Below are 56,802 nucleotides of genomic sequence, written 5' to 3'. Positions count from 1 at the left end.
CGACATCGTCGATTGCCGCCCGCGCTGGTCTTCGGGCATGTCGGCCTCGCGCTCGTGGCCGCCGCCACGTGGACGACCTTCGTGGTGCTCGGCAACTACGGCATCGCTGTCGCCGCCTTCGTAATGCTCGGCGCGACCGCGGTTCTCGGTGTCACGATGTTCATCCGCTGGATACCCACCTACCGATCGCTCGTCGAATCCGGTGAGGGTCCGGGCGCGGCTCATCGGGCGCCGCGCGAGCCGAACCTGCCTATCCGAGTCGTCCTCGTCCACGGTTGCCTCGCCGTCGGCACCGCGTCCTTGGCGCTGGCCGTGCTGATCGCGAAAGGCTGACTCGCGCAGGCTATGCCGACAGCCGCGCGAGGATCTCCAGAACGGCGGCTTCCTCCCGAACGGGGTCGGCCAGCGGCCGGATGTTGACCGCGATCTCGTCGGCGCCCGCCTCGTGCAGGGCGAGCAGACGCCGGTGGATCGTGTCCTCATCGCCGTAGACGTAGATCTCGTGAATGAGCTCATCGCTCAACTCGCCCTCCGCGGTGGGGGGAAAACCCGCCTCGCGGAACAACTTTCCGTAGGTGGGAAAGGCGGACTGGTGGGCGAAGACGGTCTGCGCGATCCGCCGCACGGCGGCGAAATCGTCGGTGAGCAGGACAGTCACGGCGGCGATCAGCGGTGGCCGGGGGCGCTGCGCCAGACGTGCTCCCTCCGCCAGCGCCGGGCGGGCGATCGAGCGGATATAGGACGGCCCCGAGGAGGTGAGCAGCGCGCCGTCGGAGACCTCACCCGCCAAGCGCAGCATGTTCTTTCGCATCGCGCCCAGCACGATCGGCGGCCGCGGCGGCGTGACCTCCGGTGGCAGGGCGGCATGCACCCGGTAGTATTCGCCATCCAGGTCGACCCGTCCGTCCCAGAGCATCCCGCGCAGCACCGCGATGTATTCGCGCAGATGGGCCAGCGGCTTGCCGAACGGCAGGCCGTAGTTCCCCTCGATGGGAGCCTTGTGGCTGGCCCCCACGCCCAGGCGGAATCGTCCCGGCGCGAGTTCGGCGGCGACCAGTGCCTCGTTCGCCCGCGCCAGGGGATGGCTCGGATAGGTGATCGTGATACCGCTGGCCAAACCGATTCTGCTCGTGCGCGCCGCCGCCGCGGTGACGATGCTCAGCCCGTCCGGCCCCACCGGATACGAAGGCACCCAGGCCATGCCGATACCGGCCTGTTCGGCCCGCGTAATCGCGTCCAGGACAGCGTGAACCGGAGGCGGGAAGATCACGACGCCGACGGGAACGGTGGAAACCATCCCGCTATGGTGCCTGGGGATCCCGGAATCCGGCAATGCCGAGATGGGCCCCGATGGCCGCCACGGCGTCGACCAGTGATCGCCCGCCCAACTGCTCCCAGCCGGGGAACGGCAGTCCCTCGTTGGCGAGGTCGCGGGCGCCGGGACCGCCGAGTTGATCGATCGTCAGCCCGGCGTGCTCATCGATCCACGCAACCATATCGCCCGCGAGGATGTCCTGCCCGCGCCTGCTGTGAATGAACTCGGTCGCGAACACCCCACCGGAGTCGTCCTGTCCTGTCGACACTGGATCCACCCTTCCGATCTTGAGAGGCATTGTGTTGCAATACATCTGAGTTCCTGTATACACCGCTGAGAACCCCAGCGCCCGACCCCGATTCGAGTGCTGGGGCCGCTAGGGTCGCGGGCTCGTCATCCCGAGTGACCGAAGGCGGCGGCCGCCCAGCGGTCCAAGAAGGTGTGTCCGATATGCACGATATGGTCCTCCCATTGGGTGCGGTAGGACCAGGTGAGGTTGCGTAGTACGGCGTGCGCCGCGTACAGGGTGATCGCGGCGGGGTCGGTGGTTCGTGTGATCTCTCGGGACAGCCGCTCGCGTATCCGGGGTGTGGCCTTGGGCCATGCCGCCAGATCCCAGTCGGTGGTGATCAGGTCGTAGCCGGCGTCGCCGTCTCGGCAGGACTGCCAGTCCAGGACGGCGGTGAGTCGACCGTGCTCGGCCAGGACGTTGGCCGGCCCGAAATCGAAGTGCACCACATCATTCGGGGCCGGATGCGTGGGCCGGGCGTCGCGGGCGGCCCGGCGCAGTCGTCGGAGCAGCCGCTCGACCGGGCCGGTGCAGCCGTCGAGCACCGATGGGCGGCACAGCGGGGTGCGGTCCCGAAACAGGCCGTCGCATAAGAACTCCCACCAGTCCGCACTCGCGTGCGCGCCTGCTCCTCGTTGCCTGTCCACCACGCCGATCAGCTGCTCCAGCAGATCCTCGGTGATCTCGTCGACGGCCCGGCCCTCGACCAGTTCCTGCAGCTCGAAGCGGATGTCATCGACTCTGCCCGAGGCGATTTCGGCCGGAATGGGACAGCCGCGGCGCCGCATCCGCGCCATCCGGTCCGTCGTCATCGCCGCCGCATCGGCGGCCTCCTGACGCCAAGGCCGCCATTTGAGAACGAGCCTGCGTCCGTCCGCATCCTCGACCTCGAACGCACCCTCGTCACCGCGCTCGAACGGCCGAACCAGATCCAGCCGCAGGCCACGCTCCCGCGCCAGCAGCACCAGCACCTCGCCCACCCGCCGCTCCCCGACCTCCGGCATCTGCGCTCCCCTCCCCGGATCGACGAATCGAGCCGGACCGCAACGAGTTCCACGGACGTCAACGGTAGCTTCGCCACCCGCGATCTTCGCTGTAGATCATCCGCATCAGGCGAATGGGCTATGAGCGCTGAGGACTGCCGGGGAGAACAGCAACCTCACAGCGGGCGGGCAGTCCGGTGCAAGTGTTGCCCTCTACTCTCGACGCTATGAACACTCCCTCGGTGATCCTGCTGCACGGGCAGCCAGGGGATCGCTCGGACTGGGACGATGTCGTGGCGCGACTTCCGGCGTCGGTTCATGCCTTGGCCTGGGATCGGCCGGGGTACGGGGTCAACCGGTCGGGGGCCTCGACGCTGGCGGACAATGCCGACTGGCTGCTCGAGCGATTCGATCGCGCGGGTATTCGAGACGCCGTCCTGGTCGGGCATTCCTACGGTGGCGGGGTCGCCCTCGCGGCGGCGGCGATGGCGCCCGAGCGGGTGCGTGGTCTGGTGCTGATCGCCAGCGTCGGGCCCGGATGCGTGACGAGGTGGGATGAACTTCTGGCCGCCCCGGTGGCCGGACCGATGCTGTCGATGACGGCCTGGACGGTATTGCCGTGGATGGCCCGCCAATGCGGGGGCGGGGTGGTTCGCGGCCGGTCGTCGGCCTCGCCGTCGCTGCGGGCCCTGGCCTCGATTCGCCACGATCACGGTCAGGTGTGGCGTAGTTTCCTGACCGAGCAGCGCGAGTTGCTTCGGGGAATGGATCATTGGATCGCTCGTCTGGAAGGACATTCGATACCGACGTTGATCCTGGCCGATCCGGCGGATAAGGTCGTTCCGGTCTCGACCGCGCACGCGCTACACGATCGGTTTCCTCGTTCCCGCCTCGAATTGGTCGGTGCGGGCGGACATCATCTGCCCCGCAAGGCCCCGAGCGTCATCGCAGCGAAGTTAGGGGAATTTGCCCACACGTTGGACTGAGCAGCTGCGCGCGAGAACGCGCCGGAGTTTCGACGCGTATCTGCGTCGCGACTATGTCCCGGCCGTGCCGCCCGCGCCGATGTCACCCGATCACAGCCCGGCGCGCAGAGTGATCGACGAGGTGCGCTGGTCGTTCGCCCCGCCGCGGCACTGGCTCGAGGGGGTCGGCGCGAATCTTGTTCTCTCACTGGTGTATCTGCTGGTGTCGCCGCTGGCTCACCCGCACCGTCAGTTCGGCTGGGTGGTGCTGGTCGGCACCTACTTCGCGACCTTCATCCTGGCCGATGTCACGACCACCAATGTGCTGGGCCTGGATATCCACCGGGTTCGGGCGAGCATGGCCGAGGGCATGTCCGTTCGCGGCATCCTGCTGACGAAGAACCTTGCTCTCCTGATCATCGTCGGTCTGCCGACATTGGCGCTCACGGCCGTGCTGGCGCATTCGTTGCCGCCGAAGCCGTTCGTGGGCACGTTGTTCACCGTGGCGTTGCCGCTGCTGTGCTGGCTGGGTGTCGGCAATGTCATCTCGGTCCTGTTGGCGGTTCATACCAGGACGCTGGTGCAGCGGTGGCGGGAGCGCCGCCGGTGGACGACCGTCGTGTGGATCGGGCATCTCGTGCTGCCGTACGGGTTGTACTACCTGGTCGCGCCCATCGACGGCACCCAGCACGACCCGCTGCTCCGGTTGCTGCCGCATATGGATCGAGACATCCGTTTCGTGTTCAATGCCGTTGTCGGCCTGGTGGTCTGGATCCTCGGCACCGTTATCGCCGCGGCCATCGTTCGCCGGCGGGGGCTGCGGATCTACTGAGCAGTGCCCACTCATAGGTGGGTTCGGGCTGCGGGTCCGGGGCCGCGGCGCCGGTGACGAGGAACAGCACCCGTTGTCCGATGGCCGCGGCGTGGGCGGCGAAACGTTCGTAGTCTCCGCTCACCAGCGTGACATCCACCGCGGTCTGGATTCCGTGACGCCGGTGGGGGTTCATGACGGTGTCGGTCAGGCGATGGTGCAGCAGATCGATGGCCTGGGCTCGCGCGCTGAGCTGCGTGACATGCTGGGGGTCGCGTGTCCGCAGTGCCTTCGCGGCCGACGCACCGAGAGCGACGGCAGCGCGGCCTATTTCGCCGAGGTAACCGGCGATATGTTGCGGCAGAAAATGATTGGGCTGTCTGCGTCGGCCGATGTCCGCGACGTGCCGGGCCAGTGCCCCCATCCGGCGCAGGTCGTCGACGATCTGGATCTCGCTGACGATGGAGCGCAGATCACCGGCCACCGGCGCTTGTAATACGAGGAGGCGGAACGACTTTTCTTCGGCTGCCCGGGTCAGCGCGGTGATGTGGTGATATCGGTCGACTACCGCCTGGGCGGCGGCCGGGTCGGCGGTGAGTAGAGCCCGGGTTGCCTGGTCCATGGCGGTACAGACCTGTTCGGCTGCCTCGTCCAATGTTCGGGCCAGGTCGGTCATCTGTTCATGGAATGCCTCGCGCATATGCCCGCGCTCCTGTCACGTCTCGTTGTTCGCGGCCGACGCCTGGTGGCGTCGGCCGCAGCGCATTCCGAGCACGCCTGAGCACGCGCGATAGTGGCAGGTATTCCGCAGTGTGTCAGGCGTTTACGGTGCAGCAAGCCGGGAACGAATCAGGTTGCCGAACCGGACTCGGATACGGACTCTCTCCGGATGTCATCTGTCGCTCCTCACCTCCTTGCCGCCGAGACGTACGCCGTGACGTCAGAACTACCGGGGGGAATGCCCGGGCCGAGCGGCCGGGTACGCACCCCTCTCGTCAGAGCTTCGGCACTGCACGACGTATCCCGTTATCCGGGAAGCCACTTGGGATCGCGCCTTAATCCGGGGCGATCTGTCCTGATCCTGGGCGTCTCTCGACGTCGTCGGATCAGTGGCCTGTATTCGCACAGGAGCCTCGCCTAGCGAGGTGCTGACTCGGCCATCCTCCGCCCGCGTCACCACATCTGTCAATCACCCGGCCGTTCCCGGGCATCTTGGGCACGAGGCAATAGGTGACCGGGACGGGGTCACTGCGTGCCGTTCTCCAGGTCCTGTTTCACCGCGGCGAGGGCGTCGACCGGAGTCAGGTCCTGACCCTGCGCGTTCTGGCCCAGTTGGCGGAATCGGTGAACTGCCATATCACCGGAGTCGCGCCGCCGTAGGACGTCCAGCCGGTGCCGGAGTCGCCGCCGGCGTTCTCGTAGATCTGGGATGCGTACCCGGTGCCGTCCGGATAGGCGGACGAGATCAGTCCGGGCACCTGCGACAGATCCGCCGATCCGATCTGTCCCAATACCATTGCGGGATATACGACAGCGCGACCGTCACACCCGCGGTGTTGAAGGCGTAACGTTGCGATGCGGCTGACGAATCAGCACGACGTCGAGTGTGCCGCCGGACCCTGTGCCCCACCTGAACCGGAGCCGCGAACCGGCTCGGCCGTGACGGTGGGTGCCGTCGCTACCGACTCCTGAAGTCCGATGAATCGGAGTGTCCCACTGCGGCTTTCATCGCGGTCGTCGTCATTGCAACGTGAGTGGGGTTTCGGATTCGATGCGCGTCAGCTTGTGTGGGTTGCGAACGAAGTAGAGGCCGGTGATGCGGGTGTCCTCTACGCGGGCCGCCAGGACGCCGTCCAATTCGCCGTCGAGGCGGAGGATCAGTGCCGGGTTGCCGTTGACCACGGTGGGGCCGACGGTGAGGGTGGCCTCGGTCTTGGCCAGGCCTCCCAGGAGGAAGCGGAGTACCTTCTCGGCGCCGATGATCGGGCGGAGTGCGGCCTGTTTGACGCCGCCGCCGTCGCTGACGGCGACCACATGGGGGGCGAGTACGTCGAGCAGGCCCTGGAGGTCTCTGGTGTCCAGTGCGCGCTGGAAAGACTCCAGCGCCGCGCGGGTTTCGCCGGCGGTGACCGCGGTGCGGGGGCGGCGGGCGTCGACGTGGCGGCGGGCGCGGTGGGCGATCTGGCGAACGGCCGCAGGGGTTTTGCCGACGGCGGCGGCGATCTCGTCGTAGTCGACGTCGAAGGCTTCGCGGAGCACGAAGACGGCGCGTTCGGTGGGCGAGAGGGTTTCGAGGACGAGCAGCAGCGCCATCGACATACTCTCGGCCAGTTCGACATCCTCGGCCACGTCCGGTGTGGTCAGCAGCGGTTCGGGCAGCCAGGGGCCGATATAGGATTCCTTGCGGCGCTTGAGTGTTCGGAGCCGGTTGAGCGCCTGCCGCGTCGCGATCCGGACCAGGTAGGCGCGGTTGTCGCGCACCTGATCCGCGTCGACCGTGATCCACCGCAGCCAGGTTTCCTGCAGGACGTCCTCGGCATCGGCCGCCGAGCCGAGCATCTCGTAGGCGACGGTGAACAACAAATCCCGGTGTGCGAGAAAGCTTTCGGTCGCCGGATCGGTGGTGTGGTCGCTCGGCTCGCGGCGACGCTGGGCATGCGGCCCATCCATGGCGAGGTCTCCTGTGTCGGTCACCGTTCGATTCTGATGGTCCCTCACCGCTGTGTGATCAGGGCCGCTCGTTCGCCGCGCTTACCGTCGGTGCGTCCCCAGCTGAACGAGCCGGGTTTGCCTGCCTCGCCGACCAATTCCTCGATCACGCGCCGGCAGGCGCGTTCCTTGATCCACGCGCCCGGACGGCCGCCGATGTGGAATCTGGTCGCCGTATCGTCGCCGGCGGAGATCTGCAGGGCGGCGGCGCGACGGCCCAGGGCGATGCACTGGCCGAAGTATCCGAGGTTGATGGCCGCGGGCCGAGCGCCCGCGATCCGGGCCAGCACCGTATCGGCGGCGTGCGCGCCCAGCGGACTCGCGATCTGGCAGCTCATGCGCAACGGGCGGCCCGAGGGCGCCGCCGAATCCCCGGCCGCGACGATGCGCGAATCGTCCACACTGGTCAGCGTCTCGTCGGTGAGCAGGCGACCCATCGCGTCGGTGCTCAACCCACTGCACGCGGCCAGGTCCGGCACACCGAATCCGGCGGTCCAGACGGTCACCGCGCTCGCCAGCGTGCGACCGCCGCTGAGCTGCACGGCATCTCGGGTCACCTCCGCCACCTCGGCCTCGCCGAGCACGTTCACCCCGAGACCGGCCAGCCGCCCGGCCACCGCACGCCGAACCCGCGGATGCAGATACGGGCCGAGCGTCCCACCGCACGCCAATGTCACCCGGCGCCCCTGTTCCGCCAACTCGGCGGCGACCTCGATGCCGGTGGAACCGGCTCCCACCACCGTCACCGCGGCCGTCGCGGGTGCGGCCTCGATGACCGGGCGCAGTCGTTGCGCCTCCTCGAAAGTCGCTATCGGATAGGCGAATTCGGCCGCTCCGGGAACGCCGGGCTCGGCACTGCCACTGCCCGCGGCGTAGATCAGATAGTCGTAGCCGACCCGGCCGCCGCCCGCCAACCGCACGCCGCGCTCGGCCGTATCGATCCGAGTCACGCTGTCGACCACCAGCCGGACGCGCTCGGCCAGAACCTCGCGCAGGTCGACGAGCGCGGTATGCGATCCACCCACCAGCTGGTGCAGGCGGACCCGCTCGACGAAGGCCGGGCGCGGATTGATCAGGGTCACTGTCACATCCGCACGCTGGGTCAGGCGATTGGCCGCCATCACACCCGCGTACCCGCCGCCGATGACGACAACATCGATGTTCTCGGTCATGGTGTCTCCCTCGTTCGAAGTGTTCGACCACAAGACACCGCGCCGTTGATCCCTGTGACAGGTATGTGATGTAGGCCACCGGAAATGCTCTGCGGCCCAGGACATCCGGGGCCCGCATCAGGTCCGTGACCCTGCCGTGCGCCGCGTCGCCGACCCATTGGCCGCCCGTGATTTCCATATGGAATCACCTGGCCTTATAGGGGCCTGGTGCTATGCTCAGCAAAACTTAGCCTAACCAAACTGTTTGATCGGGTGGTTGGCGGTGGTTTGTGTGTTCGCTGGATAGGGGTTTCGACGATGGAGACAGTTGTAGCGGCGCCGTCGGTCGCGACCCAGTTGTTCGGCAGTGGGCTGATCGGGATTCGCGAGGGGCTCGAGACCGGGATCGTGGTCATGGTTCTCGCGGCATTCCTGGTGAAGTCCGACCGACGCGACGGACTGAAGTGGCTGTGGTCGGGTGTCGCGCTGGCGGTGATCATGGTGCTGGGGATCTTCGCCGCGATCCACTACGGCACATCCACGGTCGACGGTCTGGCGGCCGAGGCGATCGCGGGTGTGGCGTCACTGGTGGCGGTGGGTGTGGTGACCTTCATGGTGTTGTGGATGCGCACTGCCGCACATCACATTTCCAAGGATTTGAAGCAGGGAATGGCGCGTGCGCTGGAGGGCGGCGGGTTCGCGGTCCTGATCCTGGCGTTCTTCGCCGTGGGGCGTGAGGGATTCGAGACCGCTCTGCTGATGGTCGGATACGCGGAGAACACCTCCGGCAGCAGCTGGCCGCTGCTCGGCCTGGTGGTCGGGGTGGTGGTGGCCGCGGTGCTGGCGGTGCTCATGTATGCCGGTGCGGTCCGGATCAACCTCGCGAAGTTCTTCCGCTACACCGGCGCCTTTCTGATTCTGGTCGCCGCGGGCATCCTCGGTTACGGGGTGCGTGCCCTGCAGCTGGTGGGATGGTTGCCCGGCGCGAATCAGATGGCATTCGATTTCTCGGCGCATTTCGATCAGTCGTCTTGGTACGGAACAGTTCTGGCGGGCATCTTCAACTTCCGCCCGGATCCCACGGTGCTGCAATTGATCGCCTGGGCCGCATTTCTGGTGATCGTGCTGACACTGTTTCTCCGGCCGGTACATCCGGTCCGGAGCACCCCGGCTGTCTCGGACCGGGTGGAGACTCCGGCCAGCTGACGCGCCGGTACAGGAAGGAATGAAACAGCAGTGAAATCGACTGCCTCTCTGCGGATCGCCGCCCTGACAACGCTCGCGGTGACGGGCATGGTGACGACCGCGGCCTGTACGGAGAAATCCAAGGCCGGCGCGGGGGATATCGCGGTGACCTCCACCGAGTCGGCGTGCGATCTGGCGACGGAATCCGCGGCCACCGGCAATGTGAACTTCGTTATCGCCAATCAGGGTTCGAAGGTCACCGAGTTCTACGTCTTCGGCAACAACAACCGGGTGCTCGGCGAGGTCGAGAACATCGGCCCGGGAGTGCAGGGCAAGCTGACCGTGGAGATCACCGATCCCGGCACCTACGAAATCGCGTGCAAGCCGGGCATGGTCGGCAACGGCATCCGCAAACAGTTGACGGTCACCGGCGCCAAGAAGGCCAAGACCGAGGTGCCCACCGATGTCACGCAGGCCGAACAGCGTTATCTCGATTACGTGCGCCAGCAGCTGGACGGGCTCTCCGGGCAGACCGCCGCATTCGTCGCGGCGGTGAAATCCGGCGATCTCGACACCGCCCGTAAGCAATTCGGCATGACCCGCACCTTCTACGAGCGTATCGAGCCGGTCGCCGAATCGTTCCCGGATCTGGATCCGAAGATCGATATGCGCTGGGACGACACCGAGAACGGCGCCCAGGCGTTCACCGGATTCCACCGTATCGAGCGATTCCTGTGGCCGCCGCAGCAGAGCGAGGTCGGTGAGAAGGGTGACGCGCTCACCCAGGCCGATCTCGACAACGCCAAGACCGCCGACACCAAGGCGGCGATCGACACCGAGGCCGACACCCTGATGGCCAATGTCACCGCGTTGAAAACCGAAGTGGGCAAGCCGGACTTCGTCTTCGAGACGCAATCGTTCGTCAAGGGTGCGCAGGCGCTGATCGATGAGATCGCCCGGACGAAGGTCCGTGGCGAGGAGGATCGCTACTCGCGCACCGATCTGTGGGATTTCGCCGCCAATATCGACGGTTCGGAAACCCTGATCGCCGAATTGCAGCCGATGATCACGGCCAAGGATCCCAAGCTGATGGATAAGATCACCGCCCAGTTCCAGGCGGTCCGCGATGGGATCAACCAGTTCCGCGGCGGCGACGGCTACGCGTCCTACAAGACCGTGACCGATGATCAGCGCAAGGCACTGTCGGACAAGATCGACGTGCTGTCGTCGTCCCTGAGTCAAGTACCCGGCCTGGTCCTGGGCCAGTGAGCTAGGAAACGATCACACCATGAACGACACCGAAGGCCTCGGGCCCACACGCGGGTCGGGCAGGTTCTCGCGCCGCGCACTGCTCGGCGTCACCGGAGCGGGTGTCGCCGTCGGCGCGGCCGCGGGCGCCGCGGCGGGCGCCGGGGTCTTCGGTCTCGACCACTCGCCCGGCGCCGAGCGGATCGTCCCGTTCCGGGGCGCGCGCCAGGCCGGGATCACGACCGCGGCGCAGGATCGCCTGCATTTCGCGGCGTTCGACGTGATCACGAAATCGCGCGACGAGCTGATCGATATGCTGCAGCGCTGGACGGTGGCCGCCGAGCGCATGACTCGCGGCGAGGAGGCCGTGGTCGACGGCGCCTACAACAACGGCCCGCACCGCCCGCCGGCCGATACCGGTGAGGCGCTGGGACTTTCGCCCGCCTCCCTCACGCTGACCATCGGGTTCGGCCCCGGGCTGTTCGGCCCCGCCATCGACAATCCTGCCCGCCCGGATCGTTTCGGGCTGGCCTATCGCAAACCCGCCGCGCTGGCGGATCTTCCGGTATTCGTCAAGGATGCGATCGAGCCGTCGCGCAGCTACGGCGACATCTGTATTCAGGCGTGTTCGGATGATCCGCAGGTCGCGGTGCACGCGATTCGCAACCTGTCGCGGATGGGTATGGGCGTGGTCTCGGTGCGCTGGTCGCAGCTCGGATTCGGGCGGACCTCGAGTACCACGCAGAGCCAGGCGACGCCGCGAAACATGTTCGGGTTCAAGGACGGAACGGCGAACCTCAAGGCCGAATCGACCGATCTGATCGATCGGTGGGTGTGGGTGCGCGACGGCGACGACCGGCCCGACACCCGGTGGATGACCGGCGGCAGCTATCTGGTCGCCCGCCGCATTCGCATGGATATCGAACCGTGGGACCGCACCTCGCTGTCGGAGCAGGAGGCGGTCGTCGGGCGCACCAAATATGAGGGTGCGCCGCTGGGGCAGACCGCCGAATTCGATAACCCCGACTTCCAGATCACCTCCGGGCACAGCCCGGTGATCCCGGCGGACGCCCATGTCCGCCTGGCCCATCCCGATAACCTCGGCGGCGTCCAATTGCTGCGCCGCGGCTACAACTTCACCGACGGCTCCGACGGTTTCGGACATCTGGACGCCGGTCTGTTCTTCATCGCCTACTGCCGCAATCCGCACAACCAGTTCGTGCCGATGCAGCGGGCACTGGCGAACAAGGACGCGATGATGGAATACATCACCCACACCAGTTCGGCCCTGTTCGCCTGCCCGCCCGGACCCGGCGCGGGCGAATGGTGGGGACAGCACCTGTTCGATACGTGAACCGGCGTCACGAGGCGGCGTGCCGGCCGAAGCAGCGTTCGAGTTCGTCCACGCGATAGAAGTAACTGCCGGGATTGATCGGGGCGCAGCCGGATTCGAACGCCGTCTGCTGCTCGTTGTAGAGCATGCGCACGATGTAGTCGTCGCCGCGCTGGTACATATCCCATTGGATATTCGCCGCCATGGGCGCGACCAGCGCACCGCGCCACGGGTTGCCGGTGTAGGTGAACGGCTGGTCCGGCGGCGTCGCGCGGGTGCTGCCCGGTAGCTTCATCAGCACGGCGAGGGGGATGATCTCCTCGGCGTGAGTGAAACGGAATTCGGCGCCCAGGTCGCTGGTTCCCGCACGTTTCGCCTCGAGTTTCGCGAACAGATCGTCGAGTAGGACATTCGCCATGCGGTAGGTGATGTCGTCGCCGGCGAAGGCCGGGCCCTTCCGATAGAACTCCGCGGCGTCGGACAGGTAGCCGAGCCACTGCGCATTCTCGCCGTCGATGATGCGGTCGAACTGCCAGGTGCCCTCGGCGCTCATCGCCGGGGCGATGGCGTAGAGGTCGTAGATCACTCGTACGGCCCCGACCTCGTCGGTGACGTGTTTGCCGTCGGCGACGAAATCGTATGTGCCAGTGGCCAGCCGGTCGACGAAGGCCGAGGTGAAGATCCTGCCCAGGACGTTGCGGGCCACTTGGTGGGTGCGGGGTTGATCGGTGATGTCGTGCAGCGTCCGGGGCAGGCGCGGGTCGTTGTCGAGATAGTTCTGGTAGGCGGCGTCGGTCTTGTGGAAGTACAGCAGGTTGCGGTCCGTCCGTGCCGGATCGATGGATGCGGTGACGGCGGGATCGGCCGCGGCCAGGGCATCGGTGAAGACCTGGGCGCTGTCGACCGCGCGATCCTTGCCGGAGGTCACCACGGCGATATGTTCCTTGTTCGCCGCGATCCGGTCGAACAGGTCCGGAAGTCGTTGGTACACACGGGTTGCCAGCCCCTGGTGCTCCCGCTCGCCGCGTTCGGTGAGGTTGCCGTAGCCGAGGGTGGTCGTGGCGGTGTGCAGTGAGCGCACATCGTCTCCGAATCGGCGGCCCGCGTCGGTGAGCGCGTTCTCGCCGGCCGCTTGTTCCCAGATGCGCAGGGCGAGTTCGTCATCGGTGCCCTTGGACAGTGCGCGTGAGCCGTGCCGGGCGACGTGTTCGGTGAACACAGGCCGGAATCCCTCCGGCGGTGGTTGATAGGTCGCCGGATCCTGTTGCGCCGCATAGGGATTCTTCGTCCCATAGGAGACGGCGAGTGGCCCGGGGTTATCGGGAGGGGGCTCGGCGCTCGCCAGGCCGGGGAGTGCCCCGGCCAGCACCACTATCGCCGTCACGACCTTCACCCATGCGGTGCTCATGGCTCGATGTTCGGCGGCGAGTGTGAACAGGGGGCGGCGGCAGACTTTCCATCTCATGGCTGTTGCGCGCCGATTCCATTGTCCAACAATGTATTTCGTACGTTCGGCGCGAAAGTCGCCGATCGCGAGCCGTATTCGATGGGTTGTGGTCTTGAAGGTCCGGCCTTAACGTGACTGGCATCAACGATCCCCACCTGGCAAGGGAGCACCTTCGTGCATCTGATTCGTTGTGCCCGTGCCGTTCTCGTGGCCATTGCGGCCGCGCTCTTCACGCTCACCACTGCGACCGACGCCACCGCCGCGCAGGCCGGTGTATGGCAGTGGTGGAACTATCCCACCGGCGATCTGTGGAATCTCGATACGACCGTCACGGTCCGCGCGACCGGGCCGACCCGGTTCTTCTCGCATCAGATCGGATTCGAGGGCAATGACGGCGGCTATCTCGGAATCCAGGACACCCCGAACGGCAGGATCGCGATCTTCGCGGTCTGGAACTCACCCGGCGGCGCTACGCCCGGCCCGAACGCGCGCTGCGAGACCTTCGGGGGCGAAGGTGTGGGGTGGCACTGCCTGGTGCCCTTCGACTGGTCGCGCAATGTCGGGTACCGGCTGCGGATCTGGCGCGTCGACGGCCGTGCCGATGGCAGTACGCGCTGGGTGGCCTCGGTGGCCGACACCCGGAACGAGCAGGAGACCGTCATCGGCACGCTGTGGACCCGAGCCGGACAGCGCGGCCTTCGCCCCGGCTCGACGGTGTGGATCGAGGATTACGGCGGGCGCGACTGCGCGAACGAGGTGGCCGCCAGTGCGACCTTCTCCTACCCCACCGGCAACGATCGCGCCGTGACCGCCACGCGAGCGCAGGCCGACACCGCCACCTGCGGCAGCCATCGTTCGTCGATCACCGACAACGGGAACGCGACCGTGACCCTCACGGAGTGATCCGGATCGCTGTGTTTAATTTGCCTCCGCTTCGCTCCGGCCGCGAACCGTCGCTGATCGGCAGTGATCTGCGCCACTGTGATAGCTGACACTCTTGGTTACAGTTACTCTTCGGCTACACACGATTGACGGGGATCTATTGCCGACATAAGGCGGTATCTCGATGACCGACGGCCGAGCGATGTTCCGCACCTGGTGGCAGGACCGGGTCGATTACCCCTGGCTGATCGAGACGCTCGAATCGAACTCCGGGCTCGTGTGGTTGAGGGCCACGATCGCCGCCGCGGGCACGGTGATGCTGTTGATCACGATGGTGTCCACGCTGTCACCGGCGGGTCAGACGGGGGTGGTGGGCCTGACCCAGGCCTGGCTCACGGCCGCGCTCGCCGCGGCGTGGACGATGCGCTGGTGGCTGCTGCCATGGCCGCGGGAGTTCGAGTCGATCGTCTGGGTCGCAGCGGCCGATATCGCCGTCACCGCCAACAACGTGATGGTCCAGGATCGCCTGCTCGGAGCGCTGGGCGTCGGTCTGCTCGTGGTGACCGGATCGTATGTGACGATCTTCCACGGTCCGCGGGTGCTGGCCGCGCATGTCGCCTGGTCGTTGCTGTCGAGTGTGTTGCTGGCGATCCTGCTGGTCATCGGGAAGCCGGGACATGCCGCGCATGGGACAGGGGATATCGCCCTGGGCATCGTGGTCGTTCTGATCATGCTTCTCGTCACCGCTTTCGTGCTCCCGACCGTGCAGTTCTTCCACTGGCTGCTCCATCTGAACGCGTTATCGGATCCGTTGACCGGATTGTTGAACCGGCGTGGCCTCGACCGTCATCTGGAGCAGTTCTTCGGATCCGGTGGTCGCGGTGGCGTCTACGCGGTGACGCTCGATCTGGATCGGTTCAAGACCGTCAACGACACCTTCGGACATTCCGTCGGCGACCAGGTGCTGGTGCGGACGGCGGACTGTCTGCGCGCCGCGGCGCCGCCCGAGGCCAGGGTCGCGCGCACCGGCGGTGAGGAGTTCGTGGTCGTCGGGTGGCTGCGCGAGGTGACCATCGATGCCGTGGCGGAGCGGCTGCGCGCGGCGATCGAGACGATGTCGGATCTGCCCACCACGGTCACCGCGAGTGTGGGGGCGGTCGTGTTCACGCCCTTCGGGAACAAGAAATGGCACGCCAGATCGACGCATCAGAGCTTGCTGGCCCGCTCGGATTCGGCCATGTATTGCGCGAAACAATTGGGCGGCAACGCCGTTGTCATCGATGTGCCCGGCGGGACGACGCTTGCCCCGGCAATGTCCGGAGCGCAACGGCCGATACGGACCGAGTCCTCCTGCGGCGCCGATGAATCCTGGCAGCGTCGCCTCGAGCTCGCCCATCGACGCATTCGAGAACTCGCGGAAGAGAACGCGCGGCTACATCATCGACTCGCACTGGTTACCGAAGAGCCGAACGGGCGCAGCCGGTTACGCCGAGGGACGTGATCATCGAAGCCCCCCACCTGTGCTGTGTCTTGAATATGTTGTGCCATTTGGCATTTCATCGCATCATCACATGATGCGATATTCGGTCAACATTCCCAACTTCGGAGACTTCGCCGATGTCAGGACCGTGGCGCGAGTGGCCGCGGCGGCCGAACAGGCGGGCTGGGATGCGTTGTTCGTCTGGGACCATGTTGTCCACGACAAACAGGAGCGTCGCGGGCAACCGTTCGGCGATCCGTGGATGCTGCTGACCGCGGCGGCCTTGGCGACATCGCGGATCCGCTTGGGCACCTTGGTGACTCCGATACCCCGGCGGCAGCCCGAACAACTCGCCCGGCAGGTGGCCACCCTCGATGCGCTCAGCGGCGGCCGGGTGACCTTCGGCGCCGGGCTCGGCGGCCCGATCGCCGACGAGTACGGCAGCTTCGGCGACACGACCGATCGGGCACTGCTGGCCGAACGCCTCGACGAGGGGCTGGATCTGCTGGAACGCTACTGGTCGGGCGAACCCGTCGACCACATCGGCAAGCATTACCGGGTGCAGGACGTGACATTGCTCCCGGCCACCGTCCAGCGGCCTCGTCCGCCGATCTGGCTCGGCGGTTTCTGGCCGCGGCGGCGCCCGTTCCGCCGCGCCGCACGCTGGGATGGCGTGGCGCCGTTGTTCATCGGAGCCGGCCACGGCGTGATCCCGGCCGTCGACGATGTCCGCGATATGGTCGCCTACGTCCGCTCGCACCGTGCGGATCGGCCGGGACCGTACGAGATCGTGCTCGGCGGCATGACCCCGGCAGACCCCGGCCAGGCTCGAGATCTGCTGGCGCCGCTCGAGGATGCCGGGGCCACGTGGTGGGACGAACGTTTCCTGATGTCGGGCAGGGACTACTACCGCCTCGCGCCGGTGCTGCGGCGTATCGAGCAGGGCCCGCCGTGGCTATGATTCCTCATGTCTCCGTGGCATTCTCGGTCTCGAGGTACACCACGAGGTCGCGGGGCAGGCCGTGGGTGTCGTGTAGGTACCGGTAGTCGTCGTCGCTGAGGGGTCCGGTGAAACGCCGGTGGGACAGGACCTGTCGTCCTCGGTGCAGCAGCAGACCGAATCTGCGTTCCTCGTCGAGTAGGACGGTGCGCACATCGTGCGGGTGACGTGATTGCCGAAAGTGCCCGAGGGTGTGTTCGATCAGCTCGATCGGCAGGTCCGACAGTGAGCGGGTCGGATCATCGCGCCACAACGTCGTCAACATGCGACGGATCAGGCGACGCAGCACATGGCCGCGGCCGGTCGGGGACGGCACGACCAGGTCGCCGAGTACGACGATGCTGGACCTCAGGTGATCGGACAGGCGCCGTACTGACGTTTCGTCCAGGGGCTCCCAGAGCCGGGGCAGGGTGGTCAGCCACGGCTGGAACAGGTCGATCTCGAAGACGGACCGCGTGCCCTGCAGAATCCGCACCAGCCGTTCCAGACCCAGGCCGGTGTCGATGTTGGGCCTGCTCAACGGCTCGAGGCTGCCGTCGGGATGGCGGACGTACCGCATCATGACGTGATTCCACACCTCCACCCATCGGTCGTCGGTGGTCGGCGTGCCGTGCGGTGTGCCGGGCCCGGTCCAGACGAAGATCTCCGAATCGGGGCCGCAGAGTCCGGTGGGGCCGTTGGACCACCAATTCTCATGGGTGGTCGGCTCGACCGGCACGCCCAGCTCATCCCACGTGCGCCACGATTCGTGGTCGGGCCCGACCTGTTCGTCTCCGCCGAAGACCGTGACGTGCATCCGTCCGAGGTCGATACCGAAGCCGTCGCACAGCAGCTCGCAACCCCACCGCAAGCTCGGCGAGCCGCCGTAGTCGCCGAGTGACCACGAGCCGAGCATCTCGAAGACGGTCAGGTGGGTGTCGTCGCCGACCTCGTCCAGGTCGGTGGTGCGCAGACATCGCTGCAGGCTGGTCAGGCGGCGGCCCAGCGGATGTGGGCGGCCCAGCAGATACGGGGTCAGCGGATGCATTCCGGAGGTGGTGAACAGCACCGGATCCCCCGGCGAGGGCACGAGCGATTCGCTCGGTACGAGTTCATGGCCACGGTCGCGGAAGAACTCGTGGAAGGTGCGGACGGTGTGGTCTGTGGTGATCACGGTGGTTGCTCCATCGAGGTGAAATCGACCGGAAGCGACCGCACGTGGCAGGTTCCGCGAGGAGACCGACGCACACCGGCGGACCGTTTCCGGTCGCCGGTAGGGGGAAGGAGGTCAGGCGGCGGCGACCGGCGAGCTGTGAGCTCGCGCGGCTGCGGCGGTGGTTCGTGGGTAGACCTCCATGGTTCGACGGTAGCAACGACGCCGACTGGAGTGCGACCGATTTTCGGGTCGGCCGCCGGAGGTTATCCGCGTCTGTCGAGAAACGGGGGTGTGGTGCGGGATGCGGTGTTGTCCGCGGTGTCGGAAATGGTTGTCACGAAACGCGTTTCGAGTCTCGTCGAGATCTGATGTCGCGCTGTTCCCTATCGATGGTCGCGACCCGGATCGATAAGGCGTTGGCGTGCTTCGCGATTCGATCACACGGTGCGACCGGCACGCCGGTCTGTCGGCGAGGGGGCTATCCGTCGCCGCAGCGAGCCCAGTGCAGCATCTATCACAAAACGCCTTGTGCTGGAATGGATGTCGGCGTAAACCCCTATTTCTGGGATCATTTTTCCGGACTGACTTGTGTCCCTAGTGTGGGCGATTGATGATGTAAGGCGCGCGAAGACTCCTCCTGGGAGTCGTCACCTCACGGTCCACCCCCGTGGCGCGCTGGCTATCTCTCGAGAGGGGAACCCTCATGCGAAACGTTCTCACAGCACTCGGAATCACCGTAGCGGCAGCGGCTTTCGTCCTGACTCCCATGGCTGTCGCGTCGGCCGCGCCGGTACCGCAGCAGCAGCCGCAGTCCGTCGATTTCTCCATCGATCCCAACGCCATCGCGGCCCTGGTACAGGGCGTCCTCCAGGGAATCGAAAACGCGTCGGGCTCGTCGGAGAGCTCGCAGTATCCCTATCAGCAGAACCAGTACCCGTATCCCCAGTACCCGCAGTACCCCCAGTACCCGCAGAACCAGTACCCGCAGTACCCCCAGTACCCGCAGAGCCAATACCCGCAGTACCCCCAGAACCAGTACCCGTCCCAGCCGAGCGCGATCTACTCGAACTACACCTCGTGCAATCAGGCGGCAACCCAACTGGGCCAGCAGAATTCGGGCACCGTCGCCCAGTGCACCCCCCTCGGGGACGGTTCCGGCCGGTATCAGCTGGTGGTGAACTCCGCCAGCTGATGCGATCGCCCGGCTCGACTTCCCCGGCCGCGTGCCCCGGCGCGACGATAGTCGCGGCGCGCGGCCCGGGTCGGTCACTCAGCGAAGTGTCAAGTGGTACACGATGAAACACGGTGTGCCCGCGATCCGGGACAGTTCCGGGAAACGGTCGATGGATGCTGGTGTGGGCTGTGGTTCGGCGACGCGCTCGATGACGAAACCGGCGGCGGCGAAGGAGTCGACCACGGCGGACAGCGGCCTTCGCCAGAAATGCTGGGTGACTTCGACATCGGCCTTGCGCCAGGTGTCGCTGACAAGTTCGATGTCGAAGTAGCCGCCCTGTTGGGTCGGCAATGGTGGGCCGAAGGGATGATCGAGTGACAGCACGACCCACCCATCCGGGCGAAGGAGGGAGGCGAACGAGCTGAGTGGGGTCGACCAATCACGCAGATAGTGCAGGGCGAGTGAGCAGGTGATGCCATCGAACGAGCCCGCGGCGAAAGGGAGCGGCCCGGCGAGATCGGCCACCTGGAAGCGACCACGGCCGTCGCATCGCTCGGCCGCCCGGTCGATCATGGCGGGGCTGAGATCGATGCCGGTGACCTGCGCGCCCTCGTCGAGCAGCCATTCGCATTGCGCCCCGGATCCACAACCCGCGTCCAACACGGCCTTTCCGCCGAGCGGTCGTGGAACGAGGCCGCGTAACGCTGGCCGCTCCAGCAACCCGTTGAACGGACCGTCGTCGGTCGTTTCGCTCCAGACTCGGGCAAGTCGGTCGTATGCGTCCCGCGTCATGCTCGTGTGTTCTACTTCATCTTCCGGCCTGCCGCTTGCCATTTCGGCATTCTGCCATAGGGAAGAGTCCGAATCGCGAATGTTGCTCGGTGCCGTCTATCGTGCGGAATCCGGCCCGGACCGCTCTGGATTGATCACTTCGCCGCCTGTGGCAGCGCCATGGGATCGGTGAAGTCGAATTGGACACCTGTGGCGAGCAATGTTGTCGGAGTACGGGATTCGATATCGGATCGATCCGGAGGAACGCTTCCCCTAAACGCTGACGAGCGCGGCCAATTCCGGGTAGAAGGTGGCGAAGATGCCGACATCGGTGGCTCGGAGGAAGTCGGGGTGGGTGCTCAGGTCGGGGAGGGTGGCCAGTGCTCTGCGGCCGTAGTAGCGGCTGGGGTCGGGGGATGCGGGGAGCGGGGTAGTGCGGTTGGTGGCGATGGCGTCGAGGTTGTTCTCGAACAGGCGGGTGCATGCTCGCAGGCCCTCGAGCATGATGTCCTGGAAGCGGTCCGCGGGGGTGATCGGGAACTGCTCGATGTCGAGGACGGGGCCGGTGTCCACGCCGTGGTCGATTTCGTGCAGGGTGGCGCCGTAGGTGGTGTCGCCGTTGAGGATTGCGTACACGATGGCGGCCTCGGGGAGGCCGCGGTGGCGGGGGAGTAGGCCGTTGTGGATGTTGTAGATACGGAAACCCTTGTCCAGTATCGGAGTTCGCAGGATGGTGGCGTTGTTGATCGAGAATACGATGCCGTCGGTGGTCGCGTCGGCCAGCCGGTCGGCGGCGGTGTTCACGTCGGGGGTGGCCAGCGTCGGCAGCCGCCGCTCGCCCGCGGCGGATTCCTGGCCGGTGGGTACGACGACCAGATCGATGGGATGTCCTGCGGCGGTGGTGAAATCGACCGCCCGCCACAGGAGGGATCCGCTTCCGATGAAGATCATTGCGACTCTCCTCCGCTCGCCGCGGCCGCGGCCTCGCATACCCGGCCGACGGTCAGATGATGGATGAGGCCCTCCACCTGGGCCACGAAGGCCCGTTCGACCGTCGAGTCGACGATCTGCCGGGATACCTGCGCGAGCATTTCCACCGTGGCCAGCGAATCGCCGCCGAGTGCGAAGAAATCGGAGTCGGCGGTCAGATCGGCGGGGTCGCAACGCAGGACGCGGGCCCAGATTTCGGTGACGCGGCCTTGAATATCCTTGCCGGGCAGTTGGTTCGGGGCGGACTCGGATGCGGGGGTGGCGGATTCGGCGGGCAGGGCCGCGAGTGCGGTGCGGTCGGTTTTGCCGTTGGCGGTCAGCGGGAGTTCGGGGAGTCGGTGGAAACTGCTGGGGATCATGTACATCGGCAGCCGTTGGGCCAGGAAGTCTCGCAGCGTCCGGTCGTCGGGATGTCCTGCGGGGGCGGTCGGCGCGGGTACCAGGAAGGCGTCGAGGACGTGATCGTTGTGCTCCTCGCGGCGGCGTCCGGTGACGGCCGCGGCGGTGATGTCGGGATGTGATTCCAGCACGCAGCGGACCTCGTCGGGTTCCACGCGATTGCCTCGGATCTTGACCTGGTGATCGACCCGGCCCACGAATTCGAGGGTGCCGTCGGTGCGGCGGCGCACCAGATCCCCGGTGCGGTAGGCGCGTTCGCCGCGCACGGTGACGAAACGCTCGGCGGTCAGCTCCGGGCGGTCGAGGTAGCCGTCGGCGACTTGTGGTCCGCCCACATACAATTCGCCCACCTCCCCGTCGGGCACGAGCCGACCCCGCGGATCCAGCAGGTGCACGGTGGTGCCCGGTGACGGTAGTCCGATCGGCACCGAGCCCGTCATCGGCGAGGTGGCGCCGGTGATCAGGTGGGATGTGCAGACGAGGCTGACCTCGGTGGGGCCGTAGCTGTTGACCAATCGCACAGTGGCGCCGAAGAATTCGCGCACACGGCGGGCCAGATCATGGCTCAACTGTTCGCCGCCGAGCGCGATGGTACGCAGGTCCCCTGGCCGAATGTCCTGGCGCAGCGCCACTTCGGTGAGGCTCGGCGTGAGAAGTATGGTGTTCGCACCATTCTCGCCCAGCATCTCCGCCAGGGTGAGGTGGTTGATCTCGCCGGGCACCAGCACCACCGTGCCGCCCGCGATGACCGGGGACACCATCGCCATGCACGCCATATCGGCCGCGGGCGTGTGATAGTGCGCGTACCGGGTTTCGGGTGTGAGCTGATACCAGTCGAGGGCCGCGCGCAGATAGTGCACGACGCCGCGGTGGGTGACCCGCACGCCCTTCGGCTGTCCGGTCGAACCGGAGGTGTAGGTCACGTACGCGATATCGCCGGATGTGACACCGACATCGGTTGCGGCGGAACCGCTGTGGGGCAGGTCTTCGAGGATGAGCGTCGGTACCGCATCGGTGGTACCGGCGTAGCCGCGTTCGACCAGGCACAGGCGCGCGCCGGAATCACGCAGGGTCCGGCTGATCCGGTCCCGCGGATGTTTGGGATCCAAGGGCAGGAAGGCGGCCCCGGCCTCGAGGATGCCCCACTGGCCCGCCTGACCCGCCAGGGTCCGGTCGGCGAGGATGGCGACGATATCGCCTCGGCCGATCCCGTGCTCGCGCAATACCGCCGCGATCGCGGCCGAGCGTGCCCCCAGTTGGGCGTAGGTGAGGCAACCGTCGGGGCCGGTGACCGCGATCGCCTCGGGGCGCGCGGTGACCTGTTCGCGCAGGACCGCCACCAGGGTCTCCGGGCGCGCCACCTCGCTGGCCGGCGCGGCCCCGAGCGTGTCGGCGATGGTGTCGAGCAGGGCCTCCAGGCGCTCCGCGACGCCGCGACCGTTGCGGCACGACACCGTGATCCCGATCGTGTTCTCCGATTCCAGGATCGCGAAGCTCAGCGGTGCGAGTCCGGTATGCGCCGGGATCGCGACCACGTTCGTGGGTGTGAAATCAGGGGCGGTGAATTCCTCGGGCGCGATCCTGCCCGCATGGGAAATGATGGCCGAGCACAGGTTTCGGCCCGTTCGCCTGCCGAGCGCCTCGACGGTGCGCATCACCGCTCTCGCGGCTGGTGCCGGAATCCGGTCCAGTCCGGCGCTTTTCATCTGGTTGAGCTCGTCACGCCGCATCAGTCCGGAGACCATGCGGCCGTTGATCTGTTGCCAGGTCTCACCCGGTGTGGTGTCCAGGAATAGGGGCAGGGTGAGGTTGGCGGTGGAACGTAACTCGGAATCGTGCCTGCGCAGATCGACGGGGATCATGAGTCGCGACCGTGAACCGTTTGCGGCAGTGACGATCTCGGCGATCCGGGCGACGATCGCGGTGCCGGTGCCGGTGCCGGTGATGGTCCGGTGCCGGAGCAGGAAGGGGCGGCCGGAAATCGGGGCGCCGTGCCCGGCGGGGGAGCGGTATGCCATGCGCATGGTCACCGGATCTCCCGGAATGCCCAGGCGCAGTGCGAGATCGAGATCCGTCGTGGCGTCGGGAGCGCCGTGCGGGGCCTCGCCGCGCAGGGCGCGGAAGACGTCACCGACCCACATCTGCAGGCCCTTGGCGTCCATGACGCCGTGGAAGGCCCGGAAGATCACGGTCACCGGATCGGCGGTGAGCAGCACCACCTCGCAGTTCGGTGGTTCGGATACGTAGTCCAATCCGGGGACCGGGCCGTTGATGACGCCGTCGTCGGTCAGACGGTCGTAATCGATCGTGGTGTTCGCTACCACCCGCACGCGAGGTATGCGGGCGGTAGCGCACCAGTCCGCTCCGCGGTGCGTCAGTCGCACGCCTGGATGCGCAGGTGCGGCGAGGTCTACCGCGCGCTGGAGCCCGTTCGGATCGAGGGTGCCCGTGCCTTCGACGACGGTCTGGATCAGGAAGGGCGGGTTGACCTTTCGTGCCGACAGATACATCCGTTCGGTCGGGGAGATACGGCGACGGAAATCGCTGCTCAAAACGGTTCGGCTCCTGGATAATCCGCTGCAGTTGCATATTCCGTCGAACAGTCTAAATTCGGCACGACAACAATGGTGTGTGTGCTTTCTCTCAGCGGCGCTATCAAGGTATAGAATCGCGCGCGGCGAAATGTGTTCGAACTCAACGGTATCGGCTTGTCATCGCGTCGCTGGACTCGTATAGAAACTTGTGCAGTCCGACAGGACCATAATGCGAACGGGCACTTGATCAGCTGTGCTCGGGCAGCAGCTCGGCGGCGATATCGGCGAATTCCCGCACGAGCGGGGTGCGGCGCCCGATCGGCCAGGCCAGGGCCACGCGGTTGGGGCCGATGTCCTCGATCGGGATCATGGCGACCCCGGCCCGGGTGTAGAAGCCCGCGGTGGAGGCAGGGACGATCGCGAATCCCTCACCGCCCGCGACGAGTTCGAGCTTTTCCTCCACGCTCGCGATCTCGCGGACCGGGCGGCGGTCCCCGGCCCGGAGTTCGGCGGCGATATCGCGCCATTCGGGCACGGCGTCGGGGTCCTGCAGCAGGTGGTCGGCGGCGAGGTCGGCGATCGGCACCGATTCCTTACCTGCCAGCGGGTGATCGGCGGGGACCACCGCGACACGGGCCTCGGTGAACAGCGGCCGGGTCTGCAAGCCCGCCAGGTCGATCGGCAGCCGCACGATACTCACATCGGCCCGGCCGTCGTGCAGCACCTCGGTCTGGTCGTGCCAGCTGGTGCGCAGCAACCGCACATCCAGATCGGGGTGGTTGCCGCGGAGTGCGCGGACGGCGGACGTGACGGTGATTCCGGGCATGAAACCGATCGTGAAACCGACACCGCCGCGCGCGGCCGCCCACACCCGGCGGGTCAATGCCTCGGTGGCGGCCAGGACCGGGCGAGCGTCGTCGAGGAGCTGGCGGCCCGCGGCGGTGAGTTCGGTGCCGCGCCGATCCCGGCGGAACAACTCGACCCCCAGCTCGCCTTCCAGCGCGCGAATCTGCCGCGACAGCACGGGCTGGGCGATATGCAGGCGCTCGGCGGCGCGGCCGAAGTGCATCTCCTCGGCCACCGCGACGAAGTACCGGAGCTTACGCAGATCGACGTCCATATTCCCTCCATCGTCCCCCCGATCCTGCCCGGGCCGCCGGTGGGAATCCGGTCAGGCGTGGGCGAACACGCTCAGCGGGTCCGCGTGGGCCGGGGTCCAGCCGAGTTCGGTGCGGGCCTTGGCCGGGGTGAATCGCTGGTCGAGGGCGAATGCGTCGGCGATCGGGCCCATCTGTGCGCGGGCCTGGTCCAGGGTGATCGATAGGGTCTTGCCGTCCAGCCCGGCGGCGTGTGCGCATGCTTGTGCGACCTGTTCGGCGGTCGGGTGCGTATCGCCGACGCCGAGGTAGATCGAACCGGGCTTCGCCGCCAGCGCGGCGGCGTACAGCCGTGCCAGGTCGTCGACGTGGACCAGCGCCCAGTGGTTGGCGCCCGTGCCGATGTAGGCGATCGCGCCGCTTGTCCTGCCGGGCCGGATGAAGAATTCATCGATCAGCCGGTTGTCGCCGCCGTAGAGCAGTCCGGGCCGGATGATCACCGGCCGCCCGCCCTGGGCCGCGCGGGCCAGTACGGCGTCTTCGACCGGCTTGCGCCAGGCGACCAGGTCCGGCGGATTCCACGGCGCGGTCTCATCGGCGATGCCGTCGGTGTCGCCGTAGACCCAGCTCCCGCCGGTGTGCACATAAGTGCCGCCGCCGATTCCGTCCTGCATCGCGGTCGCGGCGGCCAGATCCTGATCGCCGGTCGCGGCCTGGGCCAGGTGTACGACCGCCTCGGCGCGGGCCGCGGCATGGTTGAGCACGTTCAGGTCGGTCAGGCCGCCCCGCACGGGTGTGGCTCCCGCCGTGGCGACCGCGTGTTCGGCGCTGTCGCTGCGGGCGAGTGCGGTCACGGTGTGTCCCTGGCGTACCAGTTCGGTGATCGTGGCGCGGCCGATGTACCCGGATCCGCCGGTCAGGAAGATCTTCATGATCGATCCCTTTCTCGTCTGTCGCTTCGAGGTGCATCACTACTGTGCGGCGGGCGGATCGCCGGAGTCCAAGACCTGTTCCACCGCCTGTGATACCTCGGAGGTATCAGCCATTTTCGGTGTCGCCCTGGGTATTACAGGCGACCGAGCAGGTCTTGGACGGCTCGGTGGCGCCGCGGTCACGCTGAAGGTCATCGACCATCAGGGAAGGCGAGACGATCATGCGGCACGATGTGGAGTTCGACGCCGAGGGTGTCACACTGCGCGGTTGGTTCTACGAGGCCGAGGGTGCCGAGGGGCCCGCGCCGTGTGTGGTGATGGCGCACGGGTGGTCGGCGACTCGCCGGTTGTATCTGGATCGGTTCGCGGAGGTGTTCGCCGATGCCGGGATGTGTGTATTGGTATGGGACAACCGAGGTTTCGGAGATTCGGGCACCGCGGCCGGTAAGCCGCGCTACGAGATCGATCCCTGGGAGCAGATCCGTGACTATCAGCACGGTATCTCCTACGCTCAGCTCCGGCCCGAGGTCGATCCGGCGCGAATCGCGGTGTGGGGCAGCAGTTTCTCCGCCGGGCACGCGTTCGTCGTCGCGGCGATCGATCAACGGGTGCGGGCCGTATGCGGTCAGGCGCCGTTCGTCAGCGGCCGCGCGACCTACGCTCATGTTGCCCGCGAAGACGATCAGGTCATCGACCCCGAGCGCTTCGCTGCCGACCGCCGTGATCGTGCCGCCGGGAAGCCACCGGTGATGATTCCGGTCATAGGCACCGATCCCGCACGGGTCACCGGGATTCCGACTCCGGACGCCTACGAATGGTTCGACCACGCCCGCCGCGACCGCGCGCCCGAATGGCGCAACGAGGTGACGTTGCGGAGCCTGGAACTGTTGCGCGGCTACGAACCCGCCCTCTACCTGCCGTTGATCACGCCGACCCCGCTGCTGATGATCGTCGGCAGTCAGGACGGGCTGACCGGCGGCAACCTCGCCGCGTCGGCGTTCGAAACGGCGGCGGAACCGAAGCGGATCGTATTCATCCCGGGCGGGCATTTCGCGGCCTATTCCGGTTCGGGATTCGAGATCGCCTCCGCTGCCGCCCGCGACTGGTTCCTCGAGCATCTCGGGCGGCGGCAGAATGGTCAGCCGAAGCAACCTTCCCGAACGGGGATTTCATGATTGATGTGATCATCGCCGGCGGCGGGCCGACCGGCATGATGCTGGCCGGCGAATTGCGGCTGCACGGTGTGGACGTGGTGGTGCTGGAGAAGGAGGTCGAGCCGAGCGAACAGGTCCGCTCGCTCGGCCTGCATGTGCGCAGCATCGAGATCCTGGATCAGCGCGGGCTGCTCGAGCGGTTCCTCGCGCACGGCAAGCAGTACCCGGGTGTCGGTCGCTTCGCCGGCATCGACAAGCCGTCGCCCGAGCATCTGGACACCGCGCACGCCTACATTCTCGGCATCCCTCAACCGGTCACCGACCGCCTGCTGGCCGAGCACGCCACCGAACTCGGTACCGATATCCGGCGCGGCAGCGAACTGGTCGGCCTGGGCCAGGACTCCGACGGGGTGATCGTCGAGCTGGCCGACGGCACGCGGCTGCGCTCGCGCTACCTCGTCGGCTGCGACGGCGGCCGCAGTACGGTCCGCAAGCTGCTCGGCGTCGGCTTCCCCGGTGAGCCCGCCAAGGTCGAGTGGCTACGGGGTGAGATGGACGTGACCACCCCGGCAGAGGAACTGGCCGCCACTGTGGACCGGATCCGCAAGACCCACAAGGGATTCGGCGTCGGTCCCGCCGGGAACGGTCTGTACGGGGTCGTCGTACCCGCCGAGGGCGTCGCCGAGGACTCCACGGTTCCCCCGACGCTCGAGGAGTTCAAGCGACAGCTGCGAGCGTTCGCCGGCACCGACTTCGGTATCCACTCACCACGCTGGCTCTCCCGCTTCGGCGACGCCACCCGTCAGGCCGAGCGCTACCGGGTCGGACGAGTGTTCCTGGCAGGCGACGCCGCGCATGTTCACCCGCCGATGGGAGGACAAGGCCTCAACCTCGGCATCCAGGACGCCTTCAATCTCGGCTGGAAACTGGCCGCTGAGATCGACGGCTGGGCACCGGTCGAGCTGCTGGACAGCTACCACACCGAAAGGCATCCGGTGGGCGCCGACGTCCTGAACAACACCCGCGCGCAGAGCGAGCTCATGTCCACCGAGCCGGGCCCCCAGGCGGTGCGCCGACTGCTGACGGAGCTGATGGACTTCGAGGACGTGAGTCGATATCTGATCGAAAAGACCACCGCCATCGGAGTTCGCTACGACTTCGGTGAAGGACATGAACTGCTCGGCAAGCGGCTCCGGAACATCGGCCTGCGGCGAGGACGCCTCTACGAGCTGATGCACCGTGGCCGCGGGCTTCTGCTCGATCAGACCGGCACGCTCTCGATCGACGATTGGGCGGATCGGGTCGACTCCATCGTGGATACCAGCGAGGAGTTGGGCGTGGCGGCCGTGTTACTCCGACCGGACGGCCATGTGGCCTGGGCAGGCGAGGACCAGGCGGGCCTCGATAAGCAGCTGGCACGATGGTTCGGTACGCACCTCACCGGCCACTGAGAGGTGGCCGGCTCTCCCCTCCGGCGAGTCGGCCCTCACCCACGATCACGGACCGTCCTTCGAGGGAAGGTCATGTGTCGCGCGGGTCGTCCGCGGTGGACTCGACGGTGGCGCCCGGCGTGAAGAACATTTCGACGACGTTGTCGACCCCAATGTGCCGGTGCCAGTGGCCTTTCGGCACGATCGCGAACTGGCCGGCGGTGAGCGGTAGACGATGGCGATCGATGTCGGTGAGGATCTCGACGGTGACGCTGCCCTCGAGAACCATCAACAACTCGTCGGTATCGGGATGAAGCTCCCAGTCCGAGGACTCGAGTCGATCGCCGTAGTACATGCAGAACGCGGAGTCGTTGAACGCGGCGAGCTCGCGGAAATCAAATGGCGCGAGATTCCTGGCGATGGCGGTGGGATGGTAGCTACGCATGACTCCGACTCTCCCCTTGCGTGGGTGCGCCAGTCTTGGACGAATGTTCCTGTCGGTCACCGTCATCCGAGCCCGATGGTCACCCTGTGCTCGGGGCCTGTTGCGGTCGGATCCGGGAGACCGCGCCCGGTGTCATCGCGGCGAAGGTCGTCACATCGCGGTGCAGGTGAGATTGATCGGTATAACCGCATGCCACAGCGACATCGGAGACGGATTCGCCCGCCAACAGCATCTCGAACGCACAGCGGAATCGGACCACCATCGCCGCGTGCTTGGGCGTCACACCGACCTGTGCGGTGAATCTCGACCACAGCCTCTTGCGGCTCCACCCGGAGAATTCCGCGAGTTCGCGCACCCGGACGCGCCCCTTGCCGACAACAACTCGATCCCAGCAGGCAGCGACTTCGGGATCCATAGCCCGTGTCGACCGCTGGCTCTCCAGAAACCTCGCCGTCAACGCGAATCTGTCGTCCCAGCTTGCTGTTTCGGCCAACTGCTCGCGTAGTCGCCGGGCCGCCCGGCCCCACGTATCGTCCAGGCCGACCACCATGCCGTTCAGATCTCTCGGCGAGACGCCCAGCAGTGAGTACGCCGCACTCGGCGCCAGCCGCACCTCGACACATTCGACGCGGCTTCCCCTGAGGCGATGCGCTCCCGGTGACAACCCCGCGACAACCCCGCCGAATGTGCGCCGCCCGACAGCGTTTTCCACCATGAATTCGCTGTCTCCGAACTGAATGGCCACCGTGATCGCGGGAAGAGCAAGGATGCTCATATCGAGCCCGGCCGCAGTACGATCGCGAAAGCCGCTGATAACGACGTCACCCATCGCATATGCGGTCGGGCGCACCAACTCCCACCCGCCGCCCAGCTCCCGCTCGGACACGATCGGCCGCACCCCGCAGAGCCTAGTTCACAGGACGCCCCGATCGCCTCGAACCGCGGCATCGGATTCTCCGGCCGTCAGCGGCATATCACCAGGCTCCCAACTCGATCCGTTGCGCTGACCACCGACCCGAATGGCCACTCATCGGCATACAGGACAGTCGGACCGACACGCTTCGAGCTGATCGTCAGAAGCAATGCCGATGGCCAGGGCAGTCGGCCGAGGTTGCTTCGATCACCGCACCGGCCGAGCATGCCAACTGCCAGCGAAGAGTGTGGAATCTCAGCACCGTGGCGGATCCGCCACGTCACCGCCGAACGTTCTGAGGAACCGCCATGGGTTTTGAGGCCCTACAGACGTTGGGGCGGCGGCTGATTCCTCAGGCCGCGGCGAACTCTCCGTCACGGATGCCGGAGGTGAAGGCTGTCCATTCGGCGGAGGTGTAGGTCAGAGTGGTGCCGTCGGAGGCGTGGATGGTGACACCGCCGTCCCTGTGATGATCGATCGATGCGATGCCGGGGACCTGCTCAGTCGTATGGCCCATCGCCAGATCGAGGAAGACGGGCCAGGATTCGGATGGGAGGGTGATGATCGGTTGGGCGGCAGGGTCGTTCGCGGGGTTGCGCTGGAACTTGCTATCTCGGAGGAGGATCGTTGTCGTGTCGAAACGCACCTCGACGCATTGGCCCTCGCCCGAGCTGTACGAGCTCTTCCGCCACATCGCTTTGAGCTCCATAGCCCACTCCGATCTCTCGAACGTACTTCTATCATCCAAGAGCCGAAGCGAGTAGGTCGGCTGTCTGACTTGGGCCGAGAGCCGAGGCACGGACGTTGTCGAACAGCAGACGGTATCGACGCAAGTCGGCGTCCGCATCGAGGAAGAGGTCTCCGGCCATGCTGTCGAGGTAGACCAATTCGGGGACGTCACTGTCGAACTCCATCACGACGAACGAACCAGGCATTCCGGCGTGGGCGCCGGCGGCGTAGGCGATGACCTGCAGGGTGATGTGGGGTTCCTCCATCAGTGTGAGCAGGTGTTCGATCTGACGTCGCATTACTGATGGGCCGCCGACTTCTCTTCGGATTGCCGCTTCGTCGAAGACCGCCCAGAGGGCAGGCGCTCCACGCTCACGCCAGCGGGCCTGCCGATCGAGCCTTGCTTTGACTCGGTCCTCGACTTGCCGCTTCGTCGCTGTCGGGATCGTTGCCTTGATCACCGACCGTGCGTAGTCCTCCGTCTGGAGAAGGCCTGGGATGAACAGGGATTCGTAGTTGTAGATCGTGGTGGACTCCGCCTCGAAGCTGATGTACGAGCTGTAGACCTCGCGGAAGTCGTCGAAATATGGTTGCAGCCACCCTTGCTTACTCGACTCGGACAGCAGCGCCATCAACTCCGACCGCCTCGGCTCGCCGATGTCGTAGAGATCGAGCAGGGTTGACAGCGTGCGCTTTTGCGGCTTGACCTTGGCCGTCTCGATCCGATACAACGTCGCTTCGTTGATCCTCGTCTGCTGAGTCACCGCCTCTCTGCTCATCTCCAACGCCTCCCTCGCGCGGCGGATCTCACCAGCCAATCGACGCAGTCGTACCGTGGCCACCTGGCGCTTCGGAGTCACAGCATCACCTCTCACGAAATCGATGCTCGAGCAGTGCAATCCCGGTATTATGCAAGGTATGCATCTTCACTGAAGTGCATTCGGGTCAGCATAGCGCTCAGGCTGTGAGCCACGGAGGTGGACGAGGTGACTGTGCACGTGATCGAGGGTTCCTTCATGTTCAGCGACCGCACCACGCATCGTGCGAGATCGGTGGGGGAGGGTGGCTGGGTGGTGAGCTTTCTGCCCGGGCGGACGCTGACGGCCGATCAAGCGGTTGCCGCGTTGCGGGCCGCGGAAGAGCTCGCTGCGGTTCAAGGATTCGCTCGGTATCTCGGTCTGACCGCTGGGGAGACCGAATCGTCCCCTTCGCCAACGCTTTTCCGGTAGATCCCATAGACACTCGACCGCCGCCATTCCCGCGACCTCCCCTTCGAAGGAACAAGGCGGGCGCGATGAGTCCCCGACTGCCGTCGAAGGACATGCTTCTCGAGGCGTGTACAGGGAATGTTGTTGCCCCGCATCCCGTGCTGCGGGCGGCCCGCGACTTGGGCGGTCTGTATGAGGGGCGACGACCGGAGTTTGTCGATGAAATCGACTGTGCGCGAGGGGATCTGGTCCACGAGATCGACTGCTGGGTGGCTGCCGAGATGCCGTTGCCTGTAAGTGCGGCGAGTATGCATACCGAGACGCTCGGGATGGTGGTCGATCGGTTGGCGCGGTATTCGGTGGATGCCTATGTCGCGCTGGCCGCGGGCCTTCCGGAGTGGCGGCTGCATCATGCCTGGAAGCGGTTGGCGGAGTTGTCGATCGGCTATGCCGATCTGTCGTCCGAGATTGGTTGTCGGACACGTCGGCTGCCCGACCTCTCCCTCTTCGAACCTCGAGGTGAGTGGGGCCGGGCAGCGGAGTGAGTGATTCTGTATGCGGCGGAATCGGCCCTACACCTCGACAATCGCCGGTGGGCGGCCGGTAGTCCAGATCGCTTGCATCGTAGTGTGATTCACCTGCCAGCCGACGGTCGTACGGATGAGCTCGGCTTGGCAGTGGGTGCCGACGGTGAACACATCGCCTTCGGGGTGTACGTGGTGGCAGATCTGATTCCAGCCCGCGGTGGCGCGCTCGCCGTCGGGGGCGATATCGACGAGGTAGTTCAAGCCGAGGTGCTGGGTGCGGGCGTAGCGCAGCACACCGGCTTCGGTGGATGCGAGCAATTGTTCGATCCCGTGGACGTGGCCGATCGGGTACTCGGCCGCCACGTCCTCGGTGAAATGGCTTCGGAGCTCGTCGAACTTCCGCTCGTCGAGGGCCCGCAGGGAGTGGTCGATCTGCTCGATGATCTCGGTCTTCACTGTGGCGTTCGTGGTCATGGGTCCACTGTGCTACCTCAACATTTGTTGAGGTCAAGTGTGAGTGTCGGTGTGTCCGAGGGAATCCCGGCTCGCGGTGCTTGGTTGCGTAGGGCATGGCGACTGACAGGGAAGCTCTCAACGGACGTGTGCCCATCGGTGTGGCGGTGGGGGCCCGGGATGGGGCGAGCAATGATGTAACCGACGTCATCGAGCAGACCCGGGTTGCCCGGGACCTCGGGTTGCGGGCGGTGTGGTTCGCGCAGCGGTTCGATTGGGATGCGGTGGGGTTGGCGGGAGTGGTGGGGCACGCCGTGGAGGGGATCGGGGTGGGGACCTCGGTGGTGCCGATCAATCCTCGGCATCCGATGGTGGTGGGTAATCAGGCGCAGACCGCGCAGGCCGCCTCGGGTGGGCGGTTTCGGCTGGGGCTCGGATTGGGTGCGCCCGCACTGGAATCGGCGGCGTTCGGCATCACCGAGGACAAGCCCGTGCTGCGACTACGGGAGTATCTGGTCGCGCTGCGGGAGCTGATCGAGAGCGGCGGTACCGATTTCGCGGGCGAGCGGGTGCGCGCGCATCCGCCGATGCCGACCACCGTGCGCGGCGGCAACGAGGTGCCGTTGCTGGTGGCGGCGATGGGGCCGCAGGCGCTGCGGGTCACCGGTGAACTGGCCGACGGGGCGATCCCGTACCTGGCCGGGCCGCGCACACTCGGTTCGTTCATCGTGCCCCGGCTGGAGCGGGCCCGCCCGCAGCGACCGGTCCGGCCGCTACAGGTGGTCGCCGGTGTGGCCGTCGTGGTGACCGACCGAGCCGAGGAGGTGCGCGCGCACGCCGCGCAGACGATGGCCTTCTACGAGAGCATTCCGTCCTATCGCACGGTCCTCGATCGCGAGGGCGCGCGGCATGCGGTCGATTTGGCGCTCATCGGCGACGAGGAATACGTCGCGCGGGGGCTACGTGATTACGTCGAGGCCGGGGTGACCGAACTGCTGGTCGTCCAGACCGACCTCGGTGGGCCCGAGGATCAGCGACGCACCTGGCGGCTGCTCGGTGAGCTGTCGGCCTGAGGGAAAATCGGGCAAAAGGCCCATATACACCACAGTGAGAAATTCAACAACTTCGCTGAACTCGCACGATGCATACCCATCCGGCGCGGATGCTTGACAGCGGCTCTGACCGGGGAGAACCTAGAGATAGTTAATGTAAGTAACTTAATAGTCGCGGGTGGAAGTGCTCGTGTTCATCAGGGCCGATCCACCGCGACACCCGACGCATGTCGGACAAGCAGGAGGTCGGGATGAACGAGGAATGGGTGGCGGAACTGGATCGGCACGTGGCCGATCTGGTCGCGCGCGATGAGCAGGTGCGCGACGCACAGCCCATCGCATCGGTCGGCGACGCGGTCGCGGCGCCGGAGCTGGGCCTGGCGCAGGTCGTGGCTACGATCATGGAGGCCTACGCTGATCGGCCCGCGCTGGGGCAGCGCGCGGTCGAATTCATCACGGAGGAGACGGGTCGTCGCCGGGGCACCTTGCTGCCCCAATTCGACACCGTCACCTATGGCGAGCTGTGGGGCCGGGTCGGCGCGCTGGCCGCGGCATGGCACAACGATGGCGAAAGCCCCACCCGCGCCGGGGATTTCGTCGCCATCTTGGGATTCACCAGCATCGACTACACGACGATCGATCTGGCGTGCAACTACCTGGGCACGGTCTCGGTGCCGCTGCAGGCGGGCGCGTCGCTGACGCAGCTGACCCCGATCGTCACCGAGACCCAACCCCGGGTCTTCGCCACCAATGTCGAACAGCTCGACACCGCAATCGAATTGGCGCTGGACACCGATTCGGTGCGGGCGCTGCTGGTCTTCGACTACCACGATCGCGACGACGACCACCGCACCGCGCTGGACACCGCCCGGCGCCGCCTGGCCGATTCGCCGGTGCGGGTGGAAACCCTCGGCGCGGTGCTGGCGCGCGGACGCGATCTGCCGCCGGTTCCGCTGCGCGCCGCCCAGGAGGGCGATCCGCTGTCGTTGCTGATCTACACCTCTGGCAGCACCGGAACCCCCAAGGGCGCAATGTATCCCGAGTCGATGGTCGCGCGCTTCTGGCGGGCCACCGACGGCCGGCGTGACGACACCGGATTCGGCCTCGACGGGCGCATCCCGCTGCCCACCATCGGCATGATGTACATGCCGATGAGCCATGTGGCCGGGCGGATCGGCCTGATCAACGCGCTCTCGCGCGGCGGCACAATATATTTCGCCGCGCGCAGCGATATGTCGACCCTGTTCGAGGACATCGAACTGGTGCGGCCCACGGTGCAGTTCTTCGTACCGCGCGTCTGCGACATGGTGTTCCAGCGCTTCCAGAGCGAGGTCGACCACCGCCTCGTCCCGGGCGTGGACCGCGCCGAACTCGAGAATGCGGTGAAAACCGAACTGCGCGAACACTTCCTGGGTGGCCGCCTGGTCGCCGCCCTGTCCGGCAGCGCACCGCTGTCGCAGGAGATGCGCGCCTTCATGGAATCGACGCTGGCTCTGCATCTCATCGACGGCTACGGCGCCACCGAGACCGGCGGCGGCATCCTGATCGATAACGAGATCCAGCGCCCGCCGGTGCTCGAGTACAAGCTCGTCGACGTGCCCGAACTCGGCTACTTCTCCACCGATCAGCCGCATCCGCGCGGTGAGCTGCTGGTCCGGGCCACAACCCTGATTCCGGGCTACTACAAGCGGCCCGAGCTGAACGAGCAGATCTTCGACGAGAACGGTTTCTACCGCACCGGTGACGTGATGGCCGAACTCGGCCCCGACCGGCTGGTGTACCTGGATCGGCGCAACAACGTGCTCAAGCTGTCGCAGGGCGAGTTCGTGGCGGTCTCGAAGCTCGAGGCCCTGTTCACCTCGAGTCCGCTGGTCCGCCAGATCTACGTCTACGGTTCCAGCGAGCGTTCCTTCCTGCTCTCGGTGATCGTCCCGACCGACGATGCCGTCGCCGCCTATCCGGATACGGCCGAGCTGCGGGTGGCGGTGGGTGCCTCTGTGCTCAAGGTCGCCAAGGACGCGCAGCTGAACTCCTATGAGATCCCGCGCGAATTCCTGCTCGAGACCGAGCCGTTCAGCATGGACAACGGACTGCTGTCGGGCATCGGAAAGCTGTTGCGGCCCAAGCTCAAGGACCGCTACGGCGAACGGCTCGAACAGCTGTACGCGCAGCTGGCGGCCGAACAGGCCGATGAGCTGACGACGCTGCGTCGCGAGGCCCGCGAGCTGCCGGTCGTCAACGCCGTCGAACGGGCGGCGCGGGCGGTGCTCGGGGTGGCGTCGGATGTCGAGTTGCCGCGCGATGCGCGCTTCGGTGATCTGGGCGGGGATTCGCTGTCGGCGCTGAGCCTGTCGACTCTGCTCGGCGAGATCTTCGATGTCGAGGTGCCGGTGGGCGTCATCGTCAGCGCCGCCACCGATCTGCGGGGTCTGGCCGATTACATCGAGGCCGAACGTGATTCGGGCGGCAAGCGTCCGACCGTCACGTCGGTGCACGGCGCGGGGGCCACGCTGCGGGCGTCGGATCTGACGCTGGACAAGTTCATCGACGCCGCGACCCTGGCCGCCGCGCCTACCCTGCCGCGCGCACCCGAGCAGCCGCGCACCGTGCTGCTCACCGGCGCCAACGGTTATCTGGGACGGTTCCTGTGCCTGGAATGGCTGCAGCGCCTGCATGATTCGGGCGGCACGCTGATCTGCATCGTGCGCGGCAGCGACGACGCCGCGGCCCGCAAGCGGCTCGACGACGTCTTCGACAGCGGCGATCCGGAGCTGCTGCGGCGCTATCGGGAGCTGGCCGAGGGCACCCTGCAGGTGCTCGCCGGCGATATCGGCGACCCGAATCTCGGTCTGGCGGAAGGCCATCGGCTGGCCGAGACCGTGGATCTGATCGTGCATCCGGCGGCGCTGGTCAATCACGTGCTGCCCTACGGTCAGCTGTTCGGCCCGAATGTGGTCGGCACCGCGGAACTCATCCGGCTGGCGCTGACCCACCATCTCAAGCCCATCACCTATCTGTCGACGGTGGGCGTGGCCGATCAGATCGCCCTCGAGGTGTTCACCGAGGACGGCGATATCCGCGAGATCAGCGCGGTACGCACGGTGGGCGACGGCTATGCCAACGGGTACGGCAACAGTAAGTGGGCCGGTGAGGTGCTGTTGCGGGAGGCGCACGACCTGTGTGGGCTGCCGGTGGCGGTGTTCCGGTCGGACATGATCCTGGCGCACAGCCGCTACGCGGGTCAGCTGAACGTGCCGGATATGTTCACCCGGCTGCTGTTGAGCGTGCTGGCGACCGGAATCGCGCCGAAGTCGTTCTACGCACTCGACGCCGAGGGCAATCGGCAGCGGGCTCATTACGACGGCCTGCCCGCCGATTTCACCGCGGCCTCGATCACCGTGCTCGGCACCCAGGTGAGTTCCGGTTACGAGTCCTTCGACGTGCTGAACCCGCACACCGACGGGATCGGCCTGGACGAGTTCATGGACTGGCTGATCGAGGCGGGCTATCCCATCGAGCGGATCGATGACTACCGGCAGTGGTTGCCGCGCTTCGAGACCGCGCTGCGGGCGCTGCCCGAACGGCAGCGTCAGGCCTCGCTGCTGCCGCTGCTGCACGCCTATCAGCAGCCGGCGCCGCCGGTCGACGGTGCGATGCTGCCCGCCAAGAGGTTCCAAGCGGCCGTGCAGGCGGCCGAGATCGGGCCCGATCGTGATATTCCGCACCTGAACCGGGCGCTGATCGAGAAGTACGCGGCGGATTTGAAGCTGCGCAAGTTGCTGTAGGTCCCGGCGAAAGGCGCGCCGGGAACACAGTCGGCGCGGGCCGGGAACGTGGTCGGCGCGCGCCGGGAATATGGGCGACGCGCGGCGGGAACATGGGCGACGGAAGGCTCCTGAAGGCGGGGGCCTTCCGTTTGCGCGAAATCTCGTTACCGTAGCTAGCAAAGCAATTCGGGAACGGAGTTTCGGGCATGGCCGACAACGCGTGGCGGGAACGATTCGAGCGCCGGTTGGCCGATGTCCTGGCCGATGAGCAGGTGCGGGCGGCCACGCCGCTGCCCGAGGTCGGCGAGCGGCTGCGGCGGCCGGGGCTGCGGCTGTGGGAGATCGTGAGCACGGTCCTCGAGGGTTATGCCGAGCGGCCCGCGCTGGCACAGCGATCCACCGAACCGGTGCGCGACGAATCCGGTCGCCGGATGCGCCGACTGCTGCCCGAATTCACCACGACCACCTATCGCGAACTGGGGGAGCGGGTCGCCGCGCTGGCCGCGATATGGCATCACGATCCCGAAATCGCCCTGCGGCCCGGCGATTTCGTCTGCACCCTCGGTTTCGTCAGCGCCGACTACACCGTGGTGGATCTGGCCTGTCTGCGGGCGGGCGCGGTCGCGGTGCCGCTGCAGGCCAATGCCACGGTGGCGCAATGGCGTTCGATCATCGACGAGACCACGCCGCGGATTCTCGCCACCACCCCGGAGCTGCTGGACGCGGCCGTCGAGGCGGTCGCCGCGCAGTCGACCGTGCGGCTGCTGCTGGTCTTCGATCATCACGCCGATGACGATCGGCACTGTGCCGCACTGGAATCCGCGCGGCAGCGGCTGTCCGGCGGCCCGGTCGCCGTCGAGACGCTGACGCAGGCGCTGGACCGCGGCGTCGCGGCGCCGGACACCCCGTCGTTCATCCCGGGTCCCGGCGAGGATCCGCTGTCGCTACTGATCTACACCTCGGGCAGTACGGGCACACCCAAGGGTGCGATGTACACCGATACGCTGTCGGCCGCGATGTGGATGTACTCGGCGGAGATCCCGATTCCCGGCCTGGGCTACCACTATCTGCCACTGAGCCATGTGGCCGGGCGGCTGATGCTGGGCGGGACGCTGTTGCGCGGCGGCATCGCACATTTCGCGGCCGCGAGCGATATGTCCACCCTCTTCGAGGATCTCGCGCTGATCCGCCCGACCGAGCTGATCCTCATGCCCCGGGTGTCGGAGCTGGTGTACGAGCGTTTCCAGAGCGAACTCGATCGCCGACTCGCCGGGGGACAGGATCGGGCGGCCGCCGAGGAATTGGTGAGATCCGAACTGCGCCACCAGGTTTTCGGCGGTCGCTACTTCGGGGCGATGAGCGCGAGCGCCCCGCTGTCGGCGGAGCTGAAGCAGTTCATGGAGTCGGTGCTCGAGGTCGAGCTGCACGATGGCTACGGCTCCACCGAGGCCGGTGGCGGCATCCTCGTCGACAATGTGCTGCGCCGCCCGCCGGTGCTGGACTATCGGCTCGAGGATGTGCCGGAGCTGGGATACTTCGGCACCGATCAACCGCATCCGCGCGGTGAGCTGCTGCTCAAGACGACGACCATGTTCCCCGGCTACTACAAGCGCCCGGAGATCACGGCCGAGATGTTCGACGCCGACGGCTTCTACCGCACCGGTGACGTGGTGGCCGAAATCGGCCCGGACCAGGTGATTATCGTGGATCGCCGCAACAATGTGCTCAAACTGGCCCAGGGCGAGTTCGTGGCGTTGGCCAAGCTGGAGGCGCTGTACGCGACGAGTCCGCTGATCCGCCAGATCTACGTCTACGGCAGCGGTGAGCGGTCGGCCCTGCTCGCGGTGATCGTGCCCACCGCCGAGGCGCTCGCGCGCGAGGCCGCGGATCTGCGTGCGGCACTGGCGCATTCGCTGAGCGAGCTCGCCCGCGACGCCAGGCTGAACTCCTATGAGATCCCCCGCGAATTCCTGATCGAAACCCGGCCGTTCACCGCGGACAACGGCCTGCTGTCCGGAATCGGGAAACAGCTGCGGCCCAAGCTGAAACAGCGCTACGGCGAGGATCTCGAGCGGCTGTACCGGGACCTGGACCGGCAGCGGGCCGATGAACTGCTCGCGCTGCGCGCCGACGCGGCCGGGCTGCCGGTGCTCGAGACCGTGGTGCGGGCCGCGCGGGCGATGCTGGGCAGCGCCGCGAGCCCGGAGGCGCATTTCACCGACCTGGGCGGCGATTCGCTGTCGGCGCTGTCGTTCTCGACGCTGCTCGGGGAGACCTTCGGCGTCGAGGTGCCGGTCGGCGTGATCGTCGGACCGGCGACGAATCTGGCGCGGCTGGCCGAATACATCGAGGCCGAACGCGATGCGGGCGGTCTGCGTCCCACCGCACGGTCGGTGCACGGTGACGAAAGGCGGATCCGCGCAGGCGATCTGCGGCTGGAACGGTTCATCGATGCCGATCTCCTCGCGGCGGCGGCCGAGCTGCCGCTCGCGCCGCAGCCCGCGCGCACGGTGCTGTTGACCGGGGCCAACGGCTATCTGGGGCGGTTCCTGTGCCTGGAATGGCTGCAGCGCCTGCATGATTCGGGCGGAACCCTGATCTGCCTGGTGCGCGGCGCTGATGCCGCGGCCGCGCGGGCGCGACTCGATGCGGCCTTCGACGGCGATCCCGAGCTGTCGCTGCTGTATTCCGATCTGGCCGAGGGCACGCTGGAGGTGCTGCCCGGTGATATCGGCGAGCCGAATCTCGGTGTGGGCGAGCAGGAGTGGCGTCGGCTGTCCGAATCCGTCGATCTGATCGTGCATCCGGCGGCGCTGGTCAATCACGTGCTGCCCTACGAGCAGGTGTTCGGTCCGAATGTCGTCGGCACCGCCGAGGTCGTCCGGCTGGCGTTGACCTCGCGGCGCAAGCCGGTGATGTATCTGTCGACGGTCGCGGTGGCTGATCAGATCGACCCGCGAATCTTCGCCGAGGACGGCGACATTCGCGAGATGAGTGCCGAGCGGGTACTGGATTCGCGCTATGCCAACGGGTACGGCAACAGTAAGTGGGCCGGTGAGGTGCTGTTGCGGGAGGCGCACGAGCTGTGCGGGCTGCCGGTGGCGGTGTTCCGCTCGGATATGATCCTGGCGCACAGTCGATTCGCGGGCCAGTTGAATGCGGCGGATATGTTCACCCGGCTGCTGCTGAGCCTGCTGCTGACCGGTGTGGCGCCACGATCGTTCTACGCGGCCGACGGCCATCGGGCCCATTACGACGGTCTGCCCGCCGATTTCACCGCCGCGGCCATCACCGAACTCGGTGTGCGGGTCGTCGCGGGCTTCGAAACCTTCGATGTGCTCAACCCGCACGATGACGGAATCTCGTTGGACACCTTCGTCGATTGGCTCATCGAATCGGGGCAGGCGATCGAACGCATCGACGAGTACGACCGCTGGCTGACGCGTTTCGAGACCGCGCTGCGGGCGCTGCCGGAACGGCAGCGGCAGGCCTCGGTGCTGCCGTTGCTGCACGCCTATCGCCATCCGGGCCCGGCGATTCCCGGTGCGCTGTTGCCCGCCAAGCGTTTTCAGGCGGCGGTGCAGCAGGCCGGAATCGGTCCGGGCGGGGATATCCCGCGGCTCACACCCGAGCTGATCGGCAAGTATGTCAGCGATCTGCGATCACGGCGGCTGCTGTGATCGGGGACGCGGTCTGCCGCTCGCGGTATTCGCGCCGCCAGCGCGTGAAACCGAGCAGTACGAGCACGAAGAACACGCCGTAGACCGCGCCGGAGACATACAGTCCGGACTTCAGCGCGAGGGGTACTCCGGCCAGGTCGACGAGCATCCAGATGATCCAGAAGTCCACCAGCGCCCGGCTCTGCGCGAAGGTGGCCGCGGCGCTGCCGACGAAGATATAGGCGTTCACCCAGGGCGACCAGGCGATATGCAGCCAGGTCAGATGGCTGAACAGTTCGGCCACCCCGACCGTGCCCACGACTGTGGCCGCGAGCAGGAACAGCCGTTCGCGGGTGGTGCCCGGGCGGACCAGCAGCGCGTGCTGATCGCGGGTGCCGCGCGTCCAGCTGAACCAGCCGTAGCAGGCCAGCCCGCAGAACAGCGCCTGCTTGAGCGCATTGCCGGGAACATGCGCGTCGAGCGAGGCGGCCAGCAGCAAGAGCGCGCCGACCAATTGCACGGGCCACGTCCACAAGGTCTTGCGCATCGCCAGCCACACCACGGCCAGCGAGGCGATATTACCGACCAGGTCGGTCCACAAGATGTGCTCACCCAGGGCGGTGAATCCCGCATTCACCTCTGGGCCAACCTCGCGTCCACGGGTAGGTATTCCCGTCTCGGGGTCGGATTCCTCATACTCGCACTGGCGGGATCGGTCGCCGGGATGTTTCGATCGCGTCATGACCGATAGCACCGAGGGGTCCCGAGTCGTCAGTGCCAGCCGCGAAATCGCCGCTGCCGCAACCACGATCTTCGAACTGATCGCCGATCCGGCGCGGCAGCCGGACTGGGACGGCAACGACAATCTCGCCGAGGCCGCCGCGGGTCAGCGCGTGCGCGGGGTGGGTGAGGTGTTCACCACGACGCTCACCAACGGGAAGGTTCGCGAGAACCATGTGGTCGAATTCGCCGAGGGCCGCCTCATCGCGTGGCGGCCCGCCGAACCGGGCAAGACCCCGCCGGGTCATCTGTGGCGCTGGGAACTCGAGCCGCTGGCCGATGGCCGCACCCGGGTCACCCATACCTACGACTGGACCGAGCTGACCGACGAGAACCGATTGCCCAGCGCCCGAGCCACCACGGCCGATAGGCTGCGGTCCTCGCTGGATCGACTCGCAGAATCCGCGCGGGCCTAGGGTTCGTCGACGAAGGTCGTCGCGGCGCGCCGACGCCGGTCCACCGTCACGGTGAAGACGTCGGGGCGGGAGTAATGGCCGGTGGGGTCGAAGTTCTGGCGTTCGTGGGCCACCCGGGCGGGGTCGATATCGGCGATGACGAGGCGTTCGTCGCCGACCACCGGCTCGACGAGCCAGGCGCCGTCCGGGCCCGCGATCGCTGAACCGCCGTCGTATCCGGCCGGTTCGTCGAGGGTGGCCAGGGCGTCGTGGAGCGGGAAATCGGCCGGGACATCGGCGAAATCGAGGACCGCGCCCACCGCCAGGGAGTACACGCGGCCCTCGAGGGCGATGAATCGGGTGATGTCGCGGGTGTTGCGGATCGAGCCCGGCCAGGTGGAGATGTGCAGGGTCTCGCCGTCGGCGTAGAGGGCGTGTCGCGCCTGGGGCATCCAGTTCTCCCAGCACGACAGGCCGCCGACCCGGAATCCGCCGACCTCGTGGGTGCGCAGGCCGTGGCCGTCGCCCAGGCCCCACACCATCCGCTCCTCATGGGTCGGCATCAGCTTGCGGTGCGCGCCGATGATTCCGCGGGCCGGATCGATCGCGACCAGTGTGCAGAACACGGTGCCGCGGACGCGTTCGGTGATGCCCAGATAACAGAACACCCCGAGGTCCGCGGCGGCCTCGCGAATCGTGGCCAGCTGCGGTCCGTCGAGGGTCACCGCGGCGTCGAGGTAGTGGGCGTAGGCCGCCTTCTGCGCCGGATCGTCGAAGCGGGCGCCGCCGGTATGGGCCAGCCAGATCGGATATCCGGACAGGAACGTCTCCGGGAAGGCGACCAGGTGCACGCCCTGGGCCGCCGCCCGAGTCAGTTGGTCCACAACGATTTTCGTCCCGGCCGTGGGATCCAGCCAGGCCGGCCGAGCTTGAGCCGCCGCGATTCGCATGAGCCGATATCAGCACACCGCGGCGGCCCCGCGCTAGGTCACGATCCGCAGCGGATGCTCCAGTAGCTCCTTGAACTGCTGCAGGAACCGCGCGGCGATCGCGCCGTCGATGGCCCGATGATCCGCGGACAGGGTGACGCGCAGGATCTTTCGCGCGATCACACGCTCGCCCTCGAGGCGGAGTTCGTCCTGGGCCGCGCCCACGGCGAGGATGGCCGACTCCGGCGGATTGATGACGGCGGTGAAGTGTTCGACGCCGAACATGCCCAGATTCGAGATGGTGAACGTGCCGCCGCTCATCTCGTCGCCGCGCAGCTTGCGGTCGCGGGCGCGCTCGGCCTTGTCGCGGCTCTCGGCGGCGATCTCCGAGACGCTCTTGCGGTCGGCGTCGCGGATCACCGGCACCAGCAGGCCCGCCGGGGTGGCGACGGCGATGCCGAGGTGAATGCCGTGGTGGCGCAGGAGCTTTCCGTCGGCGACCGAGACGTTGACCGCGGGATCGGTGCGCAGGGTCGCGGCGGCGGCCTTGACCAGCAGGTCGTTGACGCTGACCTTGGTCTTGCCCGCCGCCGTCAGCGTCTCGTTGATCTGGCCGCGGAAGGCCAGCAGGTCGGTGACGTCGATGGCGGTGGTCAGGTAGATGTGTGGCGCCTGCTGTTTGCTTTCGGTCAGGCGTTTGGCGGAGACCTGCTGGATGGTGGTCAGCGGGATCTCGTCGTAGTCGGCGGTCGCGGTGTCGGCCGGTCGTGCCGCGGGCTTCGGCTGCTCGACCGGGGCGGATTCCGTTGGCCGCTGGGCGGATTCGACATCCTGGCGAGTGATCCGGCCGCCCGGGCCGGTGCCGGTAACCGTGTTCAGATCCACGCCGATCTCCTCGGCGATCCTGCGGGCCAGCGGCGAGGACTTCGGACGTCGGCCGGCGGGCGCCTCCGAGGCGACCGGCTTCGGAGCCGATGCCGCCTCGGCCGTGAGCGTGTGCGGCTCGGCCGCCGCGGGCTCGGGTGCGGTGGCCTTGGGTGCGGGGGCCGATGCCGAGCCGCTGCCGTCGCCCACGATCGCGATGGCCTCGCCGATCGGCACACGCGAACCCGGTTCGGCGAGAATCTGTTCCAGCACGCCGTCGTCGTAGGCCTCCAATTCCATGAGGGCCTTGTCGGTCTCGATCTCGGCGAGCACCTCACCGCGGGTGATCTTGTCGCCGACCTGCTTCAACCAGGCGGAGACGACGCCGTCCTCCATAGTGTCCGACAGCCGGGGCATGGTGATTTCGGGCATATGTCCTGTCCTTCCTGTCCCGGATCTCAGCGCCGACGGCCCACGGCCGCAAGCGTTTCCACGGCAGCGGTGTAGAGCGAGTCGGCGGATGGCAGTGCGAGCTTCTCGAGCGGTTTGGCGTAGGGGAGCGGCACCTCGGCCATGGCGACCCGGCGCACGGGGGCGTCGAGGTAGTCGAACGCGCCGTCGGAGATGGACGCGGCCACCTCCGCGCCGATGCCGTAGGTGAGCCAGTCGTCCTCGCCGATCACGGCACAGCCGGTCTTGCGGACCGAGGCGATCAGGGTGTCGCGGTCCAGCGGGCGCAGGCTGCGCAGATCGATCACCTCGGCCGAAATGCCCTCGGCGGCAAGCCGTTCGGCGACCTGGGTGGCGATGGTCGCCATCCGCGAGTAGCCGATCAGCGTGATATCGGTGCCCTCGCGGGTGATCGCGGCCTTGCCGATCTGTGCGGGCGGAAGATCCTGCGGCACTTCGCCCTTCGTGTTGTAGAGGGAGAGGTTCTCCAGGAACAGCACCGGATCGTCGTCGTCGATGGCGGCCTTGAGCAGTGCTCGCGCGTCGGCCGGGGTGCTGGGGGCCACCACCTTCAGGCCGGGTACGAACGCGTAGTACAGCTCGATGTTCTGCGAATGGGTCGCGCCCAGCTGCTGGCCACCGCCGCCGGGGGTGCGGATGACCATGGGCACGCTGGTCTGGCCGCCGAACATGCCGTAGATCTTGGCGGCGTGATTGACGATCTGATCCAGCGCCAGCAGCGAGAAGTTGATCGTCATGATTTCCACGACCGGGCGCAGGCCCAGCATGGCGGCGCCGATGGCCGCGCCGACGAAACCTTCCTCGGCGATCGGTGTGTCGCGCACTCGCTTCTCGCCGAATTCGGCGAGCAGTCCGGCGGTGATCTTGTAGGAGCCCTCGAAGACGCCGATCTCCTCCCCGATCAGGAAGACGTCGTCGTCGCGCCGCATCTCCTCGCGCAGGGTTTCGCGCAGCGCTTCGCGATAGGTCATGACAGGCACAGTGGGGTCCTCAGGCGGTGAAGAGCGGATCGGCGGGCAGGCGGCGGGAATCGCCGGGCACCGGGGTGGCGTAGTTGTAGTCGAACAGGCTCGACGGGTCCGGATGCGGACTCGAATCGGCGAATTCGACGGCGGCGGCGACGCTTTCGGTCACCTCGTGCTCGATATCGGCGGCCGACTGCTCGGTCAGCACTCCGGCGTCGAGAAGTCGGGTGTGCCACAGCGCGATCGGATCGTGCTCGCGCGCGGTGGTCACCGCGTCGTTGCTGCGGTACTTGGCCGGATCGACCACCGAATGGCCCTTGAGGCGATAGCTGACCGCCTCCAGCAGCGCCGGTTTCCCTTCGCGCCGTGCGGCTTCGATGAGTTCGCTCGCCACCTCGCGGACGGCCAGCACATCGGTGCCGTCGACCCGCTCGCCGCGCATGCGGTAGGAGGCCGCGCGCTTGTACAGATCCGGTTCGGCCGAGGACTTCTCGACCGTGGTGCCCATGCCGGTCTGGTTGTTGATCACCAGGAACACCACCGGCAGCCGCCACAGCGCCGCGATATTGAGCGATTCATGGAAGGCGCCGATATTCGTTGTGCCCTCGCCCATCTGGCACACCACCACATCGTCGCCGCCGCGGTAGTCGATGGCCAGCGCCGCGCCGATGGCGAGCGGAACCTGCCCGCCCACGATGGCATAGCCGCCCAGCAGCCGGGTCGCGGTGTCGTACATATGCATGGAACCGCCCCAGCCCTTGGAGGTTCCGGTGGAGCGGCCGTACAGCTCGGCCATCACCCGGCCGGGCTCGATGCCCTTGGCCAGCGCATAACCGTGCTCGCGGTAGTTGGTGAACAGGTAGTCGGTGGGACGCATGGCCGCGCCCAGGCCGACGACGGTGGCCTCCTCGCCGAGATTGAGGTGGCAGTAGCCGCCGATCTTGGCCTGCTGATAGGCCTGTGCGGTGCGCTCCTCGAAGCGGCGCACGAACAGCATGTCGCGGTAGTAGCCGCGCAGGGTTTCGTGGCTCTCGCCGCCGAAGGCGTCGGCGGGCACCGCTTTCGGCGCGGCCTTCGTGGTTTTGCGCGGTGCGGTCGTCGTTGTCACGGTGAGACTCCTCAACGCTTGCGCGGCGCGATGTGTACCGGCAGCCCGAGCCCGGCCAGCGCCGTCTCCATGCCGATCTCGCCGAGGGTGGGGTGGGCGTGAATGGTGTCGGCGAGCTCGGTCAGCGTCGCCTCGAGGGAGATCGCCAGGGCGCCCTCGGTGATCAGATCGCTGGCCGACGGGCCGATGATGTGCACGCCGAGGACTTCCTGATGCTGCTTGCCCGCAACGATTTTCACGAAGCCCTCGGTCTCGCCGAACGTCTTGGCCCGGCCCAGGGCGGCGAACGGGAACTTGGCGGTCAGCACGTCGTGCCCCGCCGCCCGCGCCTTCTCCTCGGTGAGGCCGACGCTGGCGATCTCCGGATGGGTGAAGGTGGCCGCCGGGATGACCGCGTAGTCGATATGGGCGGGGAGTCCGGCGATCACATCGGCGGCGGTGAGGCCCTGATGCGAGGCGACGTGGGCGAGCAGGGCGCGGCCGGTGACATCGCCGATGGCGTAGACATGGTCGACGCCGGTGCGCAGCTGCGCGTCGACCTCGATGAATCCCCGGGCGTCCGTGCCGATTCCGGCCGTGTCCAGGCCGAGTTCGGCGGTGTTGGGGCGGCGGCCCACGCCGATCAGCACCACATCGGCGTCGATCTCGCGGGCCTTGGGGCCCTCGACGGTGACCCGCAGCGGTCCGGCCTGCGAGATCGCGGTGACCGTCGAACCGGTGAGCACGGTGATGCCGCGCTTGGTGAACGAGCGGCCCAGCGCGACGCCGATATCCTTGTCCTCCAACGGAACCAGGCGATCCTGCAGCTCGACGACCGTCACCTCGCTGCCGAAGGTGGCGAACAGGCTGGCCCATTCCGCGCCGACCGCGCTGCCGCCGACGACCACGATTCGGCGCGGCACCTCGGTGAGGCCGAACGCGCCGTCGGAGGTGATCACGCCGGGCAGCTCCGCGCCCGGAATCGGCAATCGCGCGGGCACCGAACCGGTGGCGACGATGATGTCGCGGGCGCTGATGCTGCGCACCGCGGTGGTGGGCGCGGCCGCGTAGCGCGGACCGTCGGGTCCGATCGGCGAGGGCCCGACCTCGCACACCTCGACGGTGGTCGGCCCGGTGAATCGGGCGTGGCCCTCGATGAGGGTGACGCCGTTGGCCTTCAGCAGTCCGGCCACGCCATCGGTCAGCTCCTTGACGATGCCGTCCTTGCGCTGGCGGACGGCGGCGTAGTCGAAGCGGACGTTATCGGCGTATACGCCGAATTCCGCTGCGGCGGAGACGGTCTGGAAGACCTCCGCCGAGCGCAGCATCGCCTTGGTGGGAATGCAGCCCCAGTTCAGGCATACCCCGCCGGGCCGCTCCTTCTCCACCAGGCCCACCGAGAGCCCACGCTGGGCGGCCCGGATGGCGGCCACGTATCCGCCGGGCCCGCCGCCGACCACCAACACATCGAATTCCGGCACTCGTGGTGCTCCTCGTCTCGAACGCTCAAAGACCCCCGCCCCGGTTGTGGCGTGGGTCATCGTTCACGAGTCTGGTCTCCGCACAGTGCACAGACAATGACCCCGAAGCCCAGGAATTCGTCCACGAAACTGGGCGCTGCGCCCAACTAACCGAGGCCGAGGGCCGAGAGCGCAAGGGACAGTTCGACATAGGAGCGCTGACCCTCCAGGGGGCGGCCGAGCAGGGCCGATATGCGCTGGAGGCGGTTGATGACGGTGTTGCGATGGCAGTGCAGGCGGGGTGCGGCGTTGGCGGCGGAACAGTTTTCGGCCAGCCAGGCGGCCAGGGTGTCGAGCAGCACCTCGCGTTCCCGGGCGGGCAGCTCCAGGATCGGGCCGAGGGTGTGGGTCAGCAGCAGATCGGTGAGGTCGGGGGAGCGGACCAGCAGGGCCTCGGGGTAGCGCTCGTCCAGCGACGCCACACCCGTTGTGTCCGAAGGCATCGTCTGCAGCGCGATCAGGGCCAGGGTGTGCGCGGAGTCGACCTGGGCCAGGCCGGGGACCGCGGGGGAGGCGCCCGCGCGGCCGCGCACATGCGGCCGAAGGTGTTGCAGCACAGCATGAGCGTCGCGATGTTCGACCGACACCAGACCGATGGTGGTGTCGACCCGATCGTGCCATACCGAGCGAATTCCCAAGGCCGCCAACGCCGTTTCGGTGCCCGCGTGCAGTGGACGGCCCGCGCCCCGGGCGGCCACGACCAGATACGCGCCCTGGGTGGGCAGATTCAGTTCGCGCGCGGCGCGGGCGGCGAAGGTGGCGTCATGGGCGCGACCCGCGAGCAGGTCCTCGATGAGGGCGTGGCGGCGGCGTTCGTCGCGGCGCACCTGTTCGAGTTCGGTATTGCGATAGGCGGTGACCAGTGCCGAGGACAGGCCATCGATGACCGCCCACATCGCGGTGCCCGCCTCCCGGATCACCTGCGGGCCGACATCGGAGGCCTGATCCAGCAACGCCTCCCAGACGATGCCGCCGCCGAGTCGGAAGGTACGCAGCATCGCCTCGAGCGGTACGCCCTGTTCGGCGCGGCGCCGGCCGATCGAGGCGGCGACCTCGTCGCGTTCGGGATTGCCGCCGTCCCCACCGAGCAGATCCAGAATCCGAGTCAGATATCCCCGGCAGCCGTCGCGCAGATCGGCCCGCGGCACCGAGGTGTAATCGGTCCACTCGGGGTTGTCGGTGAAGATGGCCGAGATCAATCGCCGGGTCAGCGCCGGGATATCCGCTCGGCACGCCGCGGCGAGTTTCCGGGTGCCGGGCGTGGAGAGGGTGGAATGCGGCGCTGCCATGGCATCCCAGGTTACCGGCGCCCGCCCGATTCCGATTCGTCTCGGGTATCCGGCGCGGAGGTGGTGACCTGATATCGGCGGCCCCGGATTCGATCGGGCCGATAACTGACCTCGGGATCGGTGACGATGATCCGGTCGGCGGGGCTTACCACCATTGTCATATCGCTGGAAACGAGGATCATGGGTAGGTCTCATTCTCCTAAATGCACGATTGCGCCGAATTGCTGTTCATAGTTGCTCATGCTGTCGTTGAGGGTTTGCATGAGGCGAAAGATCATGGCGGGTGGGAATTTCACCCGGGAGACGACCTGAACCGGTTGGCGCAGTACCGGTGCTCCGCTGTCGTCGACGCCGGGATCGGTCGGCAGGTGGACGATGAAATCGAGCGTGAAATCCGTGCGGTTGTACCAGCAGGTGAATCCGTTGGCATAAACCCCGGCGCTCATCGCCTCGGGAACGATCACTTCCACATTCACCGGCGGCGGCTCGTCCATCGCCCCCTGCCTTTCGTGCCGCCGGGGATTACTGGCGAGACTGCGCCTGCCGTGTCTGCTGGCGCAGCTGGTTCAGTTGCATCTCCCACTGCATGGACCGATCCTGCGCGCGGGTGGCCTGGTCATCGGCCTGCTGGGCCAGTTGGCTGGCCTGATCGGCCTGGTCCTGGACCGACTGTGCCCGCTGCTGTGACTGGCTGGCCTCGCCCTGGGCCTGCTGGGCCTGGTTATGCGCCCGGTCGGCCTCGTTCTGCGCCTGCTGTGCCTGGTTGCCCGCCTGCACCGCCTGCTGGCGGGCCTGCTGTGCCTGTTGATTGGCCTGTCCCGCCTCACTCTGCGCCAACTGCGCCTGATGCTGAACCTGCCGCGCCTGCTGCTGCGCCTGCCGCGCGAGGCTTTGCGCCTGCTGCGCGTATTGCCGTGCGCTTTGTGCCTCCTGCCGAGCCTCGTCCACCCGCATATGCAACATGTCGATATCCCGGAAGGTCGGGCTGTCTTCGTGCCGCGTCTCGGTGGTTTCCTGTGCCATGTCTACTCCTGTATCCGTTTCGGGTCGTACGTCCCCTGCATCGGTGGAGTGGGATACAAGAATGATCGCCCGGAAGTGATGTGCAGGCAATGTGTTCGGAACATGTTCGAAACAATCACGGGGGCGCGCACCGGAATTCGGTTCCGCACAAGCATATCAACAGCACAGCACATGATCAGCGGTCCGAGTCGGACGAGAGTTCACCGATGCGGACCGAAAGCCGATACGGCCAGCGAACTCTCGGGGATCGCACCGCCCACCGGAACTTTTCCGGCGTGATCAGGATCGGCGACGGCCGCGATCGCTCGATCTCGATCAACACCTCCGGTCAGGAACAGCCTCGCGACCCGTCGTGCCATCGCGGCTCGTAAAACGTTGCGGCGGTGGATGATGGGGGCATGCTGTCCGAACTTGCCGCGTTCGTGCGCGCGCTGCCCAAGGCCGAATTGCATCTGCATCTCGAGGGCACTCTGGAGCCGGATCTGAAGTTCCGGCTCGCCCGGCGCAACGGGATCGAGTTGCCGGAGCGAACCGTGGAACAGGTGCGCGAGACCTACCGGTTTCACGATCTGACCTCGTTTCTGCGGGTCTACTATCCGGCGATGACGGTGCTGCGTCAGGCCGTGGACTTTCATGATCTGGCCTACGAATACCTCGTGCGCGTGCACACCCAGGGCGTGCGGCATGTCGAGATGTTCTTCGATCCGCAGGCCCACACCTCGCGCGGGGTGCCCTTCGCGACCGTGGTGAGCGGATATCGTTCGGCGATCGTGCGCGCCCGTCGCGAATACGGCATCTCCGCGGAGTTGATCATGTGCTTCCTGCGCGATCAGTCGCCGGAATACGCGATGGCGACGCTGCTCGAGGCGCTGCCGTATCGGGACTGGATCATCGGCGTCGGCCTGGATTCCGATGAGCGCGGCAATCCGCCGCGCGCGTTCGCCGCCGTATTCGAGCGCGCCCGCCGCGAGGGCTTCCTGCTGACCATGCACTGCGATATCGATCAGCCCGACTCCATCGAGCACATCCGCCAGGCGCTGACCGAGATCGGGGTCGACCGGATCGATCACGGCACCAATATCGTCGAGGACGACGATCTGGTCGAGCTGGCCAAGTCCAAGGGCATCGCGCTGACCTGCTGCCCGGTCTCGAATTCGTTTGTGACCGAACAGATGAAGGCCACCGAGATCACCACCCTGCTCGACCGCGGCCTGCTGGTGACCCTCAACAGTGACGATCCGGCCTACTTCGGCGCGTATATCGCCGACAACTACGTCGACCTCGCCGAGCACGCCGCCCTGACCCGCGATCATCTGATCACGTTGGCCGCCAACTCCTTCCGCGCCGCCTGGATCACCCCCGCGCGCCAGGACGCCTTCCTGCGCGAGATCGACGCCTACGTGGGCAGGTCCTGACCATTCGATCGCAGCTCGAAGCCGACCTCGGCCCCGCCGCCGGAATGGTTGGCGGCGAAGACCTTTCCGTGCTGCGCGGTGACGATGTCGTGGACGATGGCCAGGCCCAGGCCCGAGCCGGGCGTGGCGCGGGTGCGGTCGGCTCGGTAGAAGCGATCGAAGATCGGTTCGGTGGTGTCGATGCCGGGGCCGTGGTCGCGGACCCAGAGCCGTCCGCCGCGCACATGCGTCTCGACGGGAGTGTCGGCGGGGCTGTACTTGAGGGCGTTGTCGAGCAGATTGTCCACGCATCGGGCCAGCGCGCGCGGGCGGGCGAGGATCGGTATCGGATCCGCGGCGGTGACGGTGATGACGCGCCCGGTGCGGCGGCGGAAGCGCTGGGCGCAGTCCTCGGCGAGTTCGGAGAGGTCCAGAGTGCTTGCGGGCTCGGCGATATCGTGATCGGTGGACAGGTCGACGAGTTCGCCGACGAGGGTGTCGAGCGCCTTGGCCTCCTGGACGAGGGTGCTCAGTACCCTCGTTTCGTCGTTGGGCGCGAGCCGCCCGCGGGCGCGCTGCAGCAGTTCGGCGCTGCCGCGGATCGAGGTGAGCGGGGTGCGCAGCTCATGTCCGGCGTCGGCGACGAGGCGCTGCTGCTGGGCACGGGAGAGCCGCAGCGCGGCCAGCATGGTGTTGAAGTTGCCTGTCAGTTCACCGATTTCGTCGCGACCGGCCGCGGGCAGTCGCGCGGACAGGTCCCCGGTGGCGGTGATCCGCTCGGTGGCGTCGACCAGGCGGCCGATCGGTCGCAGGATTCGGCCGATCAGCAGCCAGCTGAACGCGGTCACCGCGAGAACCGCCAGCGCCGTGATCCACCCTGTGCGCCAGAGGAATTCGTTATCGATGCGGGCGACCTCGGACTGGTTCTGGCCCACCATGATCGCGCCGCCGCCCGGTCGCGCCTTGGTGAATACGCCGTAATCCTTACCGTCGACGGTGGCGTCGGATTCGGCGGTGCCGTCGCCGCTGCGCGCGATGGCGCGGTCGGCCTCGGAGACCGGCAGCGCCGCCCGGCCCGGCGCCAGGGCCCGCACAGCGCCGTCCACGGTCAGCAGCTGTTCGGTCATATCCGGGCGCCCGGGTATCGGCGCACCCGAATCCAGCAGTGCCGCAACGGTATCGGCGCGGTCGGACAGGCCGCGATCGATCTGATCGGCGACCAGCGGCGCGACGCCCTGATAGGCGGTGACGATCGCGACCAGGATGGCGGCCACCACCGCGGTGACCGCCACCAAGGTGATGCGGACGCGCAACATCACTGCTCCCGGATGGTGTAGCCGACGTTGCGCACGGTGTGGATCAGGCGCGGTGCGCCGTCGGTTTCGAGTTTGCGGCGCAGATAGCCGATGTACACATCCAGCGAGCGGGATTCGGTATCGAAGTCGTAGCCCCAGATATGTTCGTAGATGCGGCTTCTGGTGAGCACGATCCGCTGATTGCGCATCAGCAGTTCCAGGACGTCGAATTCGGTGCGGGTCAGATCGAAGCTCACCTCGCCGCGGCGTACCTCCCGGGTGGCCGGGTCCAGGGTCAGATCGCCGACGGTGAGCACCTCGACGGGATCGGGTGCGCTGCGGCGCAACAGGGCACGCAGCCGCGCCAGCAGTTCCTCGGTATCGAACGGTTTGGGCAGATAGTCGTCCGCCCCGGCGTCCAGGCCCGCGACCCGGTCGCCCACCTGATGCCGGGCGGTCAGCACCAGGATGGGCAAGCGGTCGCCCCGGCGGCGCAGGGCCCGGCACAGCGACAGGCCGTCCAGGCGCGGCATCATCACATCCACCACCGCCAGATCCGGTCGCTCATGCTCGAGCAGGTCCAGCGCCGAGCGGCCGTCGACGGCGACCTGTACCCGGTAGCCCTCGAAACGCAGCAGCTGTTCCAATGTGCTTCGCACGTTCGGATCGTCCTCGACGACGAGTACCGACGGGCCCGGGTTCACGGCTTGCATGAGGTCATTCTGGCTGGTGGTGGATGTGGACATACTCAGGGCTCGCTCACTTCGAGACCGGCGTCACGGCGATCGGCGGGATCTGTTGGACGCAGGAGGTCGACGCGAGGGCGCCGGTGCGCAGGAATTCGTTCACCAGGCCCACCACACAGCCGCTGGGCTCCAGATCCGGGACGTGGCCGGTATTGGGCACGGAGAGGAAGATCGCGTGCTGGAAGCGGGCGGCGGCGAGCTTGCCGTTCGCATCGGGGGTGACGGCGTCCAGATCACCGGAGAGCACCAGCACCGGGACGTTCGGCAGCGGTTCACGCATCTGATCGGGGCGCGGATGGGAGGCAGTGGTCCAGCGCAGGCAGACATCGCCCTGATCGCGCTGGGCCGCGGCGAAGCCCTCGGTGCTGAACGCGCCCAGTTCGGGGACCTGCGCCAGCGCGTGGCGATACTGCTGTTCGCGTTGCGGCACACCGGCTTCCGGCGACCAGAACTGCGGATAGTCGTTGCAGGTGACGGCGATGAACGCGCCGATCTTCTCATACGGCGATCCGGCGACGATATGGGTCGCGAACTCCCGCAGCGGCCCGTCGTCACCCGCGACCGCGGCGTGCAGGGCGGCGGGCAGCATGCCCAGCGGTGTCAGCGCGGCCGGATCCATGCCGACGTTGGAGGTGCCCTCCTCGAAGATGAAGTTGGCGAGCTTGGCCTCGTCCAGCAGCAGCGGATTCGGGCCGTCCACGGCAATCGGGGTGTCTCGCAAGCGCTGTGCGGTCGCCCGCAGATCGGCCACCGCAGTCGCTGGGTCGCAGGCGCGGCTGCGCTCGCAGATCCGACGCAGCGTCAGCGAGACCGCCTCGGCGTTGGGCCGCTGCAGTTTGTCGTAGTCGGGCGGATACGCGCCCGACAGCACGATCGACTGCACGTGCTCGGGATGGCGCTGGGCATAGACCGGCATGAGATAGGTGCCGTAGGAGATGCCGTAGAGCACCAGCTTGTCGATTCCCAGTTTCGCCCGCACGGCGTCGAAGTCGTCGGCCGTGGCCGCGGTGGTGTAGCCGGCCGCGCGGGGGCCGAGGTGTTCACCGCAGCGCGCCACGGCCTGTTGCTGCTGGTCGTGGGAGCCGAGCTGGAATTCCCGTTCCGTCACATCGCAATCGATCGGGCCCGACACCCCGGTGCCGCGCGGATCGATGAGCAGCAGATCGTGATCGGCGAGCATCGTCTCGGTCAGCGTCGCCGCCTCGGCGGCGTGCGCGATCATCGGCACGCCCGGCCCGCCCGGATTCGGCACGATCGTCCCCATGTTCGGCATATCGCCGCGACCGTGACGAATCCAGGCGTAGCCGACGTTCACCTCGCCCAGGTCCGGCCGGTCGGCGACCAGCGGCCGTGCCACCGTGCCGCAGCGCACCTCATGCGCCGCCACCGCGGGGCACCAGCCCGGGGCCGACGACGAGTCGTCGGCCCCGCCGCCGCATCCCGCGAGCACCCCGCCGGCCGCGGCGACCGCCAGGGCCAGGCTTACCGTCCTACGCAGACCACGCATCCTGCGACCTCCTACTTTCGTTGTCCGACGAGCACAGATGCTGCCCAGCGAATGTCAGAGCGGCGTCGGCCGAACGGCAAGACAACGTAAGAATTCGAAGATCGAGGGAGACGGCTCAGCGTGCGCCGGCGACGACCGGGTAGTGGTCGGACAGGTTGGTGTAGGTGTAGTCCTTACCCCAGCTGGTCACCGTCCACGGCGCACTCTGTTCGCGGATGACCGTATTGGTCCAATTGGCCGGGCGGGCGTGACCGCGGCGGAACAGGACGTAGTCCAGATCCTCGCGCGCCTCACCCGGATAGCGGTAGGAGGCAATGGAATTGGTCTCGGTATCGAACGAGTACGGGTGTCCGGCGCGGGTATCGGCCGGATCCAGGCCCGCGTTGTCGAGCATGGTCTGGTACTCCGGGCCGTGCGAGTCGACGTTGAGATCGCCTGCCACCATGACCTGTTCGGTCGCGGGGATGTGCTTGCTGTCCAGGAAGGCCGCGATCTGGCGGAACTGCTTGCCCCGGTCGGAGGCGGCTTCGCCCGCGCGGCAACGGTTGTCGGTGGACTGGGTATGAGTGCCGACGAAGTGCACCTTCACGCCCTTCACATCCAGGACGACGTAGGCGAAGCCCTTGTTCGCGGTCCAGTCCACGCCGCAACCGTTTTCGAACAGAACCTGCTCCTTGCGGAGCATCGGCCACTTGCTCATCACGACCACGCCGCCGTCCTCGACGGTCTTGTCGGAGTACTTCCCGCCGGTGGCGTCCCAGCCGTCCTTGGTGCGCCCGACCACCGGGGTCTGATGCGGATACTGCTTCGCCGCATCGGCTTTCAGCGATTCGGAGATGTCGTTGTCGAACGCCTCCTGCAGGACCACCACATCGTTGCCGCGGAAGAAGTCGGCGGCCACGATGGCCTTGGCGCGGTGCTCCTGGCCCCAGTTCGGGTAGAGTGTCGTGCTCATCAGAAAGGTGTTGTAGGTCAACACCTTCAGCGCCGGTGTGGCGGGTGCGGCCTGCGCGGTGTGCGGCAGGCTCAGGCCCAGCACCGCGGTGGCGGCGAGGGTGATCAGCGTTCGCAGCGTTCTGCAACGGCTGAGCGACATGTGGTGCGTCTCCTTCGATCCGACAGGCCCGCCCGGATCACGAGCGGGTGGGGACAGAGAAATCGGACAAATCGACGCGGAGGTGGACGGGATATGAGGCTCAGATGTTACCGAGTGGAACTGTCATCGGAGGGCAAGTGCCAGAAAGAAATCCACGCGGTCCTCGAGTCGCGACAGATCGCGGCCGGTGAGTTCCTCGATGCGGGCGATGCGGTAGCGCAGGGTGTTCACGTGGACGTGCAGCAGTTCCGCGCTGCGGGTCCAGGAGCCCGAG

Annotated in this window: 52 protein-coding genes and 1 riboswitch (2 of these 53 running past the window's edge); of the genes, 18 read left to right on the top strand and 34 right to left on the bottom strand. The window is 67.0% G+C overall.

What is annotated here, in order from left to right; translation table 11 throughout:
* On the top strand, positions 1-333 hold the 3' portion of the coding sequence (locus ACIA76_RS33075; RefSeq protein ID WP_397157515.1) for a hypothetical protein. The gene continues 111 nt to the left of window position 1, outside the view; only the last 333 of its 444 coding nucleotides appear in the window; its start codon lies off the left edge, out of view; the stop codon is at positions 331-333.
* A gap of 10 nt (positions 334-343) precedes the next feature.
* Here the strand turns inward: ACIA76_RS33075 and ACIA76_RS33070 are convergent, their stop codons facing one another.
* The 3 genes from ACIA76_RS33070 to ACIA76_RS33060 all read right to left on the bottom strand — a co-directional run bounded on the left by ACIA76_RS33070 (position 344) and on the right by ACIA76_RS33060 (position 2,608).
* Complete coding sequence (locus ACIA76_RS33070; RefSeq protein ID WP_397157513.1) at positions 344-1,297, bottom strand: LLM class flavin-dependent oxidoreductase; 954 nt, start codon at positions 1,295-1,297, stop codon at positions 344-346.
* Positions 1,298-1,301: 4 nt separating this feature from the next.
* Positions 1,302-1,583 carry a hypothetical protein gene (locus ACIA76_RS33065; protein WP_397157511.1) on the bottom strand — a complete coding sequence of 94 codons (282 nt, stop codon included), beginning with the start codon at positions 1,581-1,583 and terminating at the stop codon, positions 1,302-1,304.
* A gap of 125 nt (positions 1,584-1,708) precedes the next feature.
* Positions 1,709-2,608, bottom strand: a complete 900-nt coding sequence (locus ACIA76_RS33060; RefSeq protein ID WP_397157509.1) for a phosphotransferase — start codon at positions 2,606-2,608, stop codon at positions 1,709-1,711.
* Between the two features lie 206 nt (positions 2,609-2,814).
* Between ACIA76_RS33060 and ACIA76_RS33055 the strand changes: the two genes are divergently transcribed.
* Positions 2,815-3,573 (top strand): alpha/beta fold hydrolase, encoded by a 759-nt coding sequence (locus ACIA76_RS33055; RefSeq protein ID WP_397157507.1) that lies wholly within the window; start codon positions 2,815-2,817, stop codon positions 3,571-3,573.
* A complete protein-coding gene (locus ACIA76_RS33050) occupies positions 3,554-4,384 on the top strand; it encodes a hypothetical protein (protein ID WP_397157506.1) in 831 nt (276 codons plus the stop codon). The genes ACIA76_RS33055 and ACIA76_RS33050 overlap by 20 nt, the downstream gene beginning before the upstream one ends.
* On the opposite strand, the gene phoU is transcribed toward ACIA76_RS33050, so the two are convergent.
* From phoU to ACIA76_RS33030, 4 genes are all read right to left on the bottom strand, one after another.
* On the bottom strand, positions 4,338-5,063 hold the full coding sequence (gene phoU, locus ACIA76_RS33045) for a phosphate signaling complex protein PhoU (protein WP_397157504.1): 726 nt from the start codon (positions 5,061-5,063) through the stop codon (positions 4,338-4,340). The genes ACIA76_RS33050 and phoU overlap by 47 nt on opposite strands.
* Before the next feature lie 280 nt (positions 5,064-5,343).
* Positions 5,344-5,515: riboswitch (M-box (ykoK) riboswitch) on the bottom strand.
* A gap of 149 nt (positions 5,516-5,664) precedes the next feature.
* On the bottom strand, positions 5,665-5,880 hold the full coding sequence (locus ACIA76_RS33040) for a hypothetical protein (RefSeq protein ID WP_397157502.1): 216 nt from the start codon (positions 5,878-5,880) through the stop codon (positions 5,665-5,667).
* A 223-nt stretch (positions 5,881-6,103) separates the two neighbouring features.
* Positions 6,104-7,033: an RNA polymerase sigma-70 factor gene (locus tag ACIA76_RS33035; RefSeq protein ID WP_397157558.1), complete on the bottom strand. Its 930-nt coding sequence runs from the start codon at positions 7,031-7,033 to the stop codon at positions 6,104-6,106.
* 44 nt (positions 7,034-7,077) lie between these two features.
* Positions 7,078-8,244 carry an NAD(P)/FAD-dependent oxidoreductase gene (locus tag ACIA76_RS33030; protein ID WP_397157500.1) on the bottom strand — a complete coding sequence of 389 codons (1,167 nt, stop codon included), beginning with the start codon at positions 8,242-8,244 and terminating at the stop codon, positions 7,078-7,080.
* Between the two features lie 297 nt (positions 8,245-8,541).
* Here ACIA76_RS33030 and efeU point away from each other — a divergent pair, with 297 nt between their 5' ends.
* The 3 genes from efeU to efeB all read left to right on the top strand — a co-directional run bounded on the left by efeU (position 8,542) and on the right by efeB (position 12,010).
* Positions 8,542-9,429, top strand: a complete 888-nt coding sequence (gene efeU, locus ACIA76_RS33025) for an iron uptake transporter permease EfeU (protein WP_397157498.1) — start codon at positions 8,542-8,544, stop codon at positions 9,427-9,429.
* An 87-nt stretch (positions 9,430-9,516) separates the two neighbouring features.
* The gene (gene efeO, locus ACIA76_RS33020; RefSeq protein WP_397157556.1) at positions 9,517-10,677 is read left to right on the top strand and encodes an iron uptake system protein EfeO; all 1,161 of its coding nucleotides are present in this window, start codon (positions 9,517-9,519) and stop codon (positions 10,675-10,677) included.
* Positions 10,678-10,696: 19 nt separating this feature from the next.
* Positions 10,697-12,010 (top strand): iron uptake transporter deferrochelatase/peroxidase subunit, encoded by a 1,314-nt coding sequence (gene efeB, locus ACIA76_RS33015; RefSeq protein ID WP_397157496.1) that lies wholly within the window; start codon positions 10,697-10,699, stop codon positions 12,008-12,010.
* Positions 12,011-12,017: 7 nt separating this feature from the next.
* On the opposite strand, the gene ACIA76_RS33010 is transcribed toward efeB, so the two are convergent.
* On the bottom strand, positions 12,018-13,397 hold the full coding sequence (locus ACIA76_RS33010; RefSeq protein ID WP_397157494.1) for a histidine-type phosphatase: 1,380 nt from the start codon (positions 13,395-13,397) through the stop codon (positions 12,018-12,020).
* 213 nt (positions 13,398-13,610) lie between these two features.
* Here ACIA76_RS33010 and ACIA76_RS33005 point away from each other — a divergent pair, with 213 nt between their 5' ends.
* The 3 genes from ACIA76_RS33005 (at position 13,611) to ACIA76_RS32995 (ending at position 16,759) form a co-directional block, all read left to right on the top strand.
* Positions 13,611-14,339 carry a DUF3472 domain-containing protein gene (locus tag ACIA76_RS33005; protein ID WP_397157492.1) on the top strand — a complete coding sequence of 243 codons (729 nt, stop codon included), beginning with the start codon at positions 13,611-13,613 and terminating at the stop codon, positions 14,337-14,339.
* Positions 14,340-14,502: 163 nt separating this feature from the next.
* Positions 14,503-15,819 (top strand): diguanylate cyclase domain-containing protein, encoded by a 1,317-nt coding sequence (locus ACIA76_RS33000; protein ID WP_397157490.1) that lies wholly within the window; start codon positions 14,503-14,505, stop codon positions 15,817-15,819.
* 70 nt (positions 15,820-15,889) lie between these two features.
* The gene (locus tag ACIA76_RS32995; protein WP_397157488.1) at positions 15,890-16,759 is read left to right on the top strand and encodes an LLM class flavin-dependent oxidoreductase; all 870 of its coding nucleotides are present in this window, start codon (positions 15,890-15,892) and stop codon (positions 16,757-16,759) included.
* 4 nt (positions 16,760-16,763) lie between these two features.
* Here ACIA76_RS32995 and ACIA76_RS32990 read toward each other — a convergent pair whose 3' ends face one another.
* Positions 16,764-17,951 (bottom strand): alanine--tRNA ligase-related protein, encoded by a 1,188-nt coding sequence (locus tag ACIA76_RS32990; RefSeq protein WP_397157486.1) that lies wholly within the window; start codon positions 17,949-17,951, stop codon positions 16,764-16,766.
* Between the two features lie 748 nt (positions 17,952-18,699).
* Here ACIA76_RS32990 and ACIA76_RS32985 point away from each other — a divergent pair.
* Entirely contained in the window at positions 18,700-19,125 is a 426-nt protein-coding gene (locus ACIA76_RS32985; RefSeq protein WP_397157484.1) for a hypothetical protein, read from the top strand.
* A 78-nt stretch (positions 19,126-19,203) separates the two neighbouring features.
* Here the strand turns inward: ACIA76_RS32985 and ACIA76_RS32980 are convergent, their stop codons facing one another.
* The 5 genes from ACIA76_RS32980 to ACIA76_RS32960 form a co-directional block, all read right to left on the bottom strand.
* Positions 19,204-19,899 carry a class I SAM-dependent methyltransferase gene (locus tag ACIA76_RS32980; protein ID WP_397157482.1) on the bottom strand — a complete coding sequence of 232 codons (696 nt, stop codon included), beginning with the start codon at positions 19,897-19,899 and terminating at the stop codon, positions 19,204-19,206.
* Positions 19,900-20,151: 252 nt separating this feature from the next.
* A complete protein-coding gene (locus tag ACIA76_RS32975) occupies positions 20,152-20,829 on the bottom strand; it encodes a formyltransferase family protein (RefSeq protein WP_397157480.1) in 678 nt (225 codons plus the stop codon).
* Positions 20,826-23,819, bottom strand: coding sequence for a non-ribosomal peptide synthetase (locus tag ACIA76_RS32970; RefSeq protein WP_397157478.1), 2,994 nt, complete (start codon positions 23,817-23,819; stop codon positions 20,826-20,828). The genes ACIA76_RS32975 and ACIA76_RS32970 overlap by 4 nt, the downstream gene beginning before the upstream one ends.
* Before the next feature lie 229 nt (positions 23,820-24,048).
* Positions 24,049-24,921 carry a LysR family transcriptional regulator gene (locus ACIA76_RS32965; RefSeq protein ID WP_397157476.1) on the bottom strand — a complete coding sequence of 291 codons (873 nt, stop codon included), beginning with the start codon at positions 24,919-24,921 and terminating at the stop codon, positions 24,049-24,051.
* A gap of 51 nt (positions 24,922-24,972) precedes the next feature.
* A complete protein-coding gene (locus ACIA76_RS32960) occupies positions 24,973-25,830 on the bottom strand; it encodes an NAD-dependent epimerase/dehydratase family protein (RefSeq protein WP_397157474.1) in 858 nt (285 codons plus the stop codon).
* A 221-nt stretch (positions 25,831-26,051) separates the two neighbouring features.
* Between ACIA76_RS32960 and ACIA76_RS32955 the strand changes: the two genes are divergently transcribed.
* Positions 26,052-27,005 (top strand): alpha/beta hydrolase, encoded by a 954-nt coding sequence (locus ACIA76_RS32955; RefSeq protein WP_397157472.1) that lies wholly within the window; start codon positions 26,052-26,054, stop codon positions 27,003-27,005.
* On the top strand, positions 27,002-28,435 hold the full coding sequence (rox, locus tag ACIA76_RS32950; protein WP_397157470.1) for a rifampin monooxygenase: 1,434 nt from the start codon (positions 27,002-27,004) through the stop codon (positions 28,433-28,435). The genes ACIA76_RS32955 and rox overlap by 4 nt, the downstream gene beginning before the upstream one ends.
* A 70-nt stretch (positions 28,436-28,505) precedes the next feature.
* Here rox and ACIA76_RS32945 read toward each other — a convergent pair whose 3' ends face one another.
* The 4 genes from ACIA76_RS32945 to ACIA76_RS32930 all read right to left on the bottom strand — a co-directional run bounded on the left by ACIA76_RS32945 (position 28,506) and on the right by ACIA76_RS32930 (position 31,361).
* Entirely contained in the window at positions 28,506-28,925 is a 420-nt protein-coding gene (locus ACIA76_RS32945) for a cupin domain-containing protein (protein ID WP_397157468.1), read from the bottom strand.
* Between the two features lie 13 nt (positions 28,926-28,938).
* On the bottom strand, positions 28,939-29,757 hold the full coding sequence (locus tag ACIA76_RS32940; RefSeq protein ID WP_397157466.1) for a helix-turn-helix domain-containing protein: 819 nt from the start codon (positions 29,755-29,757) through the stop codon (positions 28,939-28,941).
* A gap of 367 nt (positions 29,758-30,124) precedes the next feature.
* The gene (locus ACIA76_RS32935) at positions 30,125-30,481 is read right to left on the bottom strand and encodes a DUF397 domain-containing protein (RefSeq protein ID WP_397157464.1); all 357 of its coding nucleotides are present in this window, start codon (positions 30,479-30,481) and stop codon (positions 30,125-30,127) included.
* A gap of 31 nt (positions 30,482-30,512) precedes the next feature.
* Entirely contained in the window at positions 30,513-31,361 is an 849-nt protein-coding gene (locus ACIA76_RS32930; protein ID WP_397157462.1) for a helix-turn-helix domain-containing protein, read from the bottom strand.
* A 506-nt stretch (positions 31,362-31,867) separates the two neighbouring features.
* Here ACIA76_RS32930 and ACIA76_RS32925 point away from each other — a divergent pair.
* Positions 31,868-32,254 (top strand): DUF4254 domain-containing protein, encoded by a 387-nt coding sequence (locus tag ACIA76_RS32925; protein ID WP_397157460.1) that lies wholly within the window; start codon positions 31,868-31,870, stop codon positions 32,252-32,254.
* A gap of 27 nt (positions 32,255-32,281) precedes the next feature.
* On the opposite strand, the gene ACIA76_RS32920 is transcribed toward ACIA76_RS32925, so the two are convergent.
* Complete coding sequence (locus ACIA76_RS32920) at positions 32,282-32,710, bottom strand: nuclear transport factor 2 family protein (protein ID WP_397157458.1); 429 nt, start codon at positions 32,708-32,710, stop codon at positions 32,282-32,284.
* A gap of 95 nt (positions 32,711-32,805) precedes the next feature.
* On the opposite strand from ACIA76_RS32920, the gene ACIA76_RS32915 reads away from it, so the two are divergent.
* The 3 genes from ACIA76_RS32915 (at position 32,806) to car (ACIA76_RS32905) (ending at position 41,188) form a co-directional block, all read left to right on the top strand.
* Positions 32,806-33,762, top strand: a complete 957-nt coding sequence (locus tag ACIA76_RS32915) for a TIGR03564 family F420-dependent LLM class oxidoreductase (RefSeq protein WP_397157456.1) — start codon at positions 32,806-32,808, stop codon at positions 33,760-33,762.
* Between the two features lie 206 nt (positions 33,763-33,968).
* A complete protein-coding gene (gene car, locus ACIA76_RS32910) occupies positions 33,969-37,526 on the top strand; it encodes a carboxylic acid reductase (RefSeq protein ID WP_397157454.1) in 3,558 nt (1,185 codons plus the stop codon).
* Positions 37,527-37,714: 188 nt separating this feature from the next.
* On the top strand, positions 37,715-41,188 hold the full coding sequence (gene car, locus ACIA76_RS32905) for a carboxylic acid reductase (RefSeq protein ID WP_397157452.1): 3,474 nt from the start codon (positions 37,715-37,717) through the stop codon (positions 41,186-41,188).
* On the opposite strand, the gene pnuC is transcribed toward car (ACIA76_RS32905), so the two are convergent.
* Complete coding sequence (gene pnuC / locus ACIA76_RS32900; protein ID WP_397157450.1) at positions 41,157-41,804, bottom strand: nicotinamide riboside transporter PnuC; 648 nt, start codon at positions 41,802-41,804, stop codon at positions 41,157-41,159. The two genes, car (ACIA76_RS32905) and pnuC, sit on opposite strands and share 32 nt — an antisense overlap.
* 103 nt (positions 41,805-41,907) lie before the next feature.
* Here pnuC and ACIA76_RS32895 point away from each other — a divergent pair, with 103 nt between their 5' ends.
* The gene (locus ACIA76_RS32895; RefSeq protein ID WP_397157448.1) at positions 41,908-42,363 is read left to right on the top strand and encodes an SRPBCC family protein; all 456 of its coding nucleotides are present in this window, start codon (positions 41,908-41,910) and stop codon (positions 42,361-42,363) included.
* Here the strand turns inward: ACIA76_RS32895 and ACIA76_RS32890 are convergent.
* From ACIA76_RS32890 to ACIA76_RS32850, 9 genes are all read right to left on the bottom strand, one after another.
* Complete coding sequence (locus tag ACIA76_RS32890) at positions 42,360-43,292, bottom strand: carbon-nitrogen hydrolase family protein (RefSeq protein WP_397157446.1); 933 nt, start codon at positions 43,290-43,292, stop codon at positions 42,360-42,362. The two genes, ACIA76_RS32895 and ACIA76_RS32890, sit on opposite strands and share 4 nt — an antisense overlap.
* Before the next feature lie 33 nt (positions 43,293-43,325).
* A complete protein-coding gene (locus ACIA76_RS32885) occupies positions 43,326-44,567 on the bottom strand; it encodes a dihydrolipoamide acetyltransferase family protein (protein WP_397157444.1) in 1,242 nt (413 codons plus the stop codon).
* A 26-nt stretch (positions 44,568-44,593) separates the two neighbouring features.
* On the bottom strand, positions 44,594-45,577 hold the full coding sequence (locus ACIA76_RS32880; RefSeq protein ID WP_397157442.1) for an alpha-ketoacid dehydrogenase subunit beta: 984 nt from the start codon (positions 45,575-45,577) through the stop codon (positions 44,594-44,596).
* A 19-nt stretch (positions 45,578-45,596) separates the two neighbouring features.
* On the bottom strand, positions 45,597-46,679 hold the full coding sequence (gene pdhA / locus ACIA76_RS32875) for a pyruvate dehydrogenase (acetyl-transferring) E1 component subunit alpha (RefSeq protein WP_397157440.1): 1,083 nt from the start codon (positions 46,677-46,679) through the stop codon (positions 45,597-45,599).
* Positions 46,680-46,690: 11 nt separating this feature from the next.
* Positions 46,691-48,139, bottom strand: a complete 1,449-nt coding sequence (gene lpdA, locus ACIA76_RS32870) for a dihydrolipoyl dehydrogenase (RefSeq protein ID WP_397157438.1) — start codon at positions 48,137-48,139, stop codon at positions 46,691-46,693.
* A gap of 146 nt (positions 48,140-48,285) precedes the next feature.
* A complete protein-coding gene (locus ACIA76_RS32865) occupies positions 48,286-49,467 on the bottom strand; it encodes a PucR family transcriptional regulator (RefSeq protein ID WP_397157436.1) in 1,182 nt (393 codons plus the stop codon).
* An 11-nt stretch (positions 49,468-49,478) separates the two neighbouring features.
* Entirely contained in the window at positions 49,479-49,649 is a 171-nt protein-coding gene (locus ACIA76_RS32860) for a hypothetical protein (RefSeq protein ID WP_397157434.1), read from the bottom strand.
* A 9-nt stretch (positions 49,650-49,658) separates the two neighbouring features.
* Complete coding sequence (locus ACIA76_RS32855; protein WP_397157432.1) at positions 49,659-49,961, bottom strand: DUF3467 domain-containing protein; 303 nt, start codon at positions 49,959-49,961, stop codon at positions 49,659-49,661.
* Positions 49,962-49,989: 28 nt separating this feature from the next.
* Entirely contained in the window at positions 49,990-50,490 is a 501-nt protein-coding gene (locus ACIA76_RS32850) for a hypothetical protein (protein WP_397157430.1), read from the bottom strand.
* Between the two features lie 398 nt (positions 50,491-50,888).
* On the opposite strand from ACIA76_RS32850, the gene add reads away from it, so the two are divergent.
* On the top strand, positions 50,889-51,905 hold the full coding sequence (gene add / locus ACIA76_RS32845; protein ID WP_397157428.1) for an adenosine deaminase: 1,017 nt from the start codon (positions 50,889-50,891) through the stop codon (positions 51,903-51,905).
* On the opposite strand, the gene ACIA76_RS32840 is transcribed toward add, so the two are convergent.
* The 5 genes from ACIA76_RS32840 to ACIA76_RS32820 form a co-directional block, all read right to left on the bottom strand.
* Entirely contained in the window at positions 51,887-53,200 is a 1,314-nt protein-coding gene (locus ACIA76_RS32840) for an ATP-binding protein (RefSeq protein WP_397157426.1), read from the bottom strand. The two genes, add and ACIA76_RS32840, sit on opposite strands and share 19 nt — an antisense overlap.
* The gene (locus tag ACIA76_RS32835) at positions 53,200-53,892 is read right to left on the bottom strand and encodes a response regulator transcription factor (protein WP_397157424.1); all 693 of its coding nucleotides are present in this window, start codon (positions 53,890-53,892) and stop codon (positions 53,200-53,202) included. The genes ACIA76_RS32840 and ACIA76_RS32835 overlap by 1 nt, the downstream gene beginning before the upstream one ends.
* 46 nt (positions 53,893-53,938) lie before the next feature.
* Positions 53,939-55,432, bottom strand: coding sequence for an alpha/beta fold hydrolase (locus ACIA76_RS32830; protein WP_397157422.1), 1,494 nt, complete (start codon positions 55,430-55,432; stop codon positions 53,939-53,941).
* Positions 55,433-55,547: 115 nt separating this feature from the next.
* Positions 55,548-56,528, bottom strand: a complete 981-nt coding sequence (sph, locus tag ACIA76_RS32825) for a sphingomyelin phosphodiesterase (protein WP_397157420.1) — start codon at positions 56,526-56,528, stop codon at positions 55,548-55,550.
* Between the two features lie 123 nt (positions 56,529-56,651).
* Positions 56,652-56,802 carry the final stretch of a PucR family transcriptional regulator gene (locus ACIA76_RS32820; protein WP_397157418.1) on the bottom strand. Its footprint extends 1,349 nt past the window's final position, so the window shows 151 of its 1,500 coding nt (coding positions 1,350-1,500); its start codon lies off the right edge, out of view; the stop codon is at positions 56,652-56,654.

Source organism: Nocardia sp. NPDC051570, assembly GCF_044454005.1.
In the GTDB taxonomy this organism is placed as follows: domain Bacteria; phylum Actinomycetota; class Actinomycetes; order Mycobacteriales; family Mycobacteriaceae; genus Nocardia.
Note: the sequence above shows the minus strand (reverse complement) of the source record. Positions and strands in the feature narration are given on the sequence as shown.

Coding starts and splice junctions, on each gene's coding strand:
- ACIA76_RS33000 (WP_397157490.1), top strand. CDS start 14,503: ATGACCGACGGCCGAGCGATGTTCCGCACCTGGTGGCAGGACCGGGTC.
- car (WP_397157452.1), top strand. CDS start 37,715: ATGGCCGACAACGCGTGGCGGGAACGATTCGAGCGCCGGTTGGCCGAT.
- ACIA76_RS32830 (WP_397157422.1), bottom strand. CDS start 55,432: ATGCGTGGTCTGCGTAGGACGGTAAGCCTGGCCCTGGCGGTCGCCGCG.
- ACIA76_RS32860 (WP_397157434.1), bottom strand. CDS start 49,649: ATGATCCTCGTTTCCAGCGATATGACAATGGTGGTAAGCCCCGCCGAC.
- ACIA76_RS32980 (WP_397157482.1), bottom strand. CDS start 19,899: ATGACGCGGGACGCATACGACCGACTTGCCCGAGTCTGGAGCGAAACG.
- ACIA76_RS32955 (WP_397157472.1), top strand. CDS start 26,052: ATGCGGCACGATGTGGAGTTCGACGCCGAGGGTGTCACACTGCGCGGT.
- ACIA76_RS32920 (WP_397157458.1), bottom strand. CDS start 32,710: ATGACCACGAACGCCACAGTGAAGACCGAGATCATCGAGCAGATCGAC.
- ACIA76_RS32965 (WP_397157476.1), bottom strand. CDS start 24,921: ATGGACGTCGATCTGCGTAAGCTCCGGTACTTCGTCGCGGTGGCCGAG.
- ACIA76_RS33040 (WP_397157502.1), bottom strand. CDS start 5,880: ATGGTATTGGGACAGATCGGATCGGCGGATCTGTCGCAGGTGCCCGGA.
- ACIA76_RS33055 (WP_397157507.1), top strand. CDS start 2,815: ATGAACACTCCCTCGGTGATCCTGCTGCACGGGCAGCCAGGGGATCGC.
- ACIA76_RS32885 (WP_397157444.1), bottom strand. CDS start 44,567: ATGCCCGAAATCACCATGCCCCGGCTGTCGGACACTATGGAGGACGGC.
- ACIA76_RS32880 (WP_397157442.1), bottom strand. CDS start 45,577: ATGACCTATCGCGAAGCGCTGCGCGAAACCCTGCGCGAGGAGATGCGG.
- ACIA76_RS33010 (WP_397157494.1), bottom strand. CDS start 13,397: ATGAGCACCGCATGGGTGAAGGTCGTGACGGCGATAGTGGTGCTGGCC.
- efeU (WP_397157498.1), top strand. CDS start 8,542: ATGGAGACAGTTGTAGCGGCGCCGTCGGTCGCGACCCAGTTGTTCGGC.
- ACIA76_RS32960 (WP_397157474.1), bottom strand. CDS start 25,830: ATGAAGATCTTCCTGACCGGCGGATCCGGGTACATCGGCCGCGCCACG.
- add (WP_397157428.1), top strand. CDS start 50,889: ATGCTGTCCGAACTTGCCGCGTTCGTGCGCGCGCTGCCCAAGGCCGAA.
- phoU (WP_397157504.1), bottom strand. CDS start 5,063: ATGCGCGAGGCATTCCATGAACAGATGACCGACCTGGCCCGAACATTG.
- ACIA76_RS32995 (WP_397157488.1), top strand. CDS start 15,890: ATGATGCGATATTCGGTCAACATTCCCAACTTCGGAGACTTCGCCGAT.
- ACIA76_RS33035 (WP_397157558.1), bottom strand. CDS start 7,033: ATGGATGGGCCGCATGCCCAGCGTCGCCGCGAGCCGAGCGACCACACC.
- ACIA76_RS33030 (WP_397157500.1), bottom strand. CDS start 8,244: ATGACCGAGAACATCGATGTTGTCGTCATCGGCGGCGGGTACGCGGGT.
- ACIA76_RS33070 (WP_397157513.1), bottom strand. CDS start 1,297: ATGGTTTCCACCGTTCCCGTCGGCGTCGTGATCTTCCCGCCTCCGGTT.
- ACIA76_RS32975 (WP_397157480.1), bottom strand. CDS start 20,829: ATGATCTTCATCGGAAGCGGATCCCTCCTGTGGCGGGCGGTCGATTTC.
- ACIA76_RS32835 (WP_397157424.1), bottom strand. CDS start 53,892: ATGCAAGCCGTGAACCCGGGCCCGTCGGTACTCGTCGTCGAGGACGAT.
- ACIA76_RS32935 (WP_397157464.1), bottom strand. CDS start 30,481: ATGGAGCTCAAAGCGATGTGGCGGAAGAGCTCGTACAGCTCGGGCGAG.
- efeB (WP_397157496.1), top strand. CDS start 10,697: ATGAACGACACCGAAGGCCTCGGGCCCACACGCGGGTCGGGCAGGTTC.
- ACIA76_RS32865 (WP_397157436.1), bottom strand. CDS start 49,467: ATGGCAGCGCCGCATTCCACCCTCTCCACGCCCGGCACCCGGAAACTC.
- sph (WP_397157420.1), bottom strand. CDS start 56,528: ATGTCGCTCAGCCGTTGCAGAACGCTGCGAACGCTGATCACCCTCGCC.
- rox (WP_397157470.1), top strand. CDS start 27,002: ATGATTGATGTGATCATCGCCGGCGGCGGGCCGACCGGCATGATGCTG.
- ACIA76_RS32890 (WP_397157446.1), bottom strand. CDS start 43,292: ATGCGAATCGCGGCGGCTCAAGCTCGGCCGGCCTGGCTGGATCCCACG.
- car (WP_397157454.1), top strand. CDS start 33,969: ATGTCGGACAAGCAGGAGGTCGGGATGAACGAGGAATGGGTGGCGGAA.
- ACIA76_RS32895 (WP_397157448.1), top strand. CDS start 41,908: ATGACCGATAGCACCGAGGGGTCCCGAGTCGTCAGTGCCAGCCGCGAA.
- efeO (WP_397157556.1), top strand. CDS start 9,517: ATGGTGACGACCGCGGCCTGTACGGAGAAATCCAAGGCCGGCGCGGGG.
- ACIA76_RS32840 (WP_397157426.1), bottom strand. CDS start 53,200: ATGTTGCGCGTCCGCATCACCTTGGTGGCGGTCACCGCGGTGGTGGCC.
- ACIA76_RS32985 (WP_397157484.1), top strand. CDS start 18,700: ATGGCTGTCGCGTCGGCCGCGCCGGTACCGCAGCAGCAGCCGCAGTCC.
- ACIA76_RS32945 (WP_397157468.1), bottom strand. CDS start 28,925: ATGACGGTGACCGACAGGAACATTCGTCCAAGACTGGCGCACCCACGC.
- ACIA76_RS32850 (WP_397157430.1), bottom strand. CDS start 50,490: ATGGCACAGGAAACCACCGAGACGCGGCACGAAGACAGCCCGACCTTC.
- ACIA76_RS32915 (WP_397157456.1), top strand. CDS start 32,806: ATGGCGACTGACAGGGAAGCTCTCAACGGACGTGTGCCCATCGGTGTG.
- ACIA76_RS33060 (WP_397157509.1), bottom strand. CDS start 2,608: ATGCCGGAGGTCGGGGAGCGGCGGGTGGGCGAGGTGCTGGTGCTGCTG.
- ACIA76_RS32855 (WP_397157432.1), bottom strand. CDS start 49,961: ATGGACGAGCCGCCGCCGGTGAATGTGGAAGTGATCGTTCCCGAGGCG.